At 74.5% G+C, this 55,553-nt stretch carries 56 protein-coding genes (2 of these 56 cut by a window edge); 29 read left to right on the top strand and 27 right to left on the bottom strand.

Annotation, left to right across the window (positions count from 1 at the left end; all coding sequences use genetic code 11):
* The 3 genes from OO47_RS14930 to OO47_RS14920 all read left to right on the top strand — a co-directional run.
* Window positions 1-201, top strand: the 3' end of a protein-coding gene (locus tag OO47_RS14930; RefSeq protein ID WP_078489667.1) for an isochorismatase family protein. 474 nt of this gene lie to the left of the window's left edge; 201 of the gene's 675 nt are visible here — the last part of the coding sequence; its start codon lies beyond the left edge, outside the window; its stop codon occupies window positions 199-201.
* A 161-nt stretch (window positions 202-362) separates the two neighbouring features.
* A complete protein-coding gene (locus tag OO47_RS14925; RefSeq protein ID WP_030214115.1) occupies window positions 363-923 on the top strand; it encodes a DUF2243 domain-containing protein in 561 nt (186 codons plus the stop codon).
* Window positions 923-1,756: a cytochrome c oxidase assembly protein gene (locus OO47_RS14920; RefSeq protein WP_030214110.1), complete on the top strand. Its 834-nt coding sequence runs from the start codon at window positions 923-925 to the stop codon at window positions 1,754-1,756. Before OO47_RS14925 ends, OO47_RS14920 begins: the two co-directional genes overlap by 1 nt.
* A 54-nt stretch (window positions 1,757-1,810) precedes the next feature.
* On the opposite strand, the gene OO47_RS14915 is transcribed toward OO47_RS14920, so the two are convergent.
* Together OO47_RS14915 and OO47_RS14910 are read right to left on the bottom strand one after the other, a co-directional pair.
* Window positions 1,811-2,614 (bottom strand): hypothetical protein, encoded by an 804-nt coding sequence (locus tag OO47_RS14915; RefSeq protein ID WP_030214107.1) that lies wholly within the window; start codon window positions 2,612-2,614, stop codon window positions 1,811-1,813.
* A 175-nt stretch (window positions 2,615-2,789) separates the two neighbouring features.
* Complete coding sequence (locus OO47_RS14910; protein WP_267883693.1) at window positions 2,790-4,502, bottom strand: serine/threonine-protein kinase; 1,713 nt, start codon at window positions 4,500-4,502, stop codon at window positions 2,790-2,792.
* A 325-nt stretch (window positions 4,503-4,827) separates the two neighbouring features.
* Here OO47_RS14910 and OO47_RS14905 point away from each other — a divergent pair, with 325 nt between their 5' ends.
* Window positions 4,828-6,822: a SpoIIE family protein phosphatase gene (locus OO47_RS14905; protein WP_324606512.1), complete on the top strand. Its 1,995-nt coding sequence runs from the start codon at window positions 4,828-4,830 to the stop codon at window positions 6,820-6,822.
* Between the two features lie 37 nt (window positions 6,823-6,859).
* Here OO47_RS14905 and OO47_RS14900 read toward each other — a convergent pair whose 3' ends face one another.
* The 3 genes from OO47_RS14900 to OO47_RS14890 form a co-directional block, all read right to left on the bottom strand.
* The gene (locus tag OO47_RS14900; protein WP_030214094.1) at window positions 6,860-7,249 is read right to left on the bottom strand and encodes a TOBE domain-containing protein; all 390 of its coding nucleotides are present in this window, start codon (window positions 7,247-7,249) and stop codon (window positions 6,860-6,862) included.
* 82 nt (window positions 7,250-7,331) lie between these two features.
* Entirely contained in the window at window positions 7,332-7,811 is a 480-nt protein-coding gene (locus OO47_RS14895; RefSeq protein ID WP_030214092.1) for an Lrp/AsnC family transcriptional regulator, read from the bottom strand.
* A gap of 110 nt (window positions 7,812-7,921) precedes the next feature.
* Window positions 7,922-8,293, bottom strand: coding sequence for a DoxX family protein (locus OO47_RS14890; protein ID WP_030214090.1), 372 nt, complete (start codon window positions 8,291-8,293; stop codon window positions 7,922-7,924).
* A gap of 420 nt (window positions 8,294-8,713) precedes the next feature.
* On the opposite strand from OO47_RS14890, the gene OO47_RS14885 reads away from it, so the two are divergent.
* Window positions 8,714-10,216 carry an FUSC family protein gene (locus OO47_RS14885; protein ID WP_030214088.1) on the top strand — a complete coding sequence of 501 codons (1,503 nt, stop codon included), beginning with the start codon at window positions 8,714-8,716 and terminating at the stop codon, window positions 10,214-10,216.
* A gap of 123 nt (window positions 10,217-10,339) precedes the next feature.
* Window positions 10,340-11,404 (top strand): lactonase family protein, encoded by a 1,065-nt coding sequence (locus OO47_RS14880; RefSeq protein WP_051716028.1) that lies wholly within the window; start codon window positions 10,340-10,342, stop codon window positions 11,402-11,404.
* A gap of 82 nt (window positions 11,405-11,486) precedes the next feature.
* Here OO47_RS14880 and OO47_RS14875 read toward each other — a convergent pair whose 3' ends face one another.
* Window positions 11,487-12,410 (bottom strand): sirohydrochlorin chelatase, encoded by a 924-nt coding sequence (locus OO47_RS14875; RefSeq protein ID WP_063831908.1) that lies wholly within the window; start codon window positions 12,408-12,410, stop codon window positions 11,487-11,489.
* 175 nt (window positions 12,411-12,585) lie between these two features.
* Window positions 12,586-13,590: an N-acetylglucosamine kinase gene (locus OO47_RS14870; protein ID WP_078489658.1), complete on the bottom strand. Its 1,005-nt coding sequence runs from the start codon at window positions 13,588-13,590 to the stop codon at window positions 12,586-12,588.
* Window positions 13,591-13,671: 81 nt separating this feature from the next.
* Here OO47_RS14870 and OO47_RS14865 point away from each other — a divergent pair, with 81 nt between their 5' ends.
* Window positions 13,672-14,349: a uracil-DNA glycosylase gene (locus tag OO47_RS14865; RefSeq protein ID WP_030214079.1), complete on the top strand. Its 678-nt coding sequence runs from the start codon at window positions 13,672-13,674 to the stop codon at window positions 14,347-14,349.
* Between the two features lie 170 nt (window positions 14,350-14,519).
* On the opposite strand, the gene OO47_RS14860 is transcribed toward OO47_RS14865, so the two are convergent.
* A complete protein-coding gene (locus OO47_RS14860) occupies window positions 14,520-15,611 on the bottom strand; it encodes a WD40/YVTN/BNR-like repeat-containing protein (protein ID WP_030214075.1) in 1,092 nt (363 codons plus the stop codon).
* Window positions 15,612-15,709: 98 nt separating this feature from the next.
* Window positions 15,710-16,792 (bottom strand): NADH:flavin oxidoreductase/NADH oxidase, encoded by a 1,083-nt coding sequence (locus OO47_RS14855; protein ID WP_030214072.1) that lies wholly within the window; start codon window positions 16,790-16,792, stop codon window positions 15,710-15,712.
* 137 nt (window positions 16,793-16,929) lie between these two features.
* Between OO47_RS14855 and OO47_RS14850 the strand changes: the two genes are divergently transcribed.
* Entirely contained in the window at window positions 16,930-17,295 is a 366-nt protein-coding gene (locus OO47_RS14850; RefSeq protein ID WP_030214069.1) for an ArsR/SmtB family transcription factor, read from the top strand.
* Between the two features lie 71 nt (window positions 17,296-17,366).
* Here the strand turns inward: OO47_RS14850 and OO47_RS14845 are convergent, their stop codons facing one another.
* On the bottom strand, window positions 17,367-18,011 hold the full coding sequence (locus tag OO47_RS14845) for a DUF305 domain-containing protein (RefSeq protein WP_030214066.1): 645 nt from the start codon (window positions 18,009-18,011) through the stop codon (window positions 17,367-17,369).
* Between the two features lie 176 nt (window positions 18,012-18,187).
* Here OO47_RS14845 and OO47_RS14840 point away from each other — a divergent pair, with 176 nt between their 5' ends.
* Window positions 18,188-19,714 carry an LVIVD repeat-containing protein gene (locus OO47_RS14840; protein ID WP_051716024.1) on the top strand — a complete coding sequence of 509 codons (1,527 nt, stop codon included), beginning with the start codon at window positions 18,188-18,190 and terminating at the stop codon, window positions 19,712-19,714.
* On the opposite strand, the gene OO47_RS14835 is transcribed toward OO47_RS14840, so the two are convergent.
* The 4 genes from OO47_RS14835 to OO47_RS14820 form a co-directional block, all read right to left on the bottom strand.
* Entirely contained in the window at window positions 19,702-20,373 is a 672-nt protein-coding gene (locus OO47_RS14835) for a TetR/AcrR family transcriptional regulator (RefSeq protein WP_051716021.1), read from the bottom strand. The genes OO47_RS14840 and OO47_RS14835 overlap by 13 nt on opposite strands.
* A 129-nt stretch (window positions 20,374-20,502) precedes the next feature.
* The gene (locus OO47_RS14830; protein ID WP_078489656.1) at window positions 20,503-21,186 is read right to left on the bottom strand and encodes a phosphatase PAP2 family protein; all 684 of its coding nucleotides are present in this window, start codon (window positions 21,184-21,186) and stop codon (window positions 20,503-20,505) included.
* A gap of 114 nt (window positions 21,187-21,300) precedes the next feature.
* On the bottom strand, window positions 21,301-22,236 hold the full coding sequence (locus OO47_RS14825; RefSeq protein WP_030214047.1) for a M56 family metallopeptidase: 936 nt from the start codon (window positions 22,234-22,236) through the stop codon (window positions 21,301-21,303).
* 132 nt (window positions 22,237-22,368) lie between these two features.
* The gene (locus OO47_RS14820) at window positions 22,369-22,965 is read right to left on the bottom strand and encodes a DUF5134 domain-containing protein (protein ID WP_030214045.1); all 597 of its coding nucleotides are present in this window, start codon (window positions 22,963-22,965) and stop codon (window positions 22,369-22,371) included.
* A 158-nt stretch (window positions 22,966-23,123) separates the two neighbouring features.
* Between OO47_RS14820 and OO47_RS14815 the strand changes: the two genes are divergently transcribed.
* From OO47_RS14815 to OO47_RS14795, 5 genes are all read left to right on the top strand, one after another.
* A complete protein-coding gene (locus tag OO47_RS14815; protein ID WP_030214042.1) occupies window positions 23,124-23,675 on the top strand; it encodes a GNAT family N-acetyltransferase in 552 nt (183 codons plus the stop codon).
* 189 nt (window positions 23,676-23,864) lie between these two features.
* Window positions 23,865-25,271 (top strand): DUF6421 family protein, encoded by a 1,407-nt coding sequence (locus OO47_RS14810; protein ID WP_030214040.1) that lies wholly within the window; start codon window positions 23,865-23,867, stop codon window positions 25,269-25,271.
* Window positions 25,272-25,315: 44 nt separating this feature from the next.
* Window positions 25,316-26,077 carry an SDR family oxidoreductase gene (locus OO47_RS14805; protein ID WP_030214037.1) on the top strand — a complete coding sequence of 254 codons (762 nt, stop codon included), beginning with the start codon at window positions 25,316-25,318 and terminating at the stop codon, window positions 26,075-26,077.
* Window positions 26,074-27,153 carry a threonine aldolase family protein gene (locus tag OO47_RS14800; protein ID WP_030214034.1) on the top strand — a complete coding sequence of 360 codons (1,080 nt, stop codon included), beginning with the start codon at window positions 26,074-26,076 and terminating at the stop codon, window positions 27,151-27,153. The genes OO47_RS14805 and OO47_RS14800 overlap by 4 nt, the downstream gene beginning before the upstream one ends.
* 74 nt (window positions 27,154-27,227) lie before the next feature.
* Window positions 27,228-27,860: a transglutaminase-like domain-containing protein gene (locus OO47_RS14795; protein WP_051716018.1), complete on the top strand. Its 633-nt coding sequence runs from the start codon at window positions 27,228-27,230 to the stop codon at window positions 27,858-27,860.
* On the opposite strand, the gene OO47_RS14790 is transcribed toward OO47_RS14795, so the two are convergent.
* Window positions 27,847-28,566 (bottom strand): lysophospholipid acyltransferase family protein, encoded by a 720-nt coding sequence (locus tag OO47_RS14790; RefSeq protein WP_030214028.1) that lies wholly within the window; start codon window positions 28,564-28,566, stop codon window positions 27,847-27,849. The genes OO47_RS14795 and OO47_RS14790 overlap by 14 nt on opposite strands.
* A 246-nt stretch (window positions 28,567-28,812) precedes the next feature.
* Here OO47_RS14790 and OO47_RS14785 point away from each other — a divergent pair, with 246 nt between their 5' ends.
* The 5 genes from OO47_RS14785 (at window position 28,813) to OO47_RS14765 (ending at window position 33,364) form a co-directional block, all read left to right on the top strand.
* On the top strand, window positions 28,813-29,124 hold the full coding sequence (locus OO47_RS14785) for a TlpA family protein disulfide reductase (protein WP_030214025.1): 312 nt from the start codon (window positions 28,813-28,815) through the stop codon (window positions 29,122-29,124).
* Between the two features lie 224 nt (window positions 29,125-29,348).
* Window positions 29,349-29,873, top strand: a complete 525-nt coding sequence (locus OO47_RS14780; protein ID WP_030214022.1) for a flavin reductase family protein — start codon at window positions 29,349-29,351, stop codon at window positions 29,871-29,873.
* Window positions 29,874-30,072: 199 nt separating this feature from the next.
* Window positions 30,073-30,858, top strand: a complete 786-nt coding sequence (locus OO47_RS14775) for an electron transfer flavoprotein subunit beta/FixA family protein (protein ID WP_030214020.1) — start codon at window positions 30,073-30,075, stop codon at window positions 30,856-30,858.
* Window positions 30,859-30,947: 89 nt separating this feature from the next.
* Complete coding sequence (locus tag OO47_RS14770) at window positions 30,948-31,922, top strand: electron transfer flavoprotein subunit alpha/FixB family protein (RefSeq protein WP_030214017.1); 975 nt, start codon at window positions 30,948-30,950, stop codon at window positions 31,920-31,922.
* 152 nt (window positions 31,923-32,074) lie between these two features.
* Window positions 32,075-33,364, top strand: coding sequence for a DUF6986 family protein (locus tag OO47_RS14765; RefSeq protein ID WP_030214014.1), 1,290 nt, complete (start codon window positions 32,075-32,077; stop codon window positions 33,362-33,364).
* A gap of 37 nt (window positions 33,365-33,401) precedes the next feature.
* Here the strand turns inward: OO47_RS14765 and OO47_RS14760 are convergent, their stop codons facing one another.
* Window positions 33,402-34,385 carry a LacI family DNA-binding transcriptional regulator gene (locus OO47_RS14760; protein WP_407696305.1) on the bottom strand — a complete coding sequence of 328 codons (984 nt, stop codon included), beginning with the start codon at window positions 34,383-34,385 and terminating at the stop codon, window positions 33,402-33,404.
* A 205-nt stretch (window positions 34,386-34,590) separates the two neighbouring features.
* On the opposite strand from OO47_RS14760, the gene OO47_RS14755 reads away from it, so the two are divergent.
* On the top strand, window positions 34,591-35,580 hold the full coding sequence (locus OO47_RS14755) for an ROK family protein (RefSeq protein WP_030214009.1): 990 nt from the start codon (window positions 34,591-34,593) through the stop codon (window positions 35,578-35,580).
* A 75-nt stretch (window positions 35,581-35,655) separates the two neighbouring features.
* Here OO47_RS14755 and OO47_RS14750 read toward each other — a convergent pair whose 3' ends face one another.
* Window positions 35,656-35,880 carry a hypothetical protein gene (locus tag OO47_RS14750; RefSeq protein WP_033209075.1) on the bottom strand — a complete coding sequence of 75 codons (225 nt, stop codon included), beginning with the start codon at window positions 35,878-35,880 and terminating at the stop codon, window positions 35,656-35,658.
* A gap of 148 nt (window positions 35,881-36,028) precedes the next feature.
* Between OO47_RS14750 and OO47_RS14745 the strand changes: the two genes are divergently transcribed.
* Window positions 36,029-37,066, top strand: coding sequence for an NUDIX hydrolase (locus OO47_RS14745; protein WP_030214007.1), 1,038 nt, complete (start codon window positions 36,029-36,031; stop codon window positions 37,064-37,066).
* Between the two features lie 96 nt (window positions 37,067-37,162).
* Here OO47_RS14745 and OO47_RS14740 read toward each other — a convergent pair whose 3' ends face one another.
* Both OO47_RS14740 and OO47_RS14735 read right to left on the bottom strand, forming a co-directional pair.
* On the bottom strand, window positions 37,163-37,861 hold the full coding sequence (locus OO47_RS14740; RefSeq protein ID WP_030214005.1) for an MBL fold metallo-hydrolase: 699 nt from the start codon (window positions 37,859-37,861) through the stop codon (window positions 37,163-37,165).
* 119 nt (window positions 37,862-37,980) lie between these two features.
* Window positions 37,981-39,345, bottom strand: a complete 1,365-nt coding sequence (locus OO47_RS14735) for a dipeptidase (protein WP_030214002.1) — start codon at window positions 39,343-39,345, stop codon at window positions 37,981-37,983.
* 271 nt (window positions 39,346-39,616) lie between these two features.
* Between OO47_RS14735 and OO47_RS14730 the strand changes: the two genes are divergently transcribed.
* On the top strand, window positions 39,617-41,020 hold the full coding sequence (locus OO47_RS14730; RefSeq protein ID WP_234323191.1) for a geranylgeranyl reductase family protein: 1,404 nt from the start codon (window positions 39,617-39,619) through the stop codon (window positions 41,018-41,020).
* 77 nt (window positions 41,021-41,097) lie between these two features.
* Here the strand turns inward: OO47_RS14730 and OO47_RS14725 are convergent, their stop codons facing one another.
* Window positions 41,098-41,607, bottom strand: a complete 510-nt coding sequence (locus OO47_RS14725) for a nitroreductase family deazaflavin-dependent oxidoreductase (protein WP_051716015.1) — start codon at window positions 41,605-41,607, stop codon at window positions 41,098-41,100.
* A gap of 174 nt (window positions 41,608-41,781) precedes the next feature.
* On the opposite strand from OO47_RS14725, the gene OO47_RS14720 reads away from it, so the two are divergent.
* Window positions 41,782-42,477 (top strand): TetR/AcrR family transcriptional regulator, encoded by a 696-nt coding sequence (locus OO47_RS14720; protein ID WP_030213986.1) that lies wholly within the window; start codon window positions 41,782-41,784, stop codon window positions 42,475-42,477.
* Between the two features lie 122 nt (window positions 42,478-42,599).
* Here the strand turns inward: OO47_RS14720 and OO47_RS14715 are convergent, their stop codons facing one another.
* Entirely contained in the window at window positions 42,600-44,156 is a 1,557-nt protein-coding gene (locus tag OO47_RS14715) for an MFS transporter (protein WP_051716013.1), read from the bottom strand.
* 88 nt (window positions 44,157-44,244) lie between these two features.
* Between OO47_RS14715 and OO47_RS14710 the strand changes: the two genes are divergently transcribed.
* On the top strand, window positions 44,245-44,643 hold the full coding sequence (locus tag OO47_RS14710) for a MarR family winged helix-turn-helix transcriptional regulator (protein ID WP_030213980.1): 399 nt from the start codon (window positions 44,245-44,247) through the stop codon (window positions 44,641-44,643).
* A gap of 89 nt (window positions 44,644-44,732) precedes the next feature.
* Window positions 44,733-44,969, top strand: coding sequence for a hypothetical protein (locus OO47_RS14705; protein WP_234323174.1), 237 nt, complete (start codon window positions 44,733-44,735; stop codon window positions 44,967-44,969).
* Window positions 44,970-45,094: 125 nt separating this feature from the next.
* Here OO47_RS14705 and OO47_RS14700 read toward each other — a convergent pair whose 3' ends face one another.
* Window positions 45,095-46,330: an MFS transporter gene (locus OO47_RS14700; protein WP_030213974.1), complete on the bottom strand. Its 1,236-nt coding sequence runs from the start codon at window positions 46,328-46,330 to the stop codon at window positions 45,095-45,097.
* An 83-nt stretch (window positions 46,331-46,413) separates the two neighbouring features.
* Here OO47_RS14700 and OO47_RS14695 point away from each other — a divergent pair, with 83 nt between their 5' ends.
* A complete protein-coding gene (locus OO47_RS14695; RefSeq protein ID WP_030213971.1) occupies window positions 46,414-47,640 on the top strand; it encodes an ROK family protein in 1,227 nt (408 codons plus the stop codon).
* 24 nt (window positions 47,641-47,664) lie between these two features.
* Here OO47_RS14695 and OO47_RS14690 read toward each other — a convergent pair whose 3' ends face one another.
* On the bottom strand, window positions 47,665-48,129 hold the full coding sequence (locus OO47_RS14690; protein ID WP_030213968.1) for an SRPBCC family protein: 465 nt from the start codon (window positions 48,127-48,129) through the stop codon (window positions 47,665-47,667).
* A 148-nt stretch (window positions 48,130-48,277) separates the two neighbouring features.
* On the opposite strand from OO47_RS14690, the gene OO47_RS14685 reads away from it, so the two are divergent.
* Window positions 48,278-49,054, top strand: coding sequence for an SAM-dependent methyltransferase (locus OO47_RS14685; RefSeq protein WP_030213966.1), 777 nt, complete (start codon window positions 48,278-48,280; stop codon window positions 49,052-49,054).
* Between the two features lie 24 nt (window positions 49,055-49,078).
* Here the strand turns inward: OO47_RS14685 and OO47_RS14680 are convergent, their stop codons facing one another.
* Window positions 49,079-49,678 carry an ATP-binding protein gene (locus OO47_RS14680; RefSeq protein WP_078489655.1) on the bottom strand — a complete coding sequence of 200 codons (600 nt, stop codon included), beginning with the start codon at window positions 49,676-49,678 and terminating at the stop codon, window positions 49,079-49,081.
* A 195-nt stretch (window positions 49,679-49,873) separates the two neighbouring features.
* Entirely contained in the window at window positions 49,874-50,257 is a 384-nt protein-coding gene (locus OO47_RS14675; protein ID WP_033209070.1) for a hypothetical protein, read from the bottom strand.
* Window positions 50,258-50,468: 211 nt separating this feature from the next.
* On the opposite strand from OO47_RS14675, the gene cds1 reads away from it, so the two are divergent.
* Window positions 50,469-51,632, top strand: a complete 1,164-nt coding sequence (gene cds1 / locus OO47_RS14670; RefSeq protein WP_030213958.1) for an L-cysteine desulfhydrase Cds1 — start codon at window positions 50,469-50,471, stop codon at window positions 51,630-51,632.
* Window positions 51,633-51,857: 225 nt separating this feature from the next.
* Here the strand turns inward: cds1 and OO47_RS14665 are convergent, their stop codons facing one another.
* Complete coding sequence (locus tag OO47_RS14665) at window positions 51,858-52,298, bottom strand: SRPBCC family protein (RefSeq protein ID WP_030213956.1); 441 nt, start codon at window positions 52,296-52,298, stop codon at window positions 51,858-51,860.
* Window positions 52,295-53,122: a DeoR/GlpR family DNA-binding transcription regulator gene (locus OO47_RS14660; RefSeq protein ID WP_030213950.1), complete on the bottom strand. Its 828-nt coding sequence runs from the start codon at window positions 53,120-53,122 to the stop codon at window positions 52,295-52,297. Before OO47_RS14660 ends, OO47_RS14665 begins: the two co-directional genes overlap by 4 nt.
* Window positions 53,123-53,277: 155 nt before the next feature.
* Between OO47_RS14660 and OO47_RS14655 the strand changes: the two genes are divergently transcribed.
* A protein-coding gene (locus OO47_RS14655; RefSeq protein WP_078489654.1) for a hypothetical protein crosses the window boundary here: on the top strand, window positions 53,278-55,553 show its 5' portion. The gene runs 193 nt beyond the window's last position; 2,276 of the gene's 2,469 nt are visible here — the first part of the coding sequence; its start codon is at window positions 53,278-53,280; the stop codon falls past the right edge of the window.

Below are 55,553 nucleotides of genomic sequence, written 5' to 3'. Positions count from 1 at the left end.
TACCGGGTCGTCGTGCCCCACGACGCGCACGCCACCCAGGACGTCCCGGCGGTGCCGGGGATCGCCGACGCGGTGCCGGCCGCGGTGGTCTCACGGGTGGCGGCCTACTCCCTCGGCAGCGACGCGGAGGTCACCGTACCGGCCGCCGGGGTCGCGTTCACGGCCCCGGGGAAGGCGCTCACGGGCCCCGGGGAGGCCTGACCGCCCGGGGCCCGTGAGCGGCTTCCCCCGCGAAACCGGCCGGCACGTGACCGTACGGTCTGGGCCAAGTGGAGGACGCGCGCGCGTGAGCGCCGTGAAGAGGGGAACGTGCGACTGAGGCATCTTCCGGCAGAACCCGTCACCAGGAGCGGAGACGAGCCATGGTCACCACGAGGGGCGAGGCCCGAGCCGGCACGACACCGCCGGCGAGCATCCGGTTGCCGGGCATCGTGCTCGGCGTGGGCATGGGCGGCTTCGTCGACGGCATCCTGCTGCACCAGTTGCTGCAGTGGCACCACATGCTCTCCAGCACCAACGAGGACCGCATCGGGGTGAAGTACTACAACCCCCACACCGTCTCCGGCCTGGAGATGAACACCCTGTGGGACGGCATCTTCCACACCGTCTGCTGGCTCGCGGTCCTCCTCGGCCTGGCCGTCCTGTACGCACGCGTCACCCACAACCGGCTGCGGGTGTGGACCTCCCGGGTGCTGTGGGGATGGATGCTCGTCGGCTGGGGCCTGTTCAACCTCGTCGAAGGCGTCCTGGACCACCACATCCTGGGCATCCACCACGTCCACGCGGGAGACGGCCAGGTCTGGTGGGACATCGGCTTCCTCGTCCTGGGCGCCCTGCTGGTCGCCGGCGGCCACCTCCTCCAGCGCAGCGGCCGGCCCCTCGACCCCGACGCCCCCGCCGGGAGCGAGGGCCGGCGCACCTGATGGAACACCACACGCACGATCGTGGGCACGACGCGGGCAGCGGCCTGGAGTGGCTGCTGCCCGCGCTCGTCCTGTCGGCCACTGCCGTCGCCTACCTCCTGCTCGTACGCCGGGCCCGTCGCCGCAACCCCGTCCGGGGCTGGAGCCGGTGGCGGACCGGATGGTTCCTGGGCGGGATCCTCCTGCTCGCCGTGGCGCTGCTGCCGCCCGTGGCCCCGTTCGCGCACGAGGACTTCCGCGGCCACATGGTCCAGCACATGCTCATCGGCATGTACGCGCCCCTCGCGCTCGTCCTCGCCGCCCCCGTCACCCTCCTGCTGCGCACCCTGCCCGCGGCCCGGGGACGGCAGCTGACCGCCGTACTGCACAGCCCGCCCGCCCGTGCGGTCTCCCGTCCCGCGGTCGCGCTGGCACTGTCCACCGGCAGCCTCGCGGTCCTCTACTTCACCCCCCTCTACAACACGACCGTGAGCACTCCGGCGGCCCACTGGCTGCTGCACGCGCACTTCCTGCTGTCCGGATGCCTGTTCGCCCACGTCATCGCCGGCCCCGACCCCGCCCCCGCCCGGCCCGGAGTGCGCGTCCGACTGGTCTGCCTCGGTATCGCCATCGCGGCCCACGCGATCATCTCCCAGCTGATGTACGGCGGCTTCTGGGTCGACATCCACGCCCCCGTCCCCCAGGTCCGGGCGGGCGCGGAGATCATGTACTACGGCGGCGACGTCGCCGAGCTGCTGCTGGCCGCCGCCCTGGTCTCCACCTGGCGCCCCGAGAACCGGCGTGCCGAGCGCCGCGAAGCCGCCGCACCCCGCGAGACCACGGCCCACGCCTGACACCGAGCGGACGCCACCTCGTCCGCATCCCCCGGCGGCCCCCTCCGGACGTCGTCAGCACGCCCCGAACGACCAGAAGACGCCCACCTCGTCGTCGCTCACCGCGATCACGCCCAGGTCCTCGAAGAAGTACAGGCCGTCGAGGCCCTCCGAGGTCAGGAACCCGTGCGTCCGCGTGCCCTGAAGGCCCGCCGCCAGGAAGTCAGGGGCCGGGTCGGTCGCGGCGGCCGTCGCGTCGGTCCGGTAGCGCGCCGCGGGTCCGTACCGTTCGAGCAGGGTACGGGCGTCCGCCGGCAGGGCGTCCCGGTTCGGGCGGGAGCGGACGGGGGCGGTCTCCCCCTGCCACTCCTCGGCCATGACGGCGAGCGCGGCGACCGCCTCCTCCGTCTCCAGGGGGTGGAGGCGGCCCGGCGTCTCCGACGGGGCCGGGGGATCGAAGGGGTACGAGGGCAGCGCGCGGCGGACGCCGTTGAAGCGGTCCCCGTCCACGTGGGTCCAGCCCCGGGGGTCGGGGACCGACCGGCACATCACGGCGTGGACGTCGTACGCCCGGTCCTCGTGCCGCCGGGGGCCGGTGGCCGCGAAGGCGTACGGGTCCTCGAACAGCCGCAGCGCCGCCGCGTTCCACGGGCAGCGGCGGCCGCGGAACTCCATGAGCGGGGTGCCGACGTGGCGGACGAAGTCGTCCGCCGGCTCGCGGGGTATCCGCCGGAGCCGGTCCAGGACCCGGCGGACGGGTTCGCCGCCCTCCTCGACCACGGGGACGTCCGGGCCCTGCGGGAGGTCCCTCCCGTCCCAGAGCGCCTCCAGGAGCGCGTCCGTCAGGTCCAGGGCGGTCCGGTCGGCAGGCAGGGGCATCGCGCCACCCCATCCGCCCCGTCCCCGCCGACCGGGGCCGGCCGGGCGTCCCGCGCCCGCAGCGCCGGGACGGCCTCCCCGATCGGGTGCCTGCCGGCGGAACGGGCCGTCACCGAGCGGACCCGGGCCTTCAGGCCCCTGACGACCGGCCGCCGGCCCCGGGGTCCTCCGGCCGTCAGTCCTCGCGGGGGTGGACGGCGGTCACCCGTCCCTTCGCGTCGGCCGCCAGATAGGCGGACCCGTACGTGTCGGAGAGGTAGACGCTCATCTCGGGATCGCTCTTCGTGAGGGTCGAGGCCGGGCTGACGACCAGGTAGCGGTTGACGGGCTCCTTCACCCCCAGCTCCTTCTCGGCCCGCTTCAGGAGCGTCGGCAGGGCGTCCCACGCGAAGGTGTCCAGGTCGACCGGGACCGAGCCCGGGAAGGCGGTGCCGCCGGGGCCCTCCCGGACGGCCACGTCCCCGCCCCGGTACATGTACCGGTCGTACCGCGTCGTGCTGCCCTCGACCATCGCCTCGGCCGTCGCGTACTCCGGGTACACGACGAACCTGCTGACCTTGGCGCCGCCCGAGGCCTTCTCGACGGCGGCGACGGCGGTGCGGACCCCGGCGGGCGTCAGCAGGTCGAGCTTCCCGGCGGTCGCCTCCACCGCGGGCTCCTTCGAGGGCGCCCCGGTGGACGCCGCGGATCCCGGGGGCCGCTGCGCGCCCGGGCCCTGCTGCGAGGGGGCGGCGGTCGGCCCGTCGTCCCGCCCGTCCGCGCCCCGGTCCCAGTTCACGGCGGCGACGGGTATCCCCACCGCCAGGACCGCCGCCACGGCGGCCGCCACGACGATCCGGCGTCCGCGCCGCCCGGGGGCGCCGCCCGCCACCGGCGCGGTCGCGGGCGGCGCGCCGGTGAAGCCGGCCGGACCGCCCGCCACCGGAACCCCCGCCGGCCCCGCCGGACCGCCCGCCGCCGGCGGCGCGAGCCGGAACGACGTCGTCCCCCCGGAGTCCGCGCCGCCGGTCTCCGGCGCCCCGAACCCCGGCACCCGGTCCCGTACCGTCCCGCCGTCCCCCTGCGCTCCCGGCGCGACGGCCGCCAGCGCCCGGTCCACCTCCTCCGCGTCCGGGCGCGTCGCCGGGTCCCGCACGAGCAGCCGGGTCAGGACGCCGGTCAGCGCGCCCGCCCGGACCGGGGGCGGCACGTCGTCGGAGATGACCGCCGCCAGGGTCGCCAGGGTGTTCTCCCGGCGCAGCGGGTGGTGGCCCTCCACCGCCACGTACAGAAGCATGGCCAGCGACCACAGGTCGGCCGCCGGGCCGCTCGCGCCGCCCCGGATCCGCTCGGGCGCCATGTAGTCCGGCGAGCCGATGATCGAGCCCGAGGCGGTCAGGGCGGTGGACTCGCGGATCGCCGCGATGCCGAAGTCGGTGAGGACCGGCCGCCCGTCGGGCCGCAGCAGGACGTTGGCGGGCTTCACGTCGCGGTGCTCGATGCCCAGGCCGTGGGCGGCGCGCAGCGCCGAGAGCAGCTCGCGGCCGAGGACGGCGGCCTCGGTGGGGGCCATCGTGCCCCGGTCCAGGCGGTCCTGGAGGGAGCCGCCGGTGACCAGCTCCATCACGAGCCACGGGTAGGTGCCCTCGCCCGCGTCCACGATGTGATGGATCGTCACCACGTTGGGGTGGTCGATCCGGGCCAGGGCGCGGGCCTCCCGCAGCACCCGCGCGCGCAGGGTCCGGGCGCCCTCGGTGTCGTACTCGGCCATCGCCGGGTCCGGCGGGCGCACCTCCTTGAGCGCCACGTCGCGGTGGAGGGCCAGGTCCCGGGCGCGCCACACCGTCCCCATGCCGCCCCCGCCCAGCCGCTCCACCAGCTCGAAACGGCCGTCGATCACTCTGCTCACGCCCACCCCTGTACTCGGGTCGTTCCCTGGTCCTCGGAGCGGCGCCGGCCCCCCGGCCGGTCCGCCGCCCGCTTCGCCGGTCCGCCCGGAGGCGTCCGTGCAGATCTTCGCCGCTCCCGGCCGCACCTGTCACGTCCGGCCCCCCACCGGCCCGGGACATCGAACGGCCGCCTGCGCAGCGCCCGCCGCCAATGTCTCGGTTAGGGTGATCCGGTAGGGATCGTGCCCCCCGGGGCCGGCCGAGGCGTAGGGCGATGCGTTGGAGACTCACCAGTCGTCGAGCAGGGTCCCGCAGCCGCCCCGGGCGGCCGTGGGGGACGCCGGCGTGCTCCGTGAGCTGCTGCCGATCGCCCTCTGGCGGGAGGACGCCGACGGCCGCATCGTCGAGTGGTCCCTCGCCGCCCAGGACCTCCTCGGCCACCGCCCCGAGCACGTGCTCGGACGGCTCGCCACCCCGCTCCTGGTCCCCGACGCCAACCGGGAGCTCGCCGACCGGCTCACCCTCCGCGTCCAGGCGGGCGAGACCATCATGGGCACGCTGCCCGTCCGCCACCGCGACGGCCACACGGTCGCCATGGAGATGTGGATCGTGCCGGCCGTCGACCCGGAGGGGCGGACGGGGGCGATGCTCATCGCCGTGGAGACCTCCGAGGTCCTGCGGATGCGCGAGAACCTGGCGGCGATGGAGAGCCTCTTCACGCAGTCGCCCATCGGCCTCGCCCTGCTCGGCCCCGACCTGCGCTTCCTGCGCGTCAACGACGCCCTGGCCCGGATGAACGGCGTCCCGGCCGCCGAGCACGTCGGCCGGCGCCTCACCGAGGTCGTGCCCGGCGTCAACGCCGACTCGCTCGAAGCCCTGATGCGCCGGGTCCTCGACAGCGGCACCGCCGTCGTCGACGCGCGCCGGGTCGGCCGCACCCCCGCAGACCCGGACCGCGACCGCTTCTGGTCCTGCTCGTACGCCCCGCTCCTCGACCGCGCCGACCGCCGGCCCCTGGGGCTCATCGCCTCCCTCGTCGACATCACCGAGAGCCAGGAGGCGCACGACGAGATCGAGCGGGCCCGCCGTCGCTTCGCCCTGCTCTCGGAGGCCGGCGCCCGGATCGGCACCACCCTGGACCTCGTGCGGACGGCGGAGGAGGCCGTCCGCTTCCTCGTCCCCCAGCTCGCCGACTCCGCCGACGTGCAGATGCTGGAGTCGGTCCTCGCGCCGGACGAGTCGGCCGCCTCCACCCGGGGCGTCCTGCGGCGGCTCGCCGCCCGCTTCCCCGAACCGGCCGCCCCCACGTCCCAGCTGGCACCGGGGCAGACCTTCCAGATCCCGCTGGACTCCGCGTACGAGCGGGCCGTCGCCCAGGGGCGGCCCACCGACCTCTACACGTCCGACCTGCCGGCCCTCTTCGGCGGCCCGCGCGCCGAGCCGCTGCGCACCTACTTCGCCGCCCGCATCGGCTCGGCGCGACTCGTCCCCCTCGTGGCCCGGGGCAAGGTCCTCGGCACGATCACGGTGACCCGGCTGCGCGACCGCGAGCCCTTCGACGCCCAGGACCGGGTCCTCATCGACGAGGTCGTGGCCCGCGCCGCCCTCAACATCGACAACGCCCGCCTCTACACCACCCAGCGGGAAGCCGCCCTCACCCTCCGGCGCTCCCTCACCAACAACGCGCTCCCCGCCGTCACCGGCCTCGAACTCACCGGCCGCTACCTGCCCGCGAGCGCCCACGACGTCGGCGGCGACTGGTACGACGCCATCGCCCTGCCGGGCGGCAGGACCGGGCTCGTCATCGGCGACGTCATGGGCCACGGCATCCACGCGGCGGCCGTCATGGGCCAACTGCGCACCGCCGTCCGCACCCTGGCCCGCCACGACATCCCGCCGGCCCGGATGCTCCGCTCCCTCGACGCGGTCGTGGCCGACCTGGGCGAGGACGAGATGGCGACCTGCGTCTACGCGGTCCACGACCCGGCCGCCGGCCGCTGGACGATCGCCCGCGCGGGGCACCCGCCCCCGGTCGTCGCGACCCCGGACGGGGCCGTCGGCTTCCTCGACGGGCCGCCGGGCACCCCGCTGGGCACGGGGGCCCACGACTTCGGCACGGAGGAGGTCGAGCTGACCGCGGGCGGGCTGCTCGTCCTCTACACGGACGGCCTGGTCGAGGCCCGCGACCGGGACCTCGACCAGGGGATGGGGCAGCTCGCCCACGCGCTCCGCCCCCTGGACCGGCCCCTGGACACGCTGTGCGACGAGGTCCTCGCCCGGCTGCTCGGGGGATCGGCCCAGGACGACGTGGCGATCCTGGTCGCCCGGAGCCTCCGCTGAGCCCGCCGGTCCCCGGCCCGTACGCGGTCGGGCCGGGTCAGGGCACGTCGACGTGCACGCTGGTCGACTTCACGCGGGCGGTGGCCCGCATGCCGACTTCTAGTCCCAGTTCCTCCACGGCCTCCCGGGTGAGGAGCGAGACGAGCCGGTGCGGACCGGCCTGGATCTCGACCTGGGCCGCGACGTCACCGAGCTTGACGGCGGTCACGATCCCGGGGAACGCGTTGCGCGCCGAGGTGTACGACGTGTCGTCGCCGTCGCCCTGCCCGACCTCGACGGAGAAGGCGGCGAGGTCGCGGCCGTCGATGAGCCGCCGGCCGTTCTCGTCGCGGTGGGTGGTGACCCGGCCCGCGTCGGCCCAGCGGCGCGCCGTGTCGGGGCTGACGCCCAGCAGACGCGCGGCCTGCCCGATGGTGTAGGACTGCATGCGCGCAAGATTAGGCGGCCTCAGGTCGCACATGCAAGGAAATAGCGGCTGATCCAGCCGCATGAGCAACCCTGGTGGGGGTTCAGGGAGTGCCCGGTCCCCGCCCGACCGCCTCGACCAGCGGCAGCAGTCGGTGGGGCACCCGCTCGCGCAGTGCGATCTCGGTCCGGGTGCGGACCACCCCGGGCAACCGGATCAGCCGCTGGATGACGTCCTCCAGGTGTCCGGCGTCCCGCGCCACCACCCGGGTCAGCAGGTCGCCGCCGCCGGTGATCGAGAAGGCCTCCACGATCTCCGGCACGGACGCGAGGGCGTCCCCGACCTCGTCCAGGTGCCCCTGGGTCACCTCGACGTGCACGAAGGCCAGCACCGGGTGGCCGAGGGCGGCGGGGGAGAGGACCGGTCCGGTCGCCGTGATCACGCCGTCCCGCTCCAGGCGGTCGATCCGGGCCTGTACGGTGCCCCGCGCCACGCCCAGGATCCGCGCGTACTCGCGCACGCTCGTCCTCGGCTGCTCGATCAGCAGTCGCAGGATCCGGGTGTCGAGCTCGTCCACCGCCATGCCCCGCCGGCCTCCTTCGGTCCCGCCTGCCCGGGGCCGACTCTACGCTCCCCGGCCTCCCGCGCCCCGCTTCCCCCGGGTCGGCGCCCCGCGCCCCGTCCCCTCGGTCCTCAGTCCTCCGCGCGGGCCGCGTGCCCGGCCCAGAGGATCAGGGGGAGCTGGAGGGGGAGGCGGCCGTAGGCGACGGCCCTGGCCGCCGCGGAGCGGTGGCGCCAGTCGTACGCCATCTTCACGTTGGCCGGGAAGACGGCGGCGAGGAAGAGGGCGGTCGCGCGGGCGCTCGCCCGGCGCGTGCCCGGCACCGCGAGACCGGCGGCGAGCGCCAGCTCGGCGACCCCGCTGACCCGCGTCCACGTCCGCGGGCTGCCCGGCAGGGCGCGCGGCACGATCGAGTCGAACGGCTTCGGGGCGAGGAAGTGGGTGGCGCCCGCGGCGGCCATCAGGCCGGCGAGAGCGAGGGCGGAGTGTGCGGGCCGGGGCATGGGGGTCCTCCGAAGCGACGGTACGAGGTCATTACTGACTGGTAAGTACGCGGTGAGCGTAGGTGCGCGAGGGGCGGGCCGTCGAGAGCTGGAGCCGACCCTTCCGGAATCCGGGCCGCCTTCCGGAACCGCCGCTCCGGCGCCGCTCCGGCGAAGATGGTCCGTTGGCCCACCAATGGAGCACGCGGGAAGCCTCCGGTCGTACCAATGGCCCAGCACATCGGCGTCGAGTTGAGCCAATGGAGCCGGGATGTTTTCCTGTGTCGTATCCACGTACTTTCGGCGCCGCGCAGCGCCGGGGCGGCGACGAGGCCGGTCCGGACCGCGGCGCCTTCGTCGTGTCCGCACGGCCCCACCACCCCGGGGCGCCGCGCGGCCGGCGGAAGGCAAGACAAGGGGGCGGCCTTGGCCGTGAAGAAGATGTTCGTGGCCCCGGATCCGGGCCTCGTCCGACTGCGCGTCTCCCTGCGGGCGGTCCTCGGCATCGGCCTCGCGGTCGCGCTCGCCGAGCTCGCGGGGTTCTCCCTCACCGCCTCCATCACGGCCGGCCTCGCCGCGCTGCTCGCCCTCTTCACCGTGGGCGACCCGACCGTGCGCCGCCAGGCCGTCACCACCGCCCTGCTGCCCGCCGCTGGCTTCCCCGTCCTCGCCCTGGCCACCGTCCTCCACGACCTCCCCCTCCTGCGCGACGCCGCCTGGCTGCTCGTCGTCTTCGCCGGGGTCTACGCCCGCCGCTGGGGGCCGCGCGGACACGCCCTCGGCATCTTCGCCTTCATGCAGTTCTTCGTGACGCAGTTCCTGCACGCCCTCCCCGCCCAGCTCCCGGAGCTGTACGCGGCCGTGGCCCTGGCGCTGCTCGCCTCCGGCGCCGTCCGCTTCGGCGCCTGGTGCGTCGAGCGGCGCGTCCCGCCGCCCGCCGCGCCCGCCCCGCTGCCGGGCACCGGCCTCGCCCGCCCCACCACCCGCCAGGCCTTCCAGGCCACCGCCGCCTGCGCCGTCGCCCTCGCCGCCGGACAGCTGATCTCCCACGAGCGCTGGTACTGGGCCGTCGGCACCGCCTGGTGGATCTTCGTCAACACCGCCTCGCGCGGCGAGACCCTCGTCCGGGGCTTCCGCCGGGTCCTCGGCACCGTCACCGGCATCGCCGCCGGACTCCTGATCGCCGTCCCCCTGGGCGGCGCGCCCGCCCCGACCGCCCTCCTCGTCGCCGTGTGCGTCTTCGGGATCTTCTACACCGCCCCGCTCTCGTACAGCTGGATGATGTTCTTCGTGACCGTCATGGCCGGACTCCTGTACGGGCTGCTCGGCGTCCTGCACCCCGGGCTGCTGCTCCTGCGCTTCCAGGAGACCGCCGTCGGCGCGATCGGCGCCGCGATCGGCGTGGCCCTGCTGCCCGTGACCACGCACGCCGCCACCAACGCCTGGATCGAGCGGGCCGTGACCTGCGTGCACACCTGCACCACGGCCGCCGCCCGCCGGCTCGCCGGCGACCCGGACGCCGACCCGGCGCCGCACGCCGCCGAACTGGAGCTCCTGCTCGGCCGGGTCCGGCTCTCCCTCGCGCCGCTCGTGCACCCGCTGAGCCCGCTGCGCGCCCGCAAGGCCCGCGCCCGCCGGGTGCTCGCCCTCCTGGACGACTGTGCCCGCGAGATCAGGGGCCTCGCCGCCGTCGCGGCCGACCCGGACGCCTCGCACGACGCCCGGCTCGCGGCCGCCGCCTGGCGCGTCGAGACCGCCGTCCACGCCCTCGTGCCCCCGGCGGAGCCCGTACGGCCCGAGGCCACCGAGGCGGCCGGGGTGCCGCGCCACCACCCCGGCGCCGAGGCCGCCCTCGGCCATCTGCACGGCCTGGAGCAGGCCCTCGTCGACCTCGCGGCGCCCCTGCGCACCTCCCCGCGCGCGCCCCTCGTCCCGGCCGCCTGAGCCGGAACGCCCCGACGCGGGGCCGGAACCGACCCCGGTTCCGGCCCTTTGGTCTAGACCCCTGCTACCGTCGGCCGCGAACGGCCGGCCGAACGCGGCCGGCGCCGGGACAGGGGAGGCGCCGTGGGCGACGCAGGAACGGTCGGGAACCGGGAGCACGAGGGGGCGGCACGGGCGTACATCGGCTCCTTCACCTCGGCGGGCGGACGCGGCGTCCTCGTCGCCGACGTCGACGCCGGTACGGGCGCGCTGACCGTCACCGGGGCCGACGACACCGTCGCCGACCCCTCCTTCCTCGCCCTGGCCGGACCCCTCCTGTACGCCGTGTCCGAGACCGACGCGGGCGCCGTGGCCGCCTTCGACGTCACCGGGCCCGCGCCCCGGCCGCTCGGCGCGCCCGTCCCCGTCGACGGCTCCGGACCCACCCACCTCTCCCTGGCCGGGGGACGGGTCCTCACCGCCAACTACACCTCCGGCAACGTCACCGCCCTGCCCCTGGCCGCCGACGGCACCGTCCGCCCCGCCGAGGCGGTCCTGCGCCACGAGGGGAGCGGCCCCGTCGCGGACCGCCAGAGCGGCCCGCACGCCCACCAGGTGCTCCCCGACCCCAGCGGCCGCTGGGCCCTGAGCACGGACCTGGGCACCGACTCCGTGTGGATCTACTCCCTCGACCCCGGGGCCGGGGCGCCCGCCCTCCACGGCGAGACCGCGCTGCGCCCCGGCACCGGGCCGCGCCACCTCGCCTTCCACCCGTCCGGCACGCACGCGTACGTCCTGCACGAGCTGGAACCCGTCCTCACCGTCTGCCGCTGGGACGCGGAGACCGGCGTCCTCGAACCGCTCGGCGAGACCCGCGTCGTCCCCGAGGGCACCCCCGGACCCAGCTACCCCTCCGAGGTGGTCGCCGCCCCCGACGGGCGCTTCCTCTGGGCCGCGATCCGCGGCGACGACACCCTCGCCGTCCTCGCCCTCGACCCGGACGGATCGAAGGCCGGGCTGACCGCCACCGTGCCCTGCGGCGGTACCTGGCCCCGCGACCTGACCCTCGCCCCCTCCGGACGGCACCTGTACGCGGCGAACGAGCGCTCCGGCGACGTCACCTGGTTCGCCCTCGACCCCGAAACCGGCGTCCCGTCCCGCGCGGGCGCGATCGAGGCCCCGGCGGCCTCCTGCGTCGTCCTCGGCTGATCCGGGACCGGGCCGGACGCGCCGAAGGGCCCGCACCGTCCGGTGCGGGCCCTTCCGTGAGCGGCGAACGGCGTCGCGGCCCTCAGGACGCGGGGGCGCCCTGCGGCTGCTGCGGCGGGATGCCGAGCGCGGCCGAGTACTGCGAGAGCACCAGCTTGCCGATCGCCGGGTAGGCTCCCAGCGGCTCGGCGGCGGCGCACCCGGCCTCCTTCGAGGCCTCGTCGAGCAGCCCCTCGGCCAGCTCGGGACCGATCAGGTACGGCGCGAGGGCCAGCTGCTCCGAGCCGGCGGCGCGCAGCTGCTCGGCGACGGAGGCGATCGAGCCCTCCTGGTCGAGCGCGGCGGCGATCACCGGCACGGCGAGGCGCGCGGCGAGCAGCATGCCGGTGATCCCGGCGGCCTGCACGGCCTCCTCGCCGCCGACCGTGGCCAGGATGATGCCGTCGGCGGCCGTCGTGACCGTGAACAGGCGGGCGCGGTCGGCGCGGGCCAGGCCCGCCTCCGACAGGCGCACGTGCAGCGCCTCCGCGAGCAGCGGGTGCGGGCCGAGGACGTCGGTCAGCTCGGCGGTGTTGCCGCCGTCCATCACGGCCTGGCGGACCCGGCGCGTCTGGGCGCTGTCCGGACCGGCGAGCAGCGGGACGACGACCGCGGCCGGGCCCGTCGGGGCGCTGACCTCGCGGCCGGCGGCCAGGGCCAGCTCGTACCGCTCGGTGCGCAGCGTCTCGACGGCCTTCAGCACGTTCGCCAGGGACGGGAACTCGGCGTCGTCGCCCTCCAGGAAGCCGATCACGGCCTCCAGGCCGGGCAGCTCGGAACGGGCGATGCTCACGACCTCTTCGGCCAGCGAGCGTATGGCGGCGGACGGCACGCCGGGGACGGCGAGGACCAGTGCGGGAGCGCCCTCGGGCGCCGCCGCGGGTTCGGGGCGACGGTGCCGCCCGGACTGGCGGGGTCGAGGCATTCGTACAGGCAGGCCGGAAGCAGGCCCAGTGGGGGAGCTCATGGCGCCGCATGCTACTGGTTTCACCCCCGCCGCCGTTCGCTGAGGTGCGGTCACGCGTCTTCTGTCCCCTTATGTCGGTCCCCCGGCCCCGTCTCCCTCCGGTTCCGGTCCCGCCTCCGCCCCGCCCGGTCGTCCTCCGGACCGCCGCACCGGCCCCCACCTGCGCGGACGCCCGCTACGAGGCCCCCTCGCCGAACAGCCGGAGCAGCGCCGGGTCCTCCGGCAGCCGGAGCGTCCCGGTGGCGAGCGCCGAGGCGAGGGCGACCGCCCCGGCCAGCGGATCGCCCGCCGGCTCCACCGTCCGGGCGTGCGGAAGCAGCTCCCCGAGCGCGGCCCGCACGGGCACGAGCAGGGGGTCGCCCATCCGGAACAGGCCTCCGGTCAGGGCCACCACCGCCCCGGGCCCGGCCGGGCACGCGGCCCCGGCCGCCTCCGCGATGTGCGCACCGGCCCGCGCGAGGATGTCCGCCGCCACCGGGTCCTCCGGGGCGCAGCGCCCCACCTCGGGCGCGAAGGAGGCCAGCACCGCGGGCCGGTCCGTCCGCGGGTAGAGCGCGGCCGGAAGCCCCGCCACCGGTCCGAACAGCTTCTCGGCCCGGGCCAGGAGCGCCGCCGAACCGCCGCGCCGCCCGTCGTACGCGCGCATCGCCGCCTCCAGGCCCGCCCGGCCGATCCAGGCGCCGCTGCCGCAGTCGCCCAGGAGGTGCCCCCAGCCGTCGGCCCGCCGCCAGGCCGCCAGGTCCGTGCCGAGCGCGATCATGCCCGTGCCGCCCGCGACGACCGCGCCCGGCCGCTGTCCGAGCGCCCCCGCGTACGCGGTCACCGCGTCGGCCGCGAGCGCGAGCCGCCGCACCCCCCACGCCTCCGCGAGCGCGCCCGGCAGCCCGGCCCGCAGTTCGTCCCCGAGGGTCGCCATGCCCGCGGCGCCCACGGCCGCGGCGAGCACCGGCCGCCCGCCGAAGGGCTCCGCCAGGGCGCGGACGGCCGGCAGGACCTGCTCCAGGAAGTGGGCGGCGGAGATCCCGCCCGGCCCGGTCCGCACCGGCTCGCGCGAGGCGCGGGCGTCCAGGACCGCGCCGGTCGCGGCGTCGGCCAGGGCGATCCGCAGCCCCGAACCGCCGGAGTCGACACCGACGACCAGACCGGCCGGGCCGTTGGAGGGTTCGTTCACGGAGACCACAATGCACCGTCCTCGCGCCAGGATGTGAGGGGCGGCCCGGACCAGGGCCGTTGTCACTGTAGGCCGGTAGAGTGACGGACCGTGACAGCGCGACCTTTGAGTGAACTGGTGGAGCCCGGCTGGGCGGAGGCCCTGAGCCCCGTCGCGGGACGTGTGGCGGCCATGGGCGACTTCCTGCGGGCGGAGATCGCCGCGGGCCGGACCTATCTGCCCTCCGGGCCGAACGTCCTGCGGGCCTTCCAGCAGCCCTTCGACGACGTACGGGTCCTGATCGTGGGTCAGGACCCCTATCCCACGCCGGGGATGGCGATCGGGCTGAGCTTCGCGGTCGCGCCCGAGGTCCGCTCCCTGCCCGGTAGTCTGGAGAACATCTTCCGGGAGCTGCACACCGACCTGGGCCTGCCCCGCCCGTCGAACGGCGACCTGACCCCCTGGACCCGTCAGGGCGTCCTGCTCCTCAACAGGGCGCTGACCACCGCCCCGCGCAAGCCGGGCGCCCACCGGGACAAGGGCTGGGAGCAGGTCACCGAGCAGGCGATCCGCGCCCTCGCGGCCCGGGGCAAGCCCCTGGTGTCGATCCTGTGGGGCCGCGACGCCCGCAACACCCGCCCGTTCCTGAACGGCCTCCCGGCGATCGAGTCGGCGCACCCCTCCCCGATGTCGGCGGACCGGGGCTTCTTCGGCTCCCGGCCCTTCAGCCGCGCCAACGAACTCCTGCTCGGCCTGGGCGCGCAGCCGGTGGACTGGCGCCTGCCCTGACCCGGCGGACCGTGCCCCCGGCGCGCGGGCGGCGGCACGCTTCCGACCGCCACCGCCCGCACGCCGGGTCACCCCGCGCCCCGGCCGCCGCCCTCCGCACGCCCCGGGCCGTCGCCGCCCGCCCCAGCTGCCGCCCTCCGCACGCCCCGGGCCGTCGCCGCCCGCACGCCTCAGACCACCGCCGCCCGTACGCACAGCACGTCCGGCAGGTGTTCGGCGAGGAGCCGCCAGGTGTCCCCGTCGTCCTCGCTCGCGTACACCTCGCCGTTCCGGTTGCCGAAGTAGACGCCCGCCGGGTCCGCGTCGTCCGTGCACAGCGCGTCCCGCAGCACCGTGCCGTAGTGGTCGCCCTCGGGCAGCCCGGCCGACAGCGGCTCCCACGTGCCCCCGGCGTCGGTCGTGCGGTAGACCCGGCACCGGCGGCCCGCGGGCACCCGGTCGGAGTCCGCCGTGATGGGGAAGAGGTAGGCGGTGTCCGGGCGGTGGGGGTGCGCGGCGACCGCGAACCCGAAGTCGGAGGGGAGTCCCGCGCCGATGTCGGACCAGACGGCGCCCGCGTCGTCGCTGCGGAAGACGCCCCAGTGGTTCTGGAGGTAGAGCCGGTCCGGATCGCCCGCGTCCTGGGCGATCTTGTGGACGCACTGCCCGAACTCGGGGTGCGGGTCCGGCAGGAACACCGCGGACACGCCCTCGTTGGAGGGCTCCCACGCCGCCCCGCCGTCCCGCGACCGGAACACCCCGGCGGTCGACACCGCGACGGTGACCGCCTCCGGGTCACGGGGGTCGGTGACCACGGTGTGCACGGCCTCGCCGCCCCCGCCCGGCTCCCACCGCGAGCGGGTCGGATGCTCCCACAGCGGGCGGACCAGCTCGAAGGACTCGCCGCCGTCCGCCGACCGGAAGAGCGCGGCCGGCTCCGTCCCCGCGTACACCACGCCGGGGGAGTGCTCCGGCGCCGGGTGCAGCTGCCAGACCCGTTCGAGCGAGGCTCCGGTGTCCTCGGGGAACCGCACGGCCGGCCGGGCCGGCTCCGTCCAGCTCCGGCCGAGGTCGTCGGAGTGGAAGACGGACGGCCCCCAGTGGGCGCTGTCCCCGCCGACGAGCAGGCGCGGCGCCGGCCCCCGGGTGTCGACGGCGACCGAGTACACCGCCTGCGCGGGGAACGCCGGATCGTCGAACTCCCAGCGCCCGCCGCGCCTGCGGCCGATGAAGAGGCCCTTGCGGGTGCCTACGGTGAGGAGTACGTCGGGTACGCCGGGCATGGCTGCCACCTCCAGGACGTCCTTGTCACGGATACGGCCAGTCTGCACCCGCCCACCGACAACGCCTCCCGGGCGCGCCCGCCACCCCCGTGACCTCGTCAGATCGCCCAGGCGTACTGCGACGGCGCATGGGTCTCCGCGCCCAGTTCGCGGGCGGCGCGGCGGGGCCAGGAGGCGTCGCGCAGCAGTTCGCGGCCGAGGAGGACCGCGTCGGCCTCGCCGTTGGCGACGATCTTCTCGGCCTGCCCGCTCTCGGTGATGAGGCCGACGGCGGCCACGGGCAGTCCGGTCTCCGCCTTGACGCGGGCGGCGAAGGGCACCTGGTAGCCGGGGCCCACCGGGATCCGGGCCGGTCCGCCGTTGCCGCCGCTGGAGACGTCCAGGAGGTCCACGCCGTGCTCGCGCAGCAGCGCGGCGAACCGCACGGTCTCGTCGGGCGTCCAGCCCTGCTCCTCCAGCCAGTCGGTGGCCGAGATCCGGAAGAAGACGGGCAGGTCCTCGGGCCACACGGCCCGCACCGCGTCCACGACCTCCAGGGCGAAGCGGGTCCGGTTCTCGAAGGAGCCGCCGTACGCGTCCGTGCGCCGGTTGCTGTGCGGGGAGAGGAACTCGCCGATGAGGTAGCCGTGGGCGCCGTGCACCTCGATCACCTCGAACCCGGCGTCCAGGGCGCGGCGGGCCGCGTCCGCGAACTGCCCGGTGATCTCCCGGACCCGCTCCTCGGTCAGCTCGGTCGGGACCGGGTGGCCCTCGTCGAACGGGACCGGGCTGGGGCCGACGGGCTGCCAGCCGTCGCCGCCGGGCGCGACGGGCCCGCGGCCCTCCCAGGGGCGGTTGGTCGAGGCCTTGCGCCCGGCGTGGCCGATCTGGATGCCGGGCACGGTGCCGTGCTCCTTGAGGAAGCCGGCGATCCGCCGCAGCCCCTCGGTCTGGGCGTCGTTCCAGAGCCCGAGGTCCGCCGGGCTGATGCGGCCCTCGGGGGCGACGGCGGTCGCCTCGACCAGGATCAGTCCGGCGCCGCCGGTGGCGCGGGCGGCGTAGTGGGCGAAGTGCCAGTCGCGGGCGACGCCCGCGTCCGGGCCGGTCGCCTCCGCCGAGTACTGGCACATGGGCGCCATCCAGACCCGGTTGGGGAAGGTCAGGGACCGGAGGGTGTAGGGCTCGAACAGGGCGACGCTCATGACGGACTCCGTTTCGGGGTGCCTCGGTTTCGGGATGCCGCGAAGACACTCGTACGATACTCACCGTACTACGGCGTCTGTCAAACTACGAGGTCCCTCGTACAATGGTTCCTTCCCGGAGAAGTGGAGCCGCCGCCGTGACGACCACCAGCAGCCCGCGCGTCCTCGAACACCCCGAGCGCGACGAGATCCGCCTCGAAGACGTGCTGCACGCGCTCGCGGACGCCGTGCGCCTGCGGATCGTGCGGGACATGGCGCGCGAGGACACCGAACTGAGCTGCTCGTACTTCGACCTGCCGGTGACCAAGTCCACGACGACGCACCACTTCCGGGTGCTGCGCGAGAGCGGGGTGGTCCGGCAGGTGTACCGGGGGACGGCGAAGCTCAACGCCCTGCGCAGGGACGACCTCGACGCCCTCTTCCCCGGCCTCCTCGACACCGTCCTCGCGGCGGCGGAGTCCCAGGCAGGCCGCGACGGGGCGGCCGGGGGCGCGACGGCCTGACGGCCGCGACCGGCAGGCACCCACCGGCAGGCACCCACCGGCAGGCGCCTGTCGCCGCAGAGCGCCCGCCCCTACAGCGAGCGCATCCGGTTGATCTCCGACGTCTGCTGGGCGATCACGTCGTTCGCCATCTCCTCCACCAGGCCGTTGTTGCCCGAGCCCAGCAGCTCCGCCGCCATCGTCACGGCCCCCTGGTGGTGCGTGATCATCAGCTTCAGGAAGAGCGCGTCGAAGGCCTTGCCCCGCGCCTTCCGCAACTCGGCCAGCTGCGCCTCCGTGGCCATGCCCGGCATCGCGTGGTGGTCGTGCGCGCCCTGGTCGCGCGGCCCGCCGTTGCCCTTCAGCCACCCCTCCATCGCGCCGATCTCTGGCTTCTGCGCGGCCGAGATCCGCTCGGCGACCTTCCTGACCCCCTCGGACTCCGCCCGCCCCGGCGCCAGTTCCGTCATCGTCAGGGCCTGGCGGTGGTGCACGATCATCATCTGTACGTACCGGAAGTCCGCACCGTTCGGGCTCTCGTCGGGGAGCATCCGGGCGGCCTCCTCGGGGCTGACCCGCCGGGCCGGCTCGCCCGGCTTCCCCGGCGCGATCACCGTCCCCCCGGCCGACGCCGCCCGCGGCGCGTCCTCCTCCGGCTCCGAGTCGCAGGCGCCCAGGGCGAGTGCGGCGGCGACGCAGAGGGCCACGGCGACGGCACGCTGACGGCGGATCAACAACGCGACCTCCAGATGTTCCTGCGGGGACAGTGCCCGTTCCTGGCACTTTTCTCCGGGGCTCCGATCGGAATCCTTCATTACGTCTCTGTTGCCATCTATTGAGATGTGCACGGCAAGGAAGATACTGCCGGGGTCCAGCATCCGTTCAAGGCTGAACGGACACCAGGGAGGACGGAGTGACTTCGTTGCGTACCCCCCGTACCACGACCGCCGCGCGCGACCCGCGCGGCAGGATCAGACGCCTGGGCGTGGCATCCGCCGCGGCCGGACTGCTGGCCGCGCTGCTCGCCGCCGGGCCCGTGGCCGCCACCCCCGACCCCGGAGACGCCCCCGCGCGGGCCACCGTCTCCTCGGAGCAGGCCGCGGACGCGCGCTCCGCGATCCGGAGCGGTGAGATACCCGGCGTGGACGAGATCGTCCACAGCGGGAACATCGAACACCTGGCCAACATCCCCAAGGACGCCCTGCCGGGCTTCAACACGGACCTCGCCTTCCAGGGCAGGTACGTCTTCGCAGGCAACTACGACGGCTTCCGGATCTTCGACATCAGCAGGCCGAGCTCCCCGAAGACCGTCGCCCAGGTCCTCTGCCCCGGCTCCCAGAACGACATCTCGGTCTCCGGGGACCTGCTCTTCCTCTCCACCGACTCCTCCCGCAGCGACGACTCCTGTGCGAGCACCACGCAGCCCGCCACGGTCAAGGAGTCCTGGGAGGGCATGAAGATCTTCGACATCAGCGACATCGGGAACCCGAAGTACGTCGCCTCCGTCGAGACCGCCTGCGGCTCCCACACCCACACGATCGTGCCGCAGCGCAAGGACGTGTACGTCTACGTCTCCTCCTACGGTCCCAACGCCGCGTTCCCGGACTGCGCGCCCCCGCACGACGGCATCTCGGTCATCAAGGTGCCCCGCAAGGCGCCCCAGAAGGCCAGGGTCGTCGGCTTCCCCGTCCTCTTCCCCGGTGAGGGCCCGGACGGCGGCGGCAACCCCGGCGCCCCCACCAACCCGGGCGTCTCCAAGACCACCGGCTGCCACGACATCACCGTCCTGCCGGAGAAGGACCTCGCGGCCGGCGCCTGCATGGGCGACGGCATCCTCTTCGACATCTCCGACCCCGAGCGCCCCCGGGTGATCGACCGGGTCCAGGACAACGTCAACTTCGCGTTCTGGCACTCCGCCACCTTCAACCAGAAGGCGGACAAGGTCGTCTTCACCGACGAGCTCGGCGGCGGCGGTGCGGCCACCTGCAACGCCGAGGTCGGCCCGAACCGGGGTGCCAACGGCATCTACGACGTCGTCGGCAAGGGGAAGCGGAGCAAGCTCGTCTTCCGCAGCTACTTCAAGATCCCGCGCCACCAGGCCGCCACCGAGAACTGCGTCGCCCACAACGGCTCGCTGATCCCGGTCAAGGGCAAGGACCTCATGGTCCAGGCCTGGTACCAGGGCGGCGTCTCCGTCTGGGACTTCACGAACTCGGCCAGGCCGAAGGAGATCGCTCACTTCGAGCGCGGCCCGCTCTCCGACACCACCCTGTCGGTCGGCGGTTCGTGGTCCGCGTACTACTACAACGGCCACGTCTACTCGAACGACATCGCCAAGGGCTTCGACGTCCTCAAGATCTCCGACCGCCTCACCGACCCCGCGCAGCGGGTCCGGCTCGACGAGCTCAACGTCCAGACGCAGCCGGACTACTTCGACTGATCCGGCCCGCCGCGCACCTCGCGGTCCGCCGGTGACCTGGACGACGGCGTGCCGCCGGGCGGACCCCCGCCCGGCGGCACGCCCAGCTCCCAGTCCAGGCCGTACCGTGCGAACAGCTCCGACCGCAGCCGCGTCCACGGCATCGGGGCCCCCGGCAGCAGCACCGCCACCACCGCGCCCATCAGCAGGGCCCGCAGCAGCGGATAGTCCGTGTCCACGTCCTCCGAGCCGTACCGCTCGACCGTGTCGCGCAGCAGGAAGGCGAGGCGCTGCTGCTCCTCGCACCGCACGAAGCCCTCGGCCTGCAGGATGCCCGCCATGTGGGTCCGCATCAGCGTCGGGCGCTCCACCGCGAGGCCCAGGATCGCGTCGATCGCGCGGGCCAGGCGCTCCCGGCCGTCCTCCGTGCGCGGCTCGCGTTCGAGCGCCGCCTCCAGGGTGAGGTGCATCAGCCGGTGCACCGCCGACTGGAGCAGCTGCCGCTTGCCCGGGAAGTAGTACGAGATCAGCCCTCGCGCCGTCCCCGCCCGCTCCGCGATGTCGCCGAGCGTGGTCGCCTCGTATCCCTTGGTGTCGACGAGCTCCACGGTGGCCTGCAGAATGCGCTCCCGCGACCGGCGCCGAAGCTCTTCATTGACCGATGGGCTACGCGGGGACATGCTGGACTCCTGCGTTGACTGGCTGCCGGCCAATATACTCGGCGCATCCCGTCGGCCCGCCCCCGTGGCGGACCGCCGGGGACGCCGTCTGTTCTGGGCGACACGGGGGATCGTCCAGAACAGACGGCTTCATCGTTCCCCCGCCCTTCCGCTCCCCGCGTCCTCGCCGCCCCCGGGGGCGGCCAGTGGGCCGCGCCGCCCGTTCCGGCGGTACGCGAGGATCGCCACGGACACGCAGAACCAGCCGAGCAACCAGCCCCCGACGACGTCCGAGGGCCAGTGGACGCCCAGGTAGGCCCGCGTCCAGCCCACTCCGAGCACGGACACGACCGCGGCGCTCGCGAGCGCGCCCCAGCCGCGCCACTCGTCCCGCCAGTGCAGCGCGAGGACCCACAGCAGCAGCCCGCAGACGACCGTCGCCGTCATCGCGTGCCCGGACGGGAAGGCCGCGTAGCGCGCCCAGTCGACCGGATCGGGCCACTGCGGCCGCTCCCGCCCGACGAGCGCCTTCAGGCCCTGCTGGAGGAGGAGGGCCAGGACGCTCGTCCCGGCCACCCACAGGGCGAGCCTCCGCTCCCTCCGCCACCACAGCAGCACCGCCGTGCCGGCGGCCAGGGCGCGCATCGTCAACGGGTCCCACACCCAGTCGCTCAGGACGCGGTTGACCCGGGTGAGACCGGGATGGGCGACGGCGCCGCGGTGCAGCTCCTCGGCGACCGCGCGGTCGACGGAGAGCAGCGGCGACCAGCCGACGGCGACGAGCGCGAGCAGCAGGGCGGACAGGACTCCGGAGACCACGGCGGAGGAGCGCATGTGCCGATCCTGCCCCAGGATCGGCCCCGCATGATCCCTCACACGCCCCGACCGGCCCCTCGTGCACCCCGGACCCCTCCGCACGCCTTCCGGGACGAACGCGCGGGCCGGGGCCTAACCCAGCACGCGCAGGGCCGGGACGAAGGCCACGAGCAGCGGGACCACGGGCACCAGGGACGCGGCCGCCGTCAGGCGCAGCCGGCGTCCGGCCGTGAGCCGGGGCGCCGCGGTCAGGAGCCGGTTCACCCGCTGGGGCAGGCCCGCGCCCGGGGCCGGGCCGGGGCCGAACACCCCGCGGTCCTCGTTCAGTTCGACCAGCGCGAGCGCGATCGTCAGGCGCCCGAACCGGCGCGAGGCCACGTCGTCGGCGGCCAGCTCCACCAGGCGGTGCATCTCCTCGCGGAAGGCCGTGAAGACGGGGACCCCCGGGAAACCGGCGGCCAGCGCCGCCGAGCAGTGCAGCAGCCAGTCGTGCCGGGCACGGGCGTGGCCCTGCTCGTGCGCCAGGACCGCGTCCAGCTGACGCCCCTTCAACCGGCGCAGCGCCGCCGTGGTGATGACCAGCTGGGGCGTGGGCCCGGCCAGCCACCAGGCGTCCGCCCGCTCGCCCTCCAGGACCACCAGGCGCTCGCCGCCCGGCTCCTCGCCGGGCATCAGGGGCGCGCGGACGAGCAGGTCGCAGCGGCGCTGCCGGCGCCGGGCCCGGGCCCGGCCGATCTCCCGGCCCAGCATCGCCCCGGACCACACCCCGCCGGCCGCCAGGACCACCGCGAGCACCGCGGACCAGGGACCGCTCGTGCCCAGTTCGTACGCCTCGACCACGGCGCTTGGCGCGGGCGCGAAGAGCTGCCCCCGCACGGCCTGCCAGGCGGCCGACGCGCTGAACGTCATGGAGAGCGCGAAGCTCAGCAGCACGGCGGCCACCACGCACTGCCACACCCACAGGGCCACCACGGGTTCTCGCTCGACCCAGTCCGCCCTGGACAGCAGCCGGGGGGCCACGAGGGCGGTCAGGAGGCCGAGCAGGAACAGCACGAGGGAGACCCACATGGCACCAGCCTATGAGCGCGGTACCGGTCGGGGGTACGGGCGCGGAGAGCAAGTGACGTACGCCACGGTTTCGTTGCCCCGACCGCGCCACCGCGCGACCGGCGCCCCGCCGGCCCCTCCGTCCCGCACCCCTCAGAGCGCCACGAGCATGGCCACCATGCCCAGCGCCATCGACAGGCGGCACGCCAGCGTCATCTCCGGCCCGCCGGTCCCGACCGGGCCGCCCCCCGGCGCGGGGCCGCCCGCCGGACCGTTCACCGGGCCGCCCGCCGCAGCGGCCGCCGGGACCAGCCCCGCGCCCGTGCGCAGCACGTACACCGCGTAGTAGAGGAGGAGCCCGCCCGTGAGCACGGGTATGCCCCCGGCGCCCGCCGCCGCGTGCCCCATGTGCGCCCCCGCGGTGCCCGGGGCCGCCATCGCCACCGCCATGTAGACCATGGCGAGCGAGCTCACCAGGTGGTGCGGATGGTGGCCGCCGTGCCGGACGGCCACCAGGCCGTGCAGCGCCGTCGCGCCGAACACCGCCGCGTACACCGCCCAGCTCCACCCCGGCGGCGTCAGGACCGCCGCGGGCAGCGCCATGAACGCCATCCCGAACCCCATCACCGCCTCGCCGCCGGCCGCCCGCCGCTCCTCCCCGGCGCACGCGCGCATCCGCAGCAGGCAGTACGCGCCCGTCACCGCGCACAGGGCGGCCAGCAGCCACCCGGACAGAGCCGGTCCGTGCACGGCACACCTCCCCCTCGACGCCGTCCCCTCCGGGGAGGGATGCCCACGCCTCCGGAGCGGTACGCGGGCGCAAGGGCGTACGAGGGGGAGCGAAAGGGCGCGCGTTAGGCTCGGGGCGATCGCGCACGCCGATCACCGAAGCCCGAGGGGAGCCCCGTATGGACACCGCCACGTCCCAGGAGACCGGCCGGATCACCTACCGCGAAGCGGTCCTGGAGGACGTCCCCGTCCTCGTCCCGCTCGTGGAGTCGGCCTACCGGGGCGACGCGAGCCGGGCCGGCTGGACCACGGAGGCGGACATCCTCCAGGGGCAGCGCACCGACCCCGAGGGCGTGGCCGCCGTCATCACCGCCCCCGGCAGCCGGCTCCTGGTCGTCGAGCGGGACGGCGAGGCCGTCGCCTGCTGCCAGCTGGAGGACCGGGGAGAGGCCGCGTACTTCGGCATGTTCGCCGTCCGCCCCGAACTCCAGGGGGCGGGCCTCGGCAAGCGGATCATCGCGGAGGCCGAGCGCCGGGCGCGCGAGCTGTGGGGCGCGCGCGAGATGCACATGACGGTGATCTCCGTGCGCGAGGAGCTGATCGCCTGGTACGAGCGGCGCGGCTACCGGCGGACGGGCCGGACGACCCCCTTCCCCTACGGCGACGAGCGCTTCGGCCTGCCCCAGCGCGACGACCTGGAGTTCGAGCTGCTGGTCAAGCCGCTGGGGTGAGCCGGGGTCCGGCGGGCCGCGGTCCCGAAACCACCCGAAGGACGGAAGCGTGGCCCCATCCCCTGGCGACAGGAAAAACTTCTGCCGACAGGGGGGTCGCACAGGATAATTTCCCTTGCTCCTCTTGTGGGGGAGAAGCGTCGATGTATACGGTGTCTTGACGCAAGGTTCTCCTGTGGAGGAAGAGGCATGACGGAAATTCTTGTGCAGGACGTGACCGGTGGGGGGATATCCACCGACGCCCGGGTCATCGACCACCCGGCCTGGCCCGAGCTCAAGAATGCCGTGGAGGAGATCCGCGCCTGGCAGAGCGCGGACGGCTCCATCGACTTCGAGGCCGAGGACGCCCCCGCCCGCTCCCGGGTCGAGCTGACCCTCGACCGGGTCGTCGCCGCGGTCGAGCAGCTCTCCCCCCTCCTCCCGCACGACGCCGCCTACCACCGCGCCCTCGTCTCCGACCTGCGCAAATGGGCCGAGAGCGGCTTCGCGGTGCCGGACTTCCTGGACGCGCTGCTCGCCTTCCACCCGGCCGCCGACCGCGTCGACGGGCTCCAGCACCTCGTGCTCTTCCCGATGTACACGCAGAACGGCAACCCGGACCGCAACCTCGAAGCCGTCGTGCTCCGCATGGTCTGGCCCGAGTGGCTCGCCGACCTGGAGCGCACCCGCTACGACAACCCGCTCTTCTGCGGCATCACCTTCGAGGACTTCACCGCCGGGTACGACACCAACTCGGCCGTCCTCTTCCCGGAGACCATCGCCGTCCGCGAGGCCCCCGAGCGCTTCACCTGGGGCGGCATCTTCTGCGACCGCGAGGCCGCCCGCTTCCGCAAGGTCACCGGGGCCGCCGTCGACACCCTGGGCATCGAGCTGCCCGCCGACATCGCCGCGATGATCGAGGACCAGGAGCGCTGCGAGAAGGCCTTCGTGCTCTGGGACATGGTCCACGACCGCACCCACAGCCACGGCGACCTGCCCTTCGACCCCTTCATGATCAAGCAGCGCCAGCCCTTCTGGATGTACGGCCTGGAGGAGCTCCGCTGCGACCTCACCGCCTTCAAGGAGGCCGTGAAGCTGGAGGCCGAGGGCAACACGCACGGCCGTGACGTGCAGTACGCCGTCCTCTTCGACCGCATGTTCCGCTTCCCGCTCTCCGGCGACCGGAACCGCAACTACGACGGCCTCGGCGGCCAGCTCCTCTTCGCGTACCTCCACAAGCACGACGTGGTGCGCTGGACGGACAACACGCTCAAGATCGACTGGCAGCGGGCCCCCGAGGTCACCAACCAGCTCTGCGCCGAGATCGAGAAGCTCTACCGCGACGGCATCGACCGCCCCAAGCTCGTCCACTGGTTCAAGGCGTACGAGCTGGTCTCCACCTACCTCGCCCCGCACCCCGGCTCGAAGTGGGCCAAGGGTCCCGACGCCCTCGACCTGTCCCTGCCGCCGCGCAAGCTCGTGGACGACGTGCTTCCGGACGAGTTTCCGCTCAGCATGTTCTTCGAGGCCCTCGCCAAGAAGCTGAAGGGCGTGATCGCCGACACCAAGGGGATCACCGCCGCCGGCGCCCCGCGCACCGAGCGGGCCGCCGCGTGAGCGCTCCTGCCGAGCACCCGGGGAAGACGGAGGAGACGGTGTCCATGAACGCCGAAGGAAACGGCGGGCCGCTCGACGGCGCCGTCATCGCGGTCGCCGGCGCGGCCGGCCCCGCGGGCCGCGCCACGCTGCTGCGGCTCGCCGAGGCGGGCGCGACCGTGATCGCGTCCGACGCCGACCCGGCCCGCCTCGCGGAGGCCGTCGACGCGGCCCGCTACGCGCACGGCGGCGCCACGGTCGTCGGCGACACCGTCGACCTGCTCGACCTCGCCGCCACCCGCGACTGGGCCGCCAAGACCGAGAAGGAGTTCGGCCGGATCGACGGCCTGGTCCACCTCGTCGGCGGCTGGCGCGGCAGCCCCTCCTTCACGGAGACCGAACTCAAGGACTGGGACTTCCTGGAGAAGCTCCTGATCCGCACGGTCCAGCACACCTCGCTCGCCTTCCACGACCCGCTGCTCCGCGCGGGCGGCCGCGGCCGCTACGCCCTGATCAGCCAGGCCGGCGCCCACAAGCCGGTCGCGGGCAACGCCGCGTACAACGCGGGCAAGGCGGCGGCCGAGGCCTGGACCCTGGCCATGGCGGACTCCTTCCGCAAGCTGGGGGGCGACGACGGCCCGCAGGCGGCGGCTGCGATCCTGGTGATCAAGGCGTTGGTGCACGAGGCCATGCGCGCCGAGCGACCCAACGCGAAGTTCGCGGGCTTCACCGACGTCGACGACCTGGCCGCAGAGATCGCCGGCCTGTGGGACAAGCCCGCCCAGGAAGTGAATGGACAGCGTCTGTGGCTGACCCCCAAGCCGTGACCGCGGCCCTCGGCCCCAGGACCGACGCGCGTCGTCACCACGACCCGTCGGTCCGGGGCTTCGCCAGCGACAACTACGCCGGCGCCCACCCCGAGGTCCTCGCGGCCCTCGCCCTCGCCAACGAAGGCCACCAGGTCGCCTACGGCGAGGACCGGTACACCGACCACCTCCAGCGGATCGTGCACAGCCACTTCGGACCGAGCGCCGAGGCCTTCCCGGTCTTCAACGGCACCGGGGCCAACGTGACCGCCCTCCAGGCGCTCACCGACCGCTGGGGCGCCGTCATCTGCGCCGAGTCCGCCCACATCAACGTGGACGAGGGCGGCGCGCCGGAGCGGATGGGCGGCCTCAAGCTGCTCACCGTGCCGACCCCGGACGGCAAGCTCACCCCCGAGCTGATCGACCGGCAGGCCTGGGGCTGGGACGACGAGCACCGGGCCATGCCGCAGGTCGTCTCGATCACCCAGAACACCGAGCTGGGCACCGTCTACACCGTGGACGAGATCCGCGCGATCGTGGAGCACGCCCACTCCAAGGGCATGAAGGTGCACCTCGACGGGGCCCGGATAGCCAACGCCGCCGCCTCGCTCGACGTGCCCATGCGCGCCTTCACCAACGCCGTGGGCGTGGACGTGCTCTCGTACGGCGGGACCAAGAACGGAATGGTCTTCGGCGAGGCCGTGATCGTGCTGAACCCCGACGCGGTCAGCCACATGAAGCACCTGCGCAAGCTCTCCATGCAGCTCGCGTCGAAGATGCGGTTCGTGTCGGTGCAGCTGGAGGCCCTGCTCGCGAAGGACCTCTGGCTGCGCAACGCCCGCCACGCCAACGCGATGGCCCAGCGCCTCGCGGCCGGGGTGCGCGCCCTCGACGGGGTGGAGATCCTCCACCCGGTCCAGGCCAACGCGGTCTTCGCCCGCCTCCCGCACGAGGTGAGCCGCCGGCTCCAGGAGCGCTTCCGCTTCTACTTCTGGGACGAGGCCGCCGGCGACGTGCGCTGGATGTGCGCCTTCGACACCACGGAGGACGACGTGGACGCCTTCCTCCAGGCCCTGAAGGAAGAGCTGGCCCGCTGACTCGGACTGCATGAATATACGGCCGGACGGAAAGTCATTGACTCCGTCCGGCCGTCTTCATAAGGTCGTCCCGCATGGAACTCATCCAGCAGGACCCCGACGTCAACGCCTACTTGGCCGCGAGCGAGACCGTCGACCACGAGCACCCGACCGTGCGGAGGGTGGCGGACGGCCTCTCCGCCGAACACCCCGGCGCATACGCATACGCCGAAGCGGCCTTCGCGTACGTACGCGACGAGATCCCCCACTCCATGGACTCCGGCGACCCCCGCGTCACCTGGCGCGCCTCCGACGTCCTGGAGATGCGCACCGGCATCTGCTACGCCAAGACCGTCGCGTACGCGGCGCTCCTGCGGGCCCGGGGCATCCCGGCCGCCCTCTGCTACCAGCGCCTCACCGACGACGACGGGTCCCACCCCGTGGTGCACGGCCTCACCGCCGTCCTGCTGCCGGGGGAGCGGACCTGGGCCCGCCAGGACCCGAGGGGCAACGGGCCGGGCGTCGACGCCCGGTTCTCCCTGGGGGCGGAACGGCTCGCCCGGTCCGTACGGCCGGAACTCGGCGAGGTGGACTACCCGCTGCTCCACGCCGAGCCCCACCCGGCCGTCCTGGCGGCCCTGAGGGCGGCCCGCGACCGGCCGCACCTGGAGCGGACCCTGCCCGCCGGGCTGGAGCCGACCGGGCCGGAGCCGGTCAGGCTTCCTTGACCTGGGCCGGCGTCGGAGCCGTACCCCCCAGGTGCGTGGGCACCCACCAGGTGTCGCCCGCGTCCTTGGGGCGGACCGGGTAGGCGCGCTGCGCGGCCTCCAGGAGCTCCTGGACGCGCTCGCGCAGCCGCCGGGTGATGGCCCCCGCATACTGGTCGGCGGGGGCCTCCACGGCCTCTCCGACGCGGATCGTCACCGGGATGTGGTTCCGCTTGAAGTTCCGCGGCCGGCCCTTCGTCCAGATCCGCTGGGTGCCCCACAGCGCCATCGGGACCAGCGGGACGCCCGCCTCCTGCGCGAGGCGCGCCGCGCCCGTCTTGAAGCCCTTGAGCGTGAAGGACTGGGAGATGGTCGCCTCGGGGAAGACGCCGACGATCTCCCCGGACCGCAGCGACTCCAGGGCGTGCTTGTAGGCGTGCTCGCCCTGCGAGCGGTCCACCGGGATGTGCTTCATGCCGCGCATGAGCGGGCCGGAGATCTTGTGCCGGAAGACCGAGTCCTTCGCCATGAAGCGCACCAGGCGCTTCTGCGGCAGCGCGGCGAGACCGGTGAAGATGAAGTCCAGGTAGCTGATGTGGTTGCTGACCAGGACGGCCCCGCCGGTCCGCGGGATGTGCTCCGAACCCTGTGTGTCGATCTTCAGGTCCAGCGCCTTGAACATGGTCAGAGCGGCGCCGACGACCGGCCGATAGACGAGTTCTGCCATCGGAGAGGAACCCCTTCTTCCTGCTTGTCCGGGGAGGGTTCTCCCGGCGAAGTTACGCGGCCGTAGGTTTTCGGCTTTGGGCAGATCGTGCCCCATGGGGGACGCTGTGACCAGCCTGAGCGCCGCCGAGCGGGGAGATTCTCGTCACTCGCGGTGGCCGGAACGGGAATCGGATACCCGCCCTGCGACGCTGTATCCCAGGACGCGGGGAACGGGCGCGCGGAGACGGAAGAGGAGCGGAGAGGGATGAGCGAGGTCCTGGGAGCGGAGACGCTCGGTGCCGAACTGGGGGAGCGGGCCACCCTCGTCCAGTTCTCGACCGCCTTCTGCCAGCCCTGCCGGGCCACCCGCCGCACCCTCGCCGAGGTCGCCGCGATGGTGCCCGGCGTGGGGCACGTCGAGATCGACGCCGAGGAACGGCTCGACCTCGTGCGCGAGCTCGGCATCGCGCGCACCCCCACCGTGCTCGTCCTCGACCGGACGGGCCGCGTCGTCCGCCGGGCCGCCGGACAGCCCCGCAGGGCGGACGTCATCGCGGCCCTGGGCCGGGCGGTCTGACGCGATGGCACTTCCTCCCCGTGGGCGCGCGGTGACGCTCCTCCCGCATCGCGGTACGCACTTGACTGCAACCGCCACCGATCGTCACCCTGACGGAGTGACTCTGGAACTCCTTCTCTACGGCCGGGCCCACGTGGACCTGGCCCGCAACGCGAGCGCGCGCTGTCCGGGCGTCTGACCCACCCCAGGACTCCTCCATGCCGCCCTCGCAGAAGGACAATTCCATGACGGTTTCGCCCGAGCTCCGCACCGTTCCCACGATCGGCGCGCCCCGGCAGGCCTCTCCCGATTTGCTCCGCTCCGTCTTCCGCCGGCACGCGGCCGGCGTCGCGGTCGTCACCGCGCACGGCGAGCGCCCCGTGGGCTTCACCGCGACCTCGCTGAACTCCGTCGCCGCCGAACCGCCCCTGATCTCCTTCGGCGTGGGCACCACGTCCTCCTCCTGGCCGGTGGTCTCCGAGGCCGGGTTCATCGGCGTGCACATACTCGGCGAGCACCAGCAGGACCTGGCCGCCACCTTCGCGCGCAGCGGTGCCGACCGCTTCGGCGAGGGGACCCGCTGGAGGGTCGGCCCCGAGGGGGTGCCCGTCCTCGACGACGTCCTCGCCTGGCTGGTGTGCCGCGTCGTGGCCCGGGTGCCCGCCGGGGACCACCGGATCGTGATCGCGGAGGCGGTCGCGGGAGACCCGGACGGGGCGGGCCGGCCGCTGCTCTACCACCACGGACGCTTCAACGCGCTGCGCGACTGAGGGTTCCCGCGCGCGCCGCTCTCCGCGCGTTGGCAAGGTCACACGGCTGAGCGCTTGCTCAGCGGTAACGAACTGGGTGTACTGGCGAGTAATATTTTGGTCGGGGCGTCCGGCGCCCCGACCGGAAACCCGCCCTTCAGGCGCCTATGCTGCGAGCAACAAGGCAGCCCAGTTATGACGATGCAGTAGGAGAGCCGGCGTGAGCTTGAGGATCGTTGTCTGTGTGAAGTACGTGCCCGACGCCACCGGCGACCGGCACTTCGCCGATGACCTGACGGTGGACCGCGACGACGTCGACGGCCTGCTGTCGGAGCTCGACGAGTACGCGGTCGAGCAGGCGCTGCAGATCGCCGAGGAGGCGGACGACGCCGAGGTCACCGTGCTCACGGTCGGCCCGGAGGACGCCAAGGACGCGCTGCGCAAGGCGCTGTCGATGGGCGCCGACAAGGCCGTCCACGTCGAGGACGACGACCTGCACGGCACCGACGTCATGGGCACCTCGCTGGTGCTCGCCAAGGCGATCGAGAAGACCGGCTACGACGTGGTCATCGCCGGCATGGCCTCCACCGACGGCGTCATGGGCGTGCTGCCCGCGATCCTGGCCGAGCGCCTGGGCGTCCCGCAGGTCACGCTGCTCTCCGAGGTCTCCATCGAGGACGGCGTCGTGAAGGGCCGCCGCGACGGCGACGCCGCCTCCGAGCAGCTGGAGGCCGCCCTGCCGGCCGTCGTCTCCGTGACCGACCAGTCGGGCGAGGCGCGCTACCCGTCCTTCAAGGGCATCATGGCCGCCAAGAAGAAGCCGGTGGAGTCCCTGGACCTCTCCGACCTCGACCTGGAGGCCGAGGAGGTCGGCCTGGAGGGCGCGTGGACCGCGGTCGACTCCGCCACCGAGCGTCCGGCCCGCACGGCCGGCACGATCGTCAAGGACGAGGGCGAGGGCGGCAAGCAGCTCGCCGAGTTCCTCGCGAGCCAGAAGTTCATCTAAGGCTTCAGCCGCGCGGGCCGGAACCCCTTTCCGGGACCTCGCGCGAGCCGCTCAGACCTCCCCTCACCTTCGCAGGAGATTGAATCCCCATGGCTGAGATCCTCGTCTACGTCGACCACGTCGACGGAGCCGTCCGCAAGCCCACCCTGGAGCTGCTGACGCTCGCCCGCCGCCTCGGCGACCCGGTCGCCGTCGCCCTCGGCAACGGCGCCGCCGACACCGCCCCGGCCCTCGCCGAGCACGGCGCGGTCAAGGTCCTGACCGCCGACGCGCCCGAGTTCGCCGAGTACCTCGTCGTCCCCAAGGTCGACGCCCTCCAGGCCGCCTACGAAGCTGTGTCCGCCGGGGGCTCCCTGGCCGCCGTGCTCGTGCCGTCCTCGGCCGAGGCCAAGGAGATCGCGGCCCGCCTCGCGGTCCGCATCGGCTCCGGCGTCATCACCGACGCCGTGGACCTGGAGGCCGGTGACGAGGGCCCGGTGGCGACGCAGTCCGTGTTCGCCGCCTCCTTCACCACCAAGTCTCGCGTCTCCAAGGGCACCCCGGTCATCACGGTCAAGCCGAACTCGGCTCCCGTCGAGGCCGCCCCGGCCGCCGGCACGGTGGAGGCCCTGTCGGTCTCCTTCGGCGCCCTGGCCACCGGCACCAAGGTCACCTCGCGCACCCCGCGCGAGTCGACCGGCCGCCCGGAGCTGACCGAGGCCGCGATCGTGGTCTCCGGCGGCCGCGGCGTCAACGGCGCCGAGAACTTCGCGATCATCGAGGCCCTCGCCGACTCGCTCGGCGCGGCCGTCGGCGCCTCGCGCGCCGCGGTGGACGCCGGCTGGTACCCGCACGCCAACCAGGTCGGCCAGACCGGCAAGTCGGTCTCGCCGCAGCTGTACATCGCCTCCGGCATCTCCGGCGCGATCCAGCACCGCGCGGGCATGCAGACCTCGAAGACGATCGTCGCGATCAACAAGGACGCCGAGGCGCCGATCTTCGAGCTCGTCGACTACGGCGTGGTGGGCGACCTCTTCGAGGTCGTCCCGCAGCTGACCGAAGAGGTCAAGACCCGCAAGGGCTGACCTGCGGTTCTGTCGGACCGGGGGCCGCACGGTGAACTCTCACCGTGCGGCCCCCGGCCGTTTCGGACACCCATTGACTCAGCTCCGACCGCCCGTTAACTTCGCCATACGGATTGTTGATTCCGTGCAGCGGAAAACAGGAGGGTAGTGGGATGGGACAGCAGGAGAAGGTGTCGACGAGCCTCGCGGGCGCGGTCAGCGAGGGCATCAGCGCCTCCCTCGCCGCCGTGGACGCCGAGCTGGACCGCCGCTACCCGGGAGACCCCGGCACCCGCCAGCCCGTCCACACCGTCTACGTCCCCGGCAACCTCTTCGACGCCGGCACCGTCCGCTCCTGGGGCGACCAGGCCCTCGCCGCCCTCGACGAACACGCCCCCGACGCCGCCTCCTTCGCCGCCGTCCTCGGCCTCCCCGACGACCTCGCCGAGGACGTGTACGGCCGCGTGCGGGCCAAGCTGGAGCGCGAGCCGATCGAGGACCTCCGGGTCGACTTCGAGGACGGCTACGGCGGCGACGACGAGGACCGGGACGCCGCCCGCGCCGCCCGCCTGGTCTCCGAGGCGTACGCGAAGGGCACGGCCGCCCCGTACACCGGCATCCGGATGAAGTGCATGGAGGCCGCCGTACGCGACCGGGGCATCCGCACCACCGACGTCTTCCTCACCGGCCTCCTGGAGCACGGCGGCCTCCCGGAAGGACTCGTCCTCACCCTCCCCAAGGTCACCTACCCCGAGCAGGTCACCGCCTTCGTGCGCCTTCTGGAGGCCTTCGAGAAGGCCCACGGCCTCGACGCCGGCCGCCTCGGCTTCGAGATCCAGATCGAGACCAGCCAGGCCATCCTCGCCGCCGACGGCACCGCCGCCGTCGCCCGCATGATCGGCGCCGCCGAGGGCCGCGCCACCGGACTGCACTACGGCACCTTCGACTACAGCGCCTGTCTCGGCGTCTCCGCCGCCTACCAGGCCAGCGACCACCCGGCCGCCGACCACGCCAAGGCGATCATGCAGGTCGCCGCCGCCGGCACCGGCGTCCGCGTCTCCGACGGCTCCACCAACGTCCTGCCGGTCGGCTCCACCGCGCACGTCCACGAGGCCTGGCGCCTGCACTACGGCCTCACCCGCCGCGCCCTCGCCCGCGCCTACTACCAGGGCTGGGACATGCACCCCGGCCACATCCCCACCCGCTACGCCGCCGTCTTCGCCTTCTACCGCGAGGGCTTCGAGACCGCCGCCAAGCGCCTCTCCGCCTACGCCAACCACGCGGGCGGCGACGTCATGGACGAGCCCGCCACCGCCAAGGCGCTCAGCTCCTACCTGCTGCGCGGCATCGACTGCGGCGCCCTCGACACCGCCGAGGTCGACGCCCTCACCGGTCTGACCCGCGCGGACCTCGACCGCTTCGCGGCCCCGCGCCGGGGCGACCTCACGGCCTCGGCCGAGTAACCGCAGGGAAGGACCGGCCGGCCGCCGGCGGAGGACGTCAGGCGGCCGGCGGCGCGATCTCGCCCGAACCCCGGGCCAGGAGCGTCGTGCCGAGCACCACCCGCTCCGGCGCCCCGTCGGCCCCGTCCAGGCGCCGGAACAACCGCTCCGCCGCCGTCCTGCCGAGGGCGGCGGCGTCCTGGGCGACGACCGTGATGCCCAGCAGGTCGGCCAGTTCGATGTCGTCGAAGCCGACCAGGGCGATCGGCCGGGGCTGCGCGGCGAGCGCCCGGACGACCGTGACGGTGACCCGGTTGTTCCCCGCGAACAAGGCCGTCACCGGCTCCGGCGCAGTCAGCATCCCCCGTACCGCCGCGTCCACCCGCTCCGGGCCGGTTGGTCCCGGCGAGACCCACTCCTCACGGACCGGAAGACCCGCGTCCTCCATCGCCGCGCGGTAGCCGCGCAGCCGCTCGGCCGCCGTGTGGATGTGCGGGCGGTCGCCGATGAAGCCGATCCGGCGGTGGCCGTGCGCGATCAGATGGGCCGTGCCCTCGCGCGCGCCGCCGAAGCTGTCGGAGAGGACCGCGTCGGCGTCGATCCGCCCGGCGGGGCGGTCCACGAACACCGTGGCGACGCCCGCCCTGATCTCGGGCTCCAGATACCGGTGGTCGTCGCCGGCCGGGATGACGATGAGGCCGTCCACCCGGCGTGCGCACAGCGCGAGCGCCAACTCCTGCTCCCGGTCGGGGTCCTCGGCGCTCGACCCGTTGATCAGGAGGGCCCCGTGCGCCCGCGCGACCTCCTCGACCGCCCGGCTCAGCGGACCGTAGAAGGGGTCGGCGAGGTCCTCGAGGACCAGGCCGACGGTCGCGGTCCTGCCCTTGCGCAGGACCCGCGCGCTGTCGTTGCGGCGGAAGCCGAGGACCTCGATGGCCTCCTGGACCCGCCGCTCGGTGTCGGCGGTGACGCCCGGCTCGCCGTTCACCACCCGGGACACCGTCTTCAGGCCCACGCCCGCCTTGGCGGCGACGTCCTTCATCGTGGGCCGGTTGCCGTAGCGGTGCTCGGGGCGGTGGTCGGTGTCGGCCACGGTCTGCGGTTCCTCCGTCGTGTCGGGACCCCGCCGTGGCCGGGCCGTCTTTCGGACTCCGCACGAGCATAGGACCTGGACAACGTTGTCATAGCGCGTGAGAGGATGAGGAACGCCGTACCGTCCCCGGCCGCCCCCTGGAGGCTCCCCGTCCATGTGTACCGACCTCGCCACGGGCCTCGTCGCCGCCCTCGACATCGGGGGCACCAAGATCGCCGGTGCCCTGGTCGACGGCGAGGGGCGCGTCCGCGTCCGGTCCCGGCGGCCCACGCCCGCGCGTGAGGACGGCGAGACGGTGATGGCGGCGGTCGAGGGCGTCCTCGGCGACCTCGCCGCCTCCCCGCTGTGGGAGGCCGCCGACGCCGTCGGCATCGGCAGCGCGGGTCCGGTCGACGCGGCCCGGGGGACCGTCAGCCCCGTCAACGTCCCCGGCTGGCGCGACTACCCGCTGGTCGAACGGGTCCGGCGGGCCGCCGGCGGCCGACCGGTCACCCTCGTCGGCGACGGCGTCGCCATGACGGCCGCCGAGCACTGGCTCGGAGCCGCCCGCGGCCACGACAACGCCCTCTGCCTCGTGGTCTCCACGGGCGTCGGCGGCGGTCTCGTCCTCGGCGGGCGCCTCCACCCGGGCCCCACCGGCAACGCCGGTCACATCGGACACATCACGGTCGACCTGGACGGCGAGCCCTGCGCGTGCGGCGGACGGGGCTGCGTCGAACGCCTCGCCAGCGGCCCGCACCTGGCCCGCCGCGCCCTGGAGAACGGCTGGCGGCCGGGGCCCGACGGCGACGCCTCCGCCGCCGCGGTGGCCGCCGCCGCGCGCGCCGGGGACCCGGTGGCCGCCGCCTCGTTCGAGCGCGCGGCCCAGGCGCTCGCCGCGGGCATCGCCGCCACGGCGACCCTGGTCGAAATCGACATCGCGGTCGTCGGCGGCGGGGTGGCGGGCGCCGGCGAGGTCCTCTTCGCCCCGCTCCGGCGCAGCCTCCGCGGCTACGCCACGCTCTCCTTCGTACGGGACCTGACGGTCGTCCCGGCCGTCACGGGCACCGACGCCGGTCTCCTCGGCGCGGCGGCGGCCGCCGCGTACGCCCGGGGAGAAGGGGCGTACGCGGGCGCGAACGCGGGTGCGGCCAGCGGTTCCTGAGGGCCTTCTACGGCCGTGGACACGGCGTACGACGGAGGGGGAGCCGCGCCGCGGCTCCCCCTCTTCCCGTACCGCCTACTCCCGTGCCCGCTCGGCCGTCCGCTGCCCGACCAGCCTGCCCTCGGCCTTCCTCCGGTCCGGCGGTCTCTGCTCCACGACCACCAGGAACGCGTCGGACTCCAGGTCCATCACGACCCGGGCCGGCACCCCCTCGTCGCGCCGCGCGCCGGCGAACTCCTCGGCGGGCCAGCTGCCCCGGGGACCGCCGGCCGGAAAACGTTCGAGAACCGTACGACTCATTTCCACACCCCTCGTGCTTGCCGTTCTCAACGACGGTTTCCCGGAAGCGTCACGCACATGCCGGTCCCGCCGCCGATCCATACGATCGTGGTTTCCGTGGCAGGGTGTTGCGGGCAAGCCACAGGGGGCTACCGAAGAGGGGGAAGACGTGATCGTCTGGATCAACGGGGCGTTCGGCGCGGGAAAGTCCAGCACCGCGCGTGAACTGGTCGATCTGATCCCGCGCAGCACCCTGTACGATCCCGAGGCCACCGGTGACGCGGTGCGCCGGCTCGTTCCGGCCGAGCGGCTCGCCGAGGTCGGGGACTACCAGGACCTGCCGATCTGGCGGCGACTCGTGGTCGACACCGCCGCTGCCCTACTTGCCGAGGTCGGCGGCGTCCTGGTCGTCCCCATGACCCTGCTCCGCCAGGAGTACCGGGACGAGATCTTCGGCGGACTCGCCGCCCGCCGCATCGAGGTGCGCCACATCCTGCTCACCCCTGAGGAAACGATCCTGCGTCAGCGGATCGACACCCGGGAGGAGTACGGCGATCCCGAGGCCGACGCCCGCGTCCGGAAGTGGTGCCACGCCCACGTGGACCCGTACCGCGCCGCCCTCGGCCGCTGGCTCGCCGCCGACGCGCACACCGTGGACAACTCCGCGCTCACCGCGGCCGAGACCGCCGGAGCCGTCGCCGACGCGATACGGACGGGGCTCGTCGCCCCCTGCGGGATCGTCCAGACGCCCGAGCCGACCGGCGAGACCGTCGCCGCCGGCGTGCTGCTCTTCGACGAACAGGACCGCTTCCTGCTCGTGGACCCCACCTACAAGCCCGGCTGGGAGTTCCCCGGCGGCGTCGTCGAGCCCGGCGAGCCCCCGGCCCGCGCCGGGATGAGGGAGGTGGCCGAGGAGATCGGCCTCGCGCTGGACGCCGTGCCCCGGCTGCTGCTCGTGGACTGGGAGCGCCCCGAGCCCCCGAAGTACGGGGGGCTGCGCCTCCTCTTCGACGGCGGCACCCTCCGCGCCGCCGACGCCGGGCGGCTGAGCCTGCCCGGCGCCGAACTGCGCGGCTGGCGCTTCGTCACCGAGGAGGAGGCCGCCGAGCTGCTGCCGCCCGTCCGCTACCGGCGCCTGCGCTGGGCCCTGCGCGCACGGGAGCGCGGCACGGTGCTCAACCTGGAGGCCGGGATCCCGGTGGGGTGACCCCGACCGGTCGGAGCGGCCCCGGCCCGGGTTCGCACGGGCCGGGGCCGCTCAGGCCAGGGCCGTCCGGGTCAGGTCCGCTCAGGCCGGGCCCGCTCAGGCCAGGGCCGCTCCGGCCTCCGTCGCCGCCCTCAGCCGGGCCGCCGTGTCCGTGACGACCGGCGCGCCGTGACCGCAGCACAGCACCGACGGGTCGAGCTCCGCCAGCCTCCGCATCGACTCCAGGGCGAGGGCGCGGTCGACGTGGAAGACCCCGAAGGTGACGTCCTGGACCGAGGCCACCGTGTCCCCGGTGAACAGCACGCCGTGGCGCGGGAGGTGCACGGCCATCGAACCCGGGGTGTGACCGGGGGTGTGGACCACCACGGCCCCGTCGCCGAAGCCGAGCTCCTCGCCGTCCTCGACCTCGCGGTCCACCCGGGTCGGCGGCGCCTCCGGCACGGTCAGACCGTGCTCGTACAGCGGGAGCTCCCAGTCCAGGAGGTCGGGTTCGGGGACCGGGGCCTCGCCCCGGACCACCGGCGCGTCCAGGCGGTGCGCCACGATCTCGGCCCCGTGGCGGTCCGCGAGCTCCTGGGCCGCGCCCACGTGGTCGCGGTGGCAGTGGGTCAGCACGATGCGGCGCAACCGGTCCGGGTCCAGGCCGGCCGCCCGTACGGCCGCCGCCGTCGCGTCCGCCGTACCCGCCCAGCCCGCGTCGATCAGGGTCAGTTCCTCCTCGTCCCGCCAGAGGTAGGACTGACCGATGGAGTGGTCGAGCAGGTACAGCCGCGGAGTCACTGCGATGGATTCCATGCGGCGAACCTACGCGTCCGCGCAGGCCCGCCGCCCGGTTCTACGCTCTCGGCGAGCTTCGCCGAACGCTGAACCCGACCGGGAACCGACCGGGACCCCGACCGGAGACCGACGTTCCGTCAGACCTGCTTCGAGCGCGCGTAGTTCACGAGGAAGTGGGCCTCGGCCACCGACAGGCGCTCCAGCTCCTCCGGGGACACGGACTCGTTGGGCGCGTGGATCTGCGCCTCCGGCTCGCTCAGGCCGATCAGCAGGATCTCCGCCTCCGGGTACAGCGAGGCCAGCGTGCTGCACAGCGGGATCGAGCCGCCCAGACCGGCCGTCTGCATCTCCTGACCGGGGTACGCGACCTCCATCGCCTCGGCCATCGAGGCGTACGCCGGGCTCGACGTGTCCGCCTGGAAGGCCTGGCCCTGGCCGACCTGCTCCATGGTCACCCGCGCGTTCCACGGCGTGTGGTTCTCGATGTGCGCGAAGAGCAGCTTGGTCGCCTCCGCCGCGTCCTGGCCCGGCGGCACCCGCAGGCTGATCTGCGCGCGGGCCGTCTTCGGGATGGACGGGGTGGCGCCGGCCACCGGGTGGCAGTCGATGCCGACGACGGTGACGGCGGGACGCGCCCAGATGCGGTCCGCGACCGTGCCGCCGCCCGGCAGGTCCACGCCCGGCAGCACCTTGGCGTCCTGGCGGAAGTTCTCCTCGGGGTACTGGAGGCCTTCCCAGACCTTGTCGCCCGGCAGGCCGTCGATGACGGTCGAACCGTCCGGGCCGCGCAGCGAGTCGAGCACGCGGATCAGCGCGGCGAGCGCGTCCGGGGCGGCGCCGCCGAACTGGCCGGAGTGCAGGTTGCCCTCCAGGGTGTCGATCCGCACCCGGATCATCGTCATGCCCCGCAGGGTCGCGGTCACCGTCGGCAGGCCCACCCGGAAGTTGCCCGCGTCGCCGATCACGATGGCGTCGGCGGCCAGCAGCTCGGGGTGCTCCTCGGCGTACCGCTCCAGACCGCCGGTGCCCTGCTCCTCCGAGCCCTCGACGATCACCTTGACCGTCACCGGGACGCCGCCGTTCGCCTTCAGGGCGCGCAGCGCGAGCAGGTGCAGGATCACCCCGCCCTTGCAGTCGGCCGTGCCGCGCCCGTACCAGCGCCCGTCGCGCTCGGTCAGCTCGAACGGCGGGGAGAGCCACGCGGACTCGTCCAGCTTCGGCTGCACGTCGTAGTGCGCGTAGAGGAGGACGGTCGGCGCACCGGCCGGGCCGGGCAGCACGCCGTACACGGCCTGCGAGCCGTCCGGGGTGTCGAGCAGCGCCACGTCCTGGAAGTCCTCGGCGCGCAGCGCGTCCGCGACCCAGTTCGCCGCCGCCTCGCACTCGCTGCGCGGGGCCACGTTCTCGTCCGCCACCGACTCGAAGGCCACCAGTTCCGTGAGCTCCGTCCTGGCGCGGGGCATCAGGGACCGTACGGTCTCGGCGATCGGATTCGCGGTCATGGGCACGCTCCTGGTGGGTGCGACGTTACGACGGTGTGAACGGCGTCGTCGCGTGTCGTGGCGCGGCGAACGCACCGTCGATCCTACGGCCGGGGCTCCGGCTACCGCGCCGTAGGATGCGTCAGGAGCAGACCCCCGGTCGGATCAGGAGCAGAAGCACATCGTGAGCAGCGAGCACGCAGGGAACGCCGGTCCGGAGAACACCGAGCCCGAGGGCGCGGCTCCTGAGGGCACCGGTGCGGAGGCGGCGAGGGACGACGACCCCGGCACGGTGGAGGACGGGGGAGTGGAGGACGAGGCCGTCCGCGACGCCGCGGACGGCGCGGCGGACGTCTGGGACGTCGTGGTCGTCGGCGCCGGACCGGCCGGCGCGTCCGCGGCCTACGCGGCGGCGGTGGCCGGGCGCCGGGTGCTCCTCCTGGAGAAGTCCGAGCTGCCCCGGTACAAGACCTGCGGCGGCGGCATCATCGGCCCCTCCCGCGACGCGCTCCCGCCGGGCTTCGAACTGCCCCTCCAGGACCGGGTGCACGCCGTCACCTTCTCCCTCGAAGGACGCTTCGCCCGCACCCGCCGCTCGCGCCGGATGCTCTTCGGGCTCATCAACCGCCCCGAGTTCGACGCGCAGCTCGTCGAGCACGCGCAGAAGGCGGGCGCCGAACTGCGAACCGGCGCCACGGTGATCCGGGTGGAGCAGCACGGTCCGGCGGTCCCGGACCGGCGGACCGCCGCCGTGGTCCTGGCCGACGGCGAAACGATCCTGGCGCGCGCGGTCGTCGGCGCCGACGGCAGCGCCAGCCGGATAGGCGCTCACGTCGGGGTGAAGATGGGCCAGGTCGACCTGGGCCTGGAGGCGGAGATCCCCGTGCCGCAGTCCGTGGCCGAGGACTGGAAGGGACGCGTCCTCATCGACTGGGGCCCGATGCCCGGCAGTTACGGGTGGGTGTTCCCCAAGGGCGACACGCTGACCGTCGGCGTCATCTCGGCGCGCGGCGAGGGGGCCGCCACCAAGCGGTACCTGGAGGACTTCGTCGCCCGGCTCGGCCTGGCCGGCTTCGAGCCCTCGATCTCCTCCGGCCATCTGACCCGCTGCCGCACCGACGACTCGCCGCTCTCCCGCGGCCGGGTCCTGGTCTGCGGCGACGCGGCCGGCCTCCTGGAGCCGTGGACGCGCGAGGGCATCTCGTACGCGCTGCGCTCGGGCCGCCTCGCGGGCGAGTGGGCGGTACGGGTCGCCGAGGCGAACGACGCGGTCGACGCGCGCCGCCAGGCCCTGAACTACGCCTTCGCCGTCAAGGCGGGCCTCGGCGTGGAGATGGCGGTAGGACGGCGGATGCTCGCGGTCTTCGAGCGGCGCCCGGGGCTGCTGCACGCCACGCTCACGGGCCTGCGGCCGGCCTGGAACGCCTTCGCCGACATCACCCGGGGCTCGGCCACCCTCGGCGGCATGGTCCGCTCGAACGGTCTGGCCCGGCGCGCCCTCGAACTCCTGGACAAGCGGATGGACACCTCGTCCGGCGTCGGCCCGGCGGGCCGGGGCGTCACGGCGAAGGAGCGCGACACGGCGGGCTCGAGGGGAGCGGAGGACACGGAAGGCACGGAAGGCGCGAAGGGGTCGGAAGACGCGAAGGGGTCGGAGGGTGCGAACGGGTCGGAGGGCGCAGGGACGGGCGCCTGACCCTCCCCTCGTGCGGCGGTCCGGCGCGACCGCCGGAACCACCGCCGACCCGTACGGGCTCCGCCGTCCCGGTCCGCTCACGCGGCCGGGGCGGCGGAGCCCGTCGTCGTGATGCGGAAGACGGGGTGCTTCGGCGCGACGGCGCGCAGCTCGGCGTCGGAGGAGTCCGGGCCGACCCCGTCGAAGAAGATGCCGACCTCGGCCTTCCAGCGCTTGAGGTAGGCACGGAGCAGCGCGGGCTTGGCGTCGTCGGCGACCTCGACGGCGGTGAACTCCTGCACGTGCCGGCCGAGGTGCAGCTGCCCGCCCCCGGCGGCCCGCATGTTGCGGGTCCACTGGACGTGGCCGCGGGGGGCCACGAGGTACTGGGCGCCGTCCACCGTCAGGAGGTTGACGGGGGTGCGGCGCCACTCGCCGCTCTTGCGCCCCCGGACGGCGAGCACCCGGGAGCCCCAGACACTGATGCCGCGGCGGGTCGTCCAGGCGACCAGGCGGTTGAGGACGTTCACGGTGAACCAGCCGGGCCTCATGACGTGGGCGGCGGGGGAGGGGGAGGAACCGGTGGGGTCGGCGGGCTGGGCGGACATGGCTGCCTCCTGAGGGCTTCTGCCGGGCACTTCTGCCGATGAGCGAAACGTGAGCGCTGCTCTCTCTTGAGATCAGTGTGCACGGTTCGGTGCTCGCAATCAAGAGCGGTGCTCTCATTTAAGTTCGGTGATCTCCTTTCGTTTCGGTGCTCCGAAAGTGGCACACTGCTCTCCATGACGACCGTTCGAGGAGCCCGCGCCCGCGCCCGCATCGAGATCACCGCCGCCATCAAGGACGAGGCCCGCGCCCAGCTCGCGGCGGAGGGCGCCGCCAAGCTGTCCCTGCGGGCCGTCGCCCGCGAGCTGGGCATGGTGTCCTCCGCGCTCTACCGCTACTTCCCGAGCCGCGACGACCTCCTCACCGCCCTGATCGTCGACGCCTACGACGCAGTCGGCGCCGCCGCCGAGCGGGCCGCCGCCGACTCCGCAGGGCAGCGGCCGCTGGACCGCTGGACCGCCGTCTGCCGCGCGGTCCGCGCCTGGGCGGTCGCCCACCCCCACGAGTACGCCCTGATCTACGGCTCCCCGGTCCCCGGCTACACCGCCCCCCGGGACACGGTCGCCCCCGCCGCCCGTGTCGGCCTCGCCCTCATCGGGATCGTCCGCCTGGCCCATGCCGGTGAGGGCGTCGCCCTCCCCCCGCTCCCGGACGCCCTGCGCCCCGAGGCCGGTCGGATCGCCGCCGACATCGCCCCGGACCTTCCCCCGGCCCTCGCCGTCGCGCTCGTCGCCGCCTGGTCGCAGCTCTTCGGCCTCGTCTCCTTCGAGGTCTTCGGGCAGTTCCACCGCGTCGTCGAGGACCGCGACACCTTCTTCGCCGCCGCCGCCCGCCGCCTGGGCCAGGACGTGGGCCTGCTCCCGCGCGGCTGAACCCGTCCGGCCGCATCGCCCCGCCGGGCCGGCGTCCGCGCGGGACCGGTCCGGCCGACACCGCGAGGCCGCCCGGTCGCCGAAGCGCCGGACGGCCGCGCGTCCCCCCGTACCCCCGGCGGTCAGTCGCGGAGGACTGCCTTCGCCGGGGAGGTCCCAGCCGCAGGGCTGGAGGTCGGCGCGTCGGAGGCCACCGGCTCGAAGGCCGCCGCGTCGGTGTCCGAGGACCGCGCGACCACGACCGACCCGACCGCCGCGCCCCGCGGCCTCCGCAGCCCCGGCAGGGTGATGAGGAGGCCGGCGAGGGCGATGGCCGCGACCACGGCCAGGCCGGGCCGGAAGCCGTCCAGGACCTGCTGCGGGGAGGCGCCGCCGCCGTGTGCGTCGCCCGCGGTGATGACGGCGGTGGTCACGGCCAGGAAGAACGCGCCGCCGACCTGGATCGAGGTGTTGAGCAGGCCCGAGACCATGCCCTGCTCGCGGTCGTCCACGCCGTTGGTGGCCTGGATGTTGAGCGAGGGGAAGACCAGGGCGCAGGCCGCGCCGATGAGCAGCATCGACGGCAGGACGACGGCCGCGTACTGGGGGACGAGCGAGATCCGCAGGAAGAGCGCGTACCCGACGACGAGCAGGGTGAAGCCGGTCGCGATCACCCGGGGCGTGCCGAACCGGTCCACGATCCCGCCGATCTTCGTGGACGAGAGGGCCACCAGCACGCCGGCCGGGAGGAAGGCGAGCGCCGTCTGGAGCGCGGACCAGCCGAGCAGCGACTGCATGTACTGGGTCACGATGAACTGGAAGGCCACGTACGAGCCGAAGAACGCCGCCGCGCCGAGCTGGGCCCGGACCTGCGAGCCGGAGCGCAGCACCCCGAGCCGTACGAGGGGGCTCGGGCTGCGCCGTTCGATCAGGACGAAGGCGACGAGCAGGGCGGCGGCCGCCAGGAAGGACAGCAGGGTGCGGGCGGAGGCCCAGCCCGCCTCGGGGGCCTCGACCACGGTGAAGACGAGCAGCAGCATCGCGGCCGTGCCGGTGACGGCGCCCGGCAGGTCGTAGCCGCCGGAGGAGCCGTCGCGGGCGCTGTGCGGGATGAGGCGCAGCGCGAAGACGAGGGCGATCAGGGCGACGGGGGCGGGGAGCAGCATGGTCCACCGCCAGCTCAGCTCCGTGAGCAGCCCGGACAGGACGAGGCCCATGGAGAAGCCGGTGGCGGCGCAGGTGGTGTAGATGGACAGGGCCCGGTTGCGCTGCGGACCCTCCTTGAAGGTGGTCGTGATGATCGACAGGCCGGCGGGGGCGGTGAAGGCGGCGCTGAGCCCCTTGACGAACCGGCTGGCGATGAGGAGCGGCCCGGAGTCGACGAGCCCGCCGAACAGCGAGGCGACCGCGAAGACGGCGAGCGCGATCAGGAAGACCCGGCGCCTGCCGAGCAGGTCGGCGGCGCGGCCGCCGAGGAGCAGCAGCCCTCCGTAGCCGAGGATGTAGCCGCTCACGATCCACTGGAGGGTGGCGGTGGACAGGTCGAGGTCGGCCGCGATCGAGGGCAGGGCGACGCCGACCATGGAGACGTCGAGGGCGTCGAGGAACATCGCGGCGCAGAGCACGAGCAGGGTGCCCCAGAGGCGCGGACTCCAGCGTTCCTGCGCGGACTCGGGCACGTCGGTGAGCGGAGAGGTCATGGACGGAGACAGTACATGCACATGCATTGAATGCAAGTGCATTTAATTCTCATGCAACAAAAGGGGTCGTCTCTGCTAACGTGCGCCCATGGCAGCGAACAAGTCCGAACGCGCGCTCGTGGAGGAGTGGCGTGACGTCCTCGCCCTGCACGCCCGTACGACCTGTGAGCTCGACCGGGCCCTCCAGCCGCACGGACTCGGAGCCAGCGACTTCGAAGTCCTCGACGTCCTCGCCGAGGGCGCGTCCGAGGACGGCCCGGCGTCCTGGCGCTTCCAGGAACTCGCCGGCCGCGTCCACCTCAGCCAGAGCGCGCTGTCCCGGCTCGTCGCCCGTCTGGAGAAGGACGGCCTGGTCGTCCGGGGCATGTGCCCCGAGGACCGGCGCGGCGTCCAGGTGAGGCTCACCGGGAAGGGCCTCGACCGCCACGCCGGGGCGAAGCCCCTCCAGCGCGAGGTCCTGACCCGGATGCTGGACCGGGATTCCTGAAGCGCCCGCGCGCGTGACACCCTGACGGCGTGATCATCAGGGTGAGTGAGGCACGTGTACGTCCTGACCGTTTCGAGGCGTTCCACGACATGATCGTCTCCGCGGTGCGCGAGTTCCCCGACCGGCATCCGGGCCTCGTGGACCACGAGGTGCTGCTCGCACCGCCCGACGCGCTGCTGTACGTCAGCCGCTGGCGCGACGAGCGGGCGCTGGTCGAGTACGCGGGCGAGTACTGGCGCGACCGGCCCGTCGTCCTGCCGGGCGAGGAGGAGTACCTCGTCGAGCCCCTCCGCGTACGGCACTTCACGCTCGCGTCCCTGCGGTGAGGGACGCCCCGCCCGGCCTGCGGTGAGGGACGCCCGCCAGGCCTGCGGTGAGGGACGCCCCGCCCGGGGGCGACGAGGACCTGCTCCGCCGGGGCTTCCGCGCCTCGTCGTGCCGGAGCGGCCGCTCAGGCCGTCCGGGCCTCCCCGGCGTCCCGGGCCAGGTACCCCATCACCGCCGCCCCGGCGGCGAGCACCGCGACCGTGGTGAGCGCGGCCGGCAGGGAGAACCAGTCGGCGAGGAACCCGATCGAGGGCGGGCCCAGCAGCATCCCGCCGTATCCGAGCGTGGACGCGGTCGCCACCCCGGCGGGGCCGGCGAGCGCGCCCGCGCGGGCCACCGCGACGGGGAAGACGTTGGCGAGGCCGAGGCCGGTCACGGCGAAGCCGAGGAGCGCGGCCCAGACGGTCGGCGCGAGCGCGCCGAGCAGCATGCCCGCGGCGGCGGTCGCGCCGCCCGCGACCAGGGTCCTGGTCTGGCCGAGGCGTTCGAGCAGCGCGGTGCCGGAGAGCCGGCCTACGGTCATCGTCAGGGCGAAGACCGAGTATCCGGCGGCGGCCGCCCCGGGGTGCGCGTGCAGGTCCTGGGTGAGGTGGAGGGCGCCCCAGTCGGCGAGCGCGCCCTCGCCGTACGCCGTGCAGAGCGCGATCGTGCCGAAGACGAGGACCGCGCGGCGCGAGCCGCCCGGCCGCGCGCCGGGGGCGTCGGTCCCGGCGGACCGCGCCGGCCGGACCTCGGGCGGGGCGGGGGAGGGGTGGCGCAGGAGCACGGGTCCGGCGGCGCCCGTCAGGGCCAGGCCGGCGAGCGTGAGGCCGAGGAGGTGGGCGGTGGGGGAGAGGCTGCCGGCGAGCAGCCCGCCGAGCCCGGCCCCCAGCATGCCGCCGAGGCTGAACGCGGCGTGGAAACCCGGCATCACGGGGCGCCGCAGCGCGGTCACGACGTCCACGGCGGCGCTGTTCATGGCGACGTTGATGCCGCCGTACGCGGCGCCGAAGACGAGCAGGACGAGGCCGAGGGCGAGCGGGGAGCGGGCGAGCGCGGGCAGGGCGACGGAGAGCGAGAGGAGTACGGCGGTGGCGACGGTGACGGCGTGGGAGCCGTACCGGCGGCAGAGGCGCCCGGTCAGCGTCATGGTCACCACGGCGCCCGCCGACACCCCGAGGAGCGCCAGGCCGAGGTCCCCGGCGGAGGCGCCGGTCTGCTCCTTGACGGCGGGGATGCGGACCACCCAGCCGGCGAACAGGAAGCCGTCGAGGGCGAAGAAGAGGGTCAGGGCGGAGCGGAGGCGGGACAGGGAGCGGGCGGCGGTGTCTCCGCCGGAGCCCCCCGAGGCGGCCGTCCGTACTTTGTTTAGTAGCGGCACAAAGTCAGGATAGGGGCGAGGGGCAGGGGAATCAACCGGCCGCGAGGTCGGGAGCGCCGTCCGATCATGGGAGACTCGCCCCCATGAACGGCAAGGCGACGACGACCCGGACACGGCTGGACAGGGGGCGCAGCGCGCTCGGCCCCGCCCTTGAGCTGGTGCACACCGGCAGGGCGCCGACCCGGGCCGTCCTCACCGCCGAACTCGGCGTCACCCGCGCCACCGCCGGGGCCGTCGCCGCCGAGCTGGAGGCCCTCGGCCTCATCAGGGTCGACTCCAACCCGGGCGCCGCGGCCGGCTCCCAGGGCCGCCCCTCGCACCGGCTCGCCGTCGACGAGAAGGGCCCCGTCGCCCTCGCCGCACAGGTCCACCCGGACGGCTTCCGGGCCGCGCTCGTCGGCCTCGGCGGCACGATCGTCGCCACGGCCCCCGGCAGCGTGGTCGTCTCCGCCGACCCCGCCCAGGTCCTCGGGGCCGTGGTCGACGCCGGAGCGGCCCTCCTCGCGGAGAGCGGCCGCCGCTGCGTCGGCGCCGGCCTCGCCGTGCCCTCCGCGGTCGCCGAACCCGAGGGCACCGCCCTCAACCCGCTGCACCTCGCCTGGCCCGCCGGTGCGCAGGTCCGCCAGATCTTCGCCGAGCGCGTACGGGAAGCGGGCATCGAGGGCCCCGCCTTCACCGGCAACGACGTGAACCTCGCCGCCCTCGCCGAGCACCGCCACGGCGCGGGGCGCGGCGCCCGGGACCTGCTCTGCGTGGCCACCGGCCACCGGGGCGTCGGCGGCGCGCTCGTGCTCGACGGGCGCCTGCACACCGGCAGCGCGGGCCTCGCCCTGGAGGTCGGCCACCTGACGGTGAACCCGGAGGGCCGCCCGTGCCACTGCGGGGGCCGGGGCTGCCTCGACGTCGAGACCGACCCGCTCGCCTTCCTCACGGCCGCCGGCCGCGTCCCCGGCCCCGAGGTCTCCCTGCTCCAGCAGTCCCGCGACCTGCTGCGCACCAGCCCGGACGACCCCGGCGTCCGGGTCGCCGTCGGAGAGCTGATCGACCGCCTCGGACTCGGCCTCGCCGGTCTGGTGAACATCCTCAACCCGGACCGGATCATCCTCGGCGGCCTCCACCGCGAACTCCTCGACGCCGACCCCGAGCGCCTCCGCGCGGTCGTCGCCGACCGCAGCCTCTGGGGTCGCAGCGGCGGCGTGCCGATCCTCCCCTGCACCCTGGACCACAACAGCCTCGTGGGCGCCGCCGAGCTGGCCTGGCAGCCGGTCCTGGACGACCCGCTGACGGCCCTCTCCCGCGAGTCCGTCTGAGTCGCCCCGGCCGCGCGGGCGCCGCTACTCCGGACGCCCTTCGAGCAGCGCCGCGAGCCGGTCCAGGGCCATGCGGGTGCCGGCCTCGTTGTCGGCGGCCGGGATCGCGTCCGGAACGCCCTCGTGGACGACCAGGACCTCGGTGCCGCCGCCGTCCGGGACCAGGGTCGTCGTCAGGGTCATGGCGCCGTGCAGCAGCGGGTCCGCCGTCTCGAACTCGACGATCTCGACGACCCGTTCGCCCGGTACGAGCTCCACGAAGCGGCCGTGGTACGTGTCCGTGCGCGGCCCCGACTTCCCCGCGCCGCCCTCCCCCTCGTACCGCAGCGAGACCCGGAAGGCGCCTCCCTCGCGCGCGTCGAACTCGTGCACCCGGCAGGTCATGCCGTACGGCACCCGCCAGCGCGCGACGGCCTCCGGGTCGAGGAGCGTCCGGTAGACGGCCAGGGGCGGGGCGTCGACGTGGCGGGACACGCGCGTGGTGTACACCCTCCCCAGGCTAGGGCCCGTACGGTGTTCGCGCCCGGGGCCGCGCCCGTACCCGGAGCCACGCCCGCGCCCGTGTCCGAGGCCGGGGTCCGGGGCCGGACCGAAATCCGGTGGGCCCGGCCGACCGTACGGCGTACCGTTCCGCCCCATGACCTCTTCCGACCCCGCCCTCCCCCCGCGCCTCGGCGGCCTCACCTTCCACGGTCCGCTCTCCGAGGACCGCGCCGCCCGCATCCTGGGGCGGCTGGCCGCCGCCGGGCCCGCCGACGTGCTCGACATCGGATGCGGCTGGGGCGAGTTGCTTCTGCGCCTCCTCGACGCCGTCCCCTCGGCCGAGGGGACCGGGATCGACATCGACGCCGAGGACCTGGCCCGGGGCCGCGCCCTCGCCGAGGAGCGCGGGCTCGCCGGCCGCGTGGCCTTCGTGGAGGAATCGGCGCTCGGCACCGACCGGGGTCCCGTCGACGCGGTCCTCTGCCTCGGCTCCAGCCAGGCGCTCTGCGACCCCGGGCTGCCGCACGACCCCGCCGCCGCCCTGCGCGAACTCCGCCGGCTCGTCCGGCCCGGCGGCCGCGTCGTCCTGGGGGAGGGCTTCTGGGAGCGCGCCCCCACCGGGGCCGAACTGGCCGGGATGTGGCCCGGCGCCCGCGCCGACGACCACCTCTCCCTCGGCGCCCTCGTGGACCTCGCGATCGGGGCCGGGTTCCGGCCCGCGTGGATCGAGACGGCGAGTGCCGAGGAGTGGGAGGAGTTCGAGTCCGGCTACCGGTACGACACCGAGGTCTGGCTCGCCGCGAACCCCGGCCACCCGCTCGCCGCCGAGACGCGCGAGCGCGTCGACCGGCAGCGCTCCGGTTGGCTGAACGGCTACCGGGGCGTCCTCGGCATCGCCTATCTGACCCTCGTGGCCGTGGCCGGGGACTGAGCGCTCCCGCCGGCCCGGCGGGCCTCAGCCCGCCCGGCCCGCCAGGACCGGGCGGGCGGCCGCCACCGCGGGGGCGGGGCTCAGGACCGGTTCGGCAGGGGTGCCGAGGGGCACGGCGGGAACCCGCTCGTACCCGGTGAAGGGGCCGCCGGCCGCGGCGCCGTACGCCACTTCCTCGCGCGTCTCGACGGGGCCGCCCACGGGCGGCGCCGCGAGGGTGAACCACACGACCTTCCCGTCGTCCCCGCACGGCCGGACGCCCCAGCTCTCGCTGACCGCGCCGACCAGGACGAGGCCCCGGCCGGAGGTGGCGAGGCCGTCGGCCGGCGTGTCGGCCGGATCGCCGAACGGGCCCTCGGTCCGGGGCAGGCGCGGGTCGTGGTCCCTGACGGAGACCGTGAGGCGGTCGAGCAGCAGCTCGACCTCCACGGTGCACCGCTTGTCCGGCCGGGCGTGCCGGTGGACGTTGGTCAGGAGTTCGGTGACTCCCAGGAGGGCATGGTCGACCAGGGCGTCGAGATGCCAGTGGCGCAGATGCGCCGAGACGATCCTGCGGACCTGTCCGATCCGCTGCGGCAGGGCTTGGAGCTCCACCGCGTAATACCTGCTCGGTTCGCTGATCACGGCTGCGACTCCCCGAAGTAGTCCGGAAGAAGACGAAGGTTCGGATCTCTCATGCGGTCCAGCGGGGCGGTGGCCACGACGTACTGTCACCGCCCGTCAACTCTCGGTGAGCTGGTTCCAGCGTGGGCCAGGGGTGGCCGTCCCGCAACTCACGGCGAGCCGTACCAGGTCCGAGGGGCGCCGCGCGCCCCGGTGTCAGCGCCGGCCCGCCGCCCGCTTGAGCGCGGCGAGGAAGCGCCCCGACTCCTCCGGCTCCTTCGACTCCTCCGGCTCCTTCGGCTTCCCGGAGTCCCCGGAGCCCCTGGCGCCTCCGGAATCCGCCGCCCCGCCGTCCCGGCCGTTCTTGTGCAGCGTCAGCCGGTACCGGGTGCCGTTCACGGTCGCCACCGCCTCGTCCGGCCCCGCGAACCACGGGCGCCCCGCCCGCACCGCCGTCACCGGCGCGCTGTCGATCTCGCTGCCGTAACTGGTGAGCAGGGCGAGCCGCCCGTCCTCGATCCGCACCTCGCCCGCGCGCGTCAGCGAACGCAGCCGGCGGTTGATCTCCACGCCCCTGGCGCTGAACTCGGGTTCCCTCATGCCGATCCGCCCCTTCCCGCCCGTTTCCCCCGGGCCGCCGCTCCCAGTGTGCCGGGCCGTCCGCGACCGCACCAGTGGCCCTCTCGCACACCCTTCCGCAAGTCTTCCCTATGGAAGGTCAAAGGGAACGTTTGCCCAGGTGGGAGGGGTATCGTCGGCGGTGGAGCACCTGGGGGAGCGCCCCCGGGGAAGCGATCGAGGAGAAGCGCGGATGAGCACCACCGACCACAGTGCGCGGAGCGGTTCGCCGGCCACTCCCGGAGGCACCGCCACCGCCACGGCGACCGTCGACGTCGACCGCAGCGACCCCGCCTACCGGGCCTGGCTGAAGGAGGCCGTCCGCAAGGTCCAGGCCGACGCCAACCGCTCGGCCGACACCCACCTGCTGCGCTTCCCGCTCCCCGAGCGCTGGGGCATCGACCTCTACCTCAAGGACGAGTCCACCCACCCCACCGGCAGCCTCAAGCACCGGCTCGCCCGCTCCCTCTTCCTGTACGGCCTGTGCAACGGCTGGATCCGCCCGGACAAGCCCGTCATCGAGGCCTCCAGCGGCTCGACCGCCGTCTCCGAGGCGTACTTCGCGAAGCTCATCGGCGTCCCCTTCATCGCCGTCATGCCCCGCACGACCAGTCCCGAGAAGTGCCGGCTCATCGAATTCCACGGCGGGCGCTGCCACTTCGTCGACGACTCGCGCACCATGTACGAGGAGTCCGCCGCCCTCGCCGAGCGCACCGGCGGCCACTACATGGACCAGTTCACCTACGCGGAGCGGGCCACCGACTGGCGCGGCAACAACAACATCGCCGAGTCGATGTACCAGCAGCTCAGGCTGGAGCGGTACCCGGAACCGGCCTGGATCGTGGCCACCGCGGGCACCGGCGGCACCTCGGCGACCATCGCCCGCTACGTGCACTACATGCAGCACGACACCCGGATCTGCGTCGCCGACCCCGAGAACTCCTGCTTCTTCGACGGCTGGACCCACCACGACCCGCACGCCACCGCCGACTGCGGCTCCCGCATCGAGGGCATCGGCCGCCCCCGCATGGAGCCGAGCTTCGTGCCCGGCGCCGTCGACCGGATGATGAAGGTGCCCGACGCGGCGAGCGTCGCCGCCGTCCGCGCCCTGGAGACCGCCATCGGCCGCAAGGCGGGCGGCTCCACCGGCACCGGCCTGTGGAGCGCCTTCAAGATCGTGGCCGAGATGGTCGGGCAGGGGTGCACCGGCAGCGTCGTCACCCTGATCTGCGACCCCGGCGACCGCTACCTCGACAAGTACTACTCCGACGACTGGCTGGCCGCCCAGGGCCTCGACATCGCCCCGTACACCGCCGCTGTCGAGAGCTTCCTGGCGACGGGGGACTGGCCGGAGTGAGCCGTCGGTCCGACCGGCGGGCCGCGCCCCGGGGACGTTCGCCGCGTCCACCCGGCAGGCGTACCGGACCCCGGGCTCGGCGGCCGGGACCGTCTCCTCGAAGGCGCCCCCGCCCCGCAGCCGGACGCTGCGGCCCGCCCCGTCGCCCGTCGGGACGGCGGAGGCGAGGACGGTGGACCAGGAGGGCGGACTCCGCCGGGGCGGAGGGCGTACGGGACCGGGGTCTCACCCCCTCCGCAGCAGCCCGTCCACCGCCCGTCCGAACACCACCCGGCCCGCCCGGGCCAGCACCGGATCGAGGGCCCTCGGCACGCCCCGTACCGCCAGCTCCTCCGTCCACACCACCCGGCAGCCGCCGCCGGGCGCCTCCGCCACCTCGATCAGCGCCCACCCCCGCACGACACGGCCGTACTTCTCCAGGCGGCAGGCGCCGGGACGGCCCGCCGCCGGGGGCTCCCAGCGCACGACCTCCATCGGGTCGTCGAACGCCAGGCGGCCGATCCCCGTCCGGGCGGTGAAGCGGGTCCCCGCGCCGTTCGGGCCCGGCGTCAGCACCCGCGTCCGGGTCAGCGGCACCAGCCGCCCGTGCGCCGGCCAGTCCGTGAGCCGCCGCCACACCTCCTCGGGTGCCAGCGGCACGGTCCGCTCCACCCGGAACGCCCTCACGCCCGCTCCTCGCCCGCCACCACGAGCCCCGGCACGTGCTCCGCCACCTCCGCCCGCACCTCCCCGGACAGGCCCCGGTCCGTCACCCAGGTGTCCACCTCGTCCAGGGAGGCGAACGAACTCAGGCCCATCGTCCCCCACTTGGTGTGGTCGGCGACCACCACCACCCGGCGCGCCGAACGCATCAGACAGGTGTTGGTCTCGGCCTCCGCCAGGTTCGGCGTCGACAGGCCTGCCTCCACCGAGACGCCGTGCACCCCGAGGAAGAGCAGGTCGAAGTGGAGCGAGCGGATCGCCCGGTCCGCCACCGGCCCCACCAGGGCGTCCGACGGGGTGCGCACCCCGCCCGTCAGGACCACCGTCGCCGCCCCGCGCCGCGCCTCGCCCGCGCCGCCCGTCCGCCCCGCCTCGTGGAACACGTCCGCGACCCGCACCGAGTTGGTGACCACCGTCAGGTCCGGCACGTCGAGCAGGTGCCGCGCCAGCGCGTAGGTCGTCGTCCCGCCCGACAGGGCCAGGGCCGTGCCCGGCACCACCAGGGCCGCCGCCGCCCGCGCGATCTCGTCCTTGGCGCTCGGTTCGAGCACCGACTTGGCCTCGAAACCCGGCTCGTGGGTGCTCGCCTCGACCACCGGGACGGCCCCGCCGTGCACCTTCGACAGCACGCCCTGCCGGGCCAGCGCGTCCAGGTCGCGGCGGATCGTCATGTCCGAGACGCTCAGACGGCGGGTCAGCTCGTTGACCCGTACACCGCCGCGCCGCCGGACCTCGTCGAGGATCAGGGCGCGCCGCTGCTCCGCGAGGAGGTTCTGGTTGTCAGTCACCGCCGGGGCCGGTCCTTCCGCAGGAGACAAGGAATGGGGGATGTGGGTTATGGGGATGAGGGTGAAATCCGGTGAGGGACCGTGCGCGGCCGCACGGCCGTCCGCGATCCTGTTCCCGACGTCGCATCTTCCCACCCCCCGAGGGAGCCGCCCCAGTGTCCCCTGCCACACCCGCCCCGGAGAGCGGGGACGCGGCACTCGAACTCCTCGTCCACGGAGTCGGCGGAGCCACCCCCCAGGACATGCTCGACGACCCCAGGACCTTACGGATCACCGGCGACCGGACCGCCGCCGTGTACCGGCGGACCGAGGACGCCGACGCCGAGGACCACCCCGAGCGGTACGCCGGACGCCCGGTCCCGGAGGCGTACTGCTGGTCCAACCTCACCTCCGGCGACGGCACCCGCGCCTTGTGGCTGCTGCTCCTGCCCTTCATGGTCGCCAACCTGGCGCACTGGATGCGCCCGCCCGCCCGGAGCGGCCACCGGCTCGCCCGGCTCTACGGCGTCCTCGTCCGGCTCGTCGCCCTCACCCTCACCGTGCTGCTCACCGCCGCCGCCTGCGAGGTCGCGCTCGACCTGACGGCCTGGCAGTGCGCCGCCGCCCCCGCCTGCGTCGACTCCGCCTCCTGGCTGGGCTTCCTCTCCGTCGAGCGCGGCGGCTGGTGGTCCGCGCCCGGCCGCCGCCTCGCCGTCGCCGCCCTCGTCCCGACCGCCCTCGTCGGCCTGCTCTGGTACCTGTCCAACCGCACCTGGAGCGCGTACGAGGCCCAGCGCCCGCCCACCGGCCACGACACCCCGGCGGCGGAACCGCAGGACGCCCCCGGCCCCGCCGGACCCCGCGCCGCCCTCGGCCGCCCCGGATTCTGGTACGGCCGCCGCCTCGTCGCCCGGCTCAGGGCCGCCCACACCGCCGCCGGGTTCCTCACCGTCGCCGCCGCCCTGGTCACGGCCGCCGCCCGCCACGACACCGCCGCCCCCGGGACCGGGGCCGTCCTCGGCCGGATCCTCCAGGCCGCCGTCGCCGCCTTCGCCGCCGTCGTCCTCTGGGTCGTCTGCCGGCGCGGACGCAGCGAGAACCACCTCGACCTGCGGCTCGAACGCGCCCTGGTCTCCTGGCTGCCCGGCGCCTCCCTCGCCCTGCTCCTCGTCACCGCCTTGTACGCGGGCTGGTCCCGGCCCGGCTGGGCCTCCTCCGGAACCCTCCCCGGCGACGCCGTCTTCACCGCCCTCACCGTCGCCCAGGGCGCCCTCGTCGTCGCCCTCGGCGCGGTCGCCCTCCTCCTCCAGCGCCCCCGCCGGGACCCCCGCACCGCCCTGCGCGGACTCGGCGGGCCCGCCGTCGCCATGCTCGCCTGCGCCCTCGGCGGGGTCATGTCCGGCGGCGTCGCCCAGCGCGTCGCCGACTGGCTCGACGGGCCGGCGACCCCGGGCATGGGCGACCCGGGCCCCCGGATAAGCCCGCCCGTCCTGCTCAGCTGGCAGGCGTCCGTCATCCCCGTGCTGCTCCTGCTCCTCGCCGTGCCCGCCGCCCTCCTCGTCGCGCGGACCGTGCTCGCCGCCCGGCGCCTGCGCCCCCGGGTCGAGGCCGACTACGGGACCGGCGACGAGCGCGACCCGGTCCGTACGGGACGGATCGCGACCGTCCGGGCCCGGGCCGCGCTCACCGACTCCGCGCCCGTCCTCGTCGGCGTCGTCTCCGGCGCCACCCTGCTCCTCGGGGCCGCCTCCGTCGCCGGCGCCTGGACCAGCGGGAACGTGCCCGGCCGGGCCTTCGACGGCGCCCACCCCGCCGTCGCCGCCCTGGCCTCCGCCACCCAGGCCCTCGGCTCCTGGATGATCGGCTTCGGCTTCCTGCTCTTCGTCACCTGGGGCCGCCGCGCCTACCGGGACCCCTCCGCCCGCCGCACCATCGGCATCCTCTGGGACGTCGGCACCTTCTGGCCGCGCGCCGCCCACCCCTTCGCCCCGCCCTGCTACGCCGAGCGCGCGGTCCCCGACCTCACCTGGCGGATGAGCTCCTGGACCCGGCGCACCGGCGGCCGGCTCGTCATCTCCGGGCACTCCCAGGGCAGCGTCCTCGCCGCGGCCGCCGTCTGGCAGCTCCGGCCGGCCACCCGCCGCCGGGTCGCCCTGCTCACCTACGGCTCACCCCTGGAGCGGCTCTACGGACGCTGGTTCCCGGCCTACTTCGGCCCCGAGGCGCTGGACTCCCTGAACCGCACGGTGTACTGCTGGAGCAACCTCTACCGCGCCACCGACCCGATCGGCGGGCCCGTCAGGGTCGCCGCCGAGGACGGGCGGCCCGCCGTGGACGAGCCGGTCCTGCTCGACCCGGTCGCCTACGGACGCACCCGCGACCACCCGCTGCCCGAACCGATCCTGGGCCACTCCGACTACCAGGCCGACCCGGGCTTCTCCCACTGCCGCAC

The sequence above is a fragment of the Streptomyces bikiniensis genome, assembly GCF_000716625.1.
Classification (GTDB): domain Bacteria; phylum Actinomycetota; class Actinomycetes; order Streptomycetales; family Streptomycetaceae; genus Streptomyces; species Streptomyces bikiniensis.
The sequence above is the reverse complement of the archived record's forward strand: the minus strand, read 5'-3'. Positions and strand labels throughout refer to the sequence as shown.

Coding starts and splice junctions, on each gene's coding strand:
- OO47_RS14925 (WP_030214115.1), top strand. CDS start 363: ATGGTCACCACGAGGGGCGAGGCCCGAGCCGGCACGACACCGCCGGCG.
- OO47_RS14920 (WP_030214110.1), top strand. CDS start 923: ATGGAACACCACACGCACGATCGTGGGCACGACGCGGGCAGCGGCCTG.
- OO47_RS14915 (WP_030214107.1), bottom strand. CDS start 2,614: ATGCCCCTGCCTGCCGACCGGACCGCCCTGGACCTGACGGACGCGCTC.
- OO47_RS14900 (WP_030214094.1), bottom strand. CDS start 7,249: ATGCAGTCCTACACCATCGGGCAGGCCGCGCGTCTGCTGGGCGTCAGC.
- OO47_RS14895 (WP_030214092.1), bottom strand. CDS start 7,811: ATGGCGGTGGACGAGCTCGACACCCGGATCCTGCGACTGCTGATCGAG.
- OO47_RS14890 (WP_030214090.1), bottom strand. CDS start 8,293: ATGCCCCGGCCCGCACACTCCGCCCTCGCTCTCGCCGGCCTGATGGCC.
- OO47_RS14885 (WP_030214088.1), top strand. CDS start 8,714: ATGTTCGTGGCCCCGGATCCGGGCCTCGTCCGACTGCGCGTCTCCCTG.
- OO47_RS14875 (WP_063831908.1), bottom strand. CDS start 12,410: ATGAGCTCCCCCACTGGGCCTGCTTCCGGCCTGCCTGTACGAATGCCT.
- OO47_RS14860 (WP_030214075.1), bottom strand. CDS start 15,611: ATGCCCGGCGTACCCGACGTACTCCTCACCGTAGGCACCCGCAAGGGC.
- OO47_RS14855 (WP_030214072.1), bottom strand. CDS start 16,792: ATGAGCGTCGCCCTGTTCGAGCCCTACACCCTCCGGTCCCTGACCTTC.
- OO47_RS14835 (WP_051716021.1), bottom strand. CDS start 20,373: ATGTCCCCGCGTAGCCCATCGGTCAATGAAGAGCTTCGGCGCCGGTCG.
- OO47_RS14830 (WP_078489656.1), bottom strand. CDS start 21,186: ATGCGCTCCTCCGCCGTGGTCTCCGGAGTCCTGTCCGCCCTGCTGCTC.
- OO47_RS14825 (WP_030214047.1), bottom strand. CDS start 22,236: ATGTGGGTCTCCCTCGTGCTGTTCCTGCTCGGCCTCCTGACCGCCCTC.
- OO47_RS14815 (WP_030214042.1), top strand. CDS start 23,124: ATGGACACCGCCACGTCCCAGGAGACCGGCCGGATCACCTACCGCGAA.
- OO47_RS14810 (WP_030214040.1), top strand. CDS start 23,865: ATGACGGAAATTCTTGTGCAGGACGTGACCGGTGGGGGGATATCCACC.
- OO47_RS14805 (WP_030214037.1), top strand. CDS start 25,316: ATGAACGCCGAAGGAAACGGCGGGCCGCTCGACGGCGCCGTCATCGCG.
- OO47_RS14795 (WP_051716018.1), top strand. CDS start 27,228: ATGGAACTCATCCAGCAGGACCCCGACGTCAACGCCTACTTGGCCGCG.
- OO47_RS14790 (WP_030214028.1), bottom strand. CDS start 28,566: ATGGCAGAACTCGTCTATCGGCCGGTCGTCGGCGCCGCTCTGACCATG.
- OO47_RS14785 (WP_030214025.1), top strand. CDS start 28,813: ATGAGCGAGGTCCTGGGAGCGGAGACGCTCGGTGCCGAACTGGGGGAG.
- OO47_RS14780 (WP_030214022.1), top strand. CDS start 29,349: ATGACGGTTTCGCCCGAGCTCCGCACCGTTCCCACGATCGGCGCGCCC.
- OO47_RS14770 (WP_030214017.1), top strand. CDS start 30,948: ATGGCTGAGATCCTCGTCTACGTCGACCACGTCGACGGAGCCGTCCGC.
- OO47_RS14765 (WP_030214014.1), top strand. CDS start 32,075: ATGGGACAGCAGGAGAAGGTGTCGACGAGCCTCGCGGGCGCGGTCAGC.
- OO47_RS14760 (WP_407696305.1), bottom strand. CDS start 34,385: ATGAAGGACGTCGCCGCCAAGGCGGGCGTGGGCCTGAAGACGGTGTCC.
- OO47_RS14755 (WP_030214009.1), top strand. CDS start 34,591: ATGTGTACCGACCTCGCCACGGGCCTCGTCGCCGCCCTCGACATCGGG.
- OO47_RS14750 (WP_033209075.1), bottom strand. CDS start 35,880: ATGAGTCGTACGGTTCTCGAACGTTTTCCGGCCGGCGGTCCCCGGGGC.
- OO47_RS14740 (WP_030214005.1), bottom strand. CDS start 37,861: ATGGAATCCATCGCAGTGACTCCGCGGCTGTACCTGCTCGACCACTCC.
- OO47_RS14735 (WP_030214002.1), bottom strand. CDS start 39,345: ATGACCGCGAATCCGATCGCCGAGACCGTACGGTCCCTGATGCCCCGC.
- OO47_RS14725 (WP_051716015.1), bottom strand. CDS start 41,607: ATGTCCGCCCAGCCCGCCGACCCCACCGGTTCCTCCCCCTCCCCCGCC.
- OO47_RS14720 (WP_030213986.1), top strand. CDS start 41,782: ATGACGACCGTTCGAGGAGCCCGCGCCCGCGCCCGCATCGAGATCACC.
- OO47_RS14715 (WP_051716013.1), bottom strand. CDS start 44,156: ATGACCTCTCCGCTCACCGACGTGCCCGAGTCCGCGCAGGAACGCTGG.
- OO47_RS14710 (WP_030213980.1), top strand. CDS start 44,245: ATGGCAGCGAACAAGTCCGAACGCGCGCTCGTGGAGGAGTGGCGTGAC.
- OO47_RS14705 (WP_234323174.1), top strand. CDS start 44,733: ATGATCGTCTCCGCGGTGCGCGAGTTCCCCGACCGGCATCCGGGCCTC.
- OO47_RS14695 (WP_030213971.1), top strand. CDS start 46,414: ATGAACGGCAAGGCGACGACGACCCGGACACGGCTGGACAGGGGGCGC.
- OO47_RS14685 (WP_030213966.1), top strand. CDS start 48,278: ATGACCTCTTCCGACCCCGCCCTCCCCCCGCGCCTCGGCGGCCTCACC.
- OO47_RS14675 (WP_033209070.1), bottom strand. CDS start 50,257: ATGAGGGAACCCGAGTTCAGCGCCAGGGGCGTGGAGATCAACCGCCGG.
- cds1 (WP_030213958.1), top strand. CDS start 50,469: ATGAGCACCACCGACCACAGTGCGCGGAGCGGTTCGCCGGCCACTCCC.